The 56978-nt window shown below is 72.8% G+C and carries 53 protein-coding genes (2 of these 53 only partly in view); 17 read left to right on the plus strand and 36 right to left on the minus strand.

Features of this window, described 5'->3' with window-relative positions; translation table 11 throughout:
- Positions 1-194, plus strand: the 3' portion of a protein-coding gene (locus tag DQE82_RS19955) for an SAM-dependent methyltransferase (RefSeq protein ID WP_113973474.1). The gene continues 955 nt to the left of window position 1, outside the view; the window shows 194 of its 1149 coding nt (coding positions 956-1149); its start codon lies off the left edge, out of view; it ends in the stop codon at positions 192-194.
- A gap of 8 nt (positions 195-202) precedes the next feature.
- On the opposite strand, the gene DQE82_RS19960 is transcribed toward DQE82_RS19955, so the two are convergent.
- Positions 203-631 carry a hypothetical protein gene (locus DQE82_RS19960; protein WP_113973475.1) on the minus strand — a complete coding sequence of 143 codons (429 nt, stop codon included), beginning with the start codon at positions 629-631 and terminating at the stop codon, positions 203-205.
- Between the two features lie 192 nt (positions 632-823).
- On the opposite strand from DQE82_RS19960, the gene DQE82_RS19965 reads away from it, so the two are divergent.
- Positions 824-1243: a helix-turn-helix domain-containing protein gene (locus tag DQE82_RS19965; RefSeq protein ID WP_043328166.1), complete on the plus strand. Its 420-nt coding sequence runs from the start codon at positions 824-826 to the stop codon at positions 1241-1243.
- An 8-nt stretch (positions 1244-1251) separates the two neighbouring features.
- Here DQE82_RS19965 and DQE82_RS19970 read toward each other — a convergent pair whose 3' ends face one another.
- The 11 genes from DQE82_RS19970 to DQE82_RS20020 form a co-directional block, all read right to left on the minus strand.
- A complete protein-coding gene (locus tag DQE82_RS19970) occupies positions 1252-2286 on the minus strand; it encodes a hypothetical protein (protein ID WP_113973476.1) in 1035 nt (344 codons plus the stop codon).
- Complete coding sequence (locus tag DQE82_RS19975; RefSeq protein WP_043328162.1) at positions 2279-2509, minus strand: heavy-metal-associated domain-containing protein; 231 nt, start codon at positions 2507-2509, stop codon at positions 2279-2281. Before DQE82_RS19975 ends, DQE82_RS19970 begins: the two co-directional genes overlap by 8 nt.
- 123 nt (positions 2510-2632) lie before the next feature.
- The gene (locus DQE82_RS19980) at positions 2633-4753 is read right to left on the minus strand and encodes a RecQ family ATP-dependent DNA helicase (protein ID WP_113973477.1); all 2121 of its coding nucleotides are present in this window, start codon (positions 4751-4753) and stop codon (positions 2633-2635) included.
- A gap of 47 nt (positions 4754-4800) precedes the next feature.
- On the minus strand, positions 4801-5550 hold the full coding sequence (locus tag DQE82_RS19985) for an SDR family NAD(P)-dependent oxidoreductase (protein ID WP_064446646.1): 750 nt from the start codon (positions 5548-5550) through the stop codon (positions 4801-4803).
- Between the two features lie 117 nt (positions 5551-5667).
- The gene (locus tag DQE82_RS19990) at positions 5668-6777 is read right to left on the minus strand and encodes a branched-chain amino acid ABC transporter permease (protein ID WP_113973478.1); all 1110 of its coding nucleotides are present in this window, start codon (positions 6775-6777) and stop codon (positions 5668-5670) included.
- On the minus strand, positions 6774-7664 hold the full coding sequence (locus DQE82_RS19995) for a branched-chain amino acid ABC transporter permease (RefSeq protein WP_043328154.1): 891 nt from the start codon (positions 7662-7664) through the stop codon (positions 6774-6776). Before DQE82_RS19995 ends, DQE82_RS19990 begins: the two co-directional genes overlap by 4 nt.
- A complete protein-coding gene (locus DQE82_RS20000) occupies positions 7661-8395 on the minus strand; it encodes an ABC transporter ATP-binding protein (protein WP_113973479.1) in 735 nt (244 codons plus the stop codon). The genes DQE82_RS19995 and DQE82_RS20000 overlap by 4 nt, the downstream gene beginning before the upstream one ends.
- Positions 8395-9138 carry an ABC transporter ATP-binding protein gene (locus tag DQE82_RS20005; protein ID WP_043328151.1) on the minus strand — a complete coding sequence of 248 codons (744 nt, stop codon included), beginning with the start codon at positions 9136-9138 and terminating at the stop codon, positions 8395-8397. Before DQE82_RS20005 ends, DQE82_RS20000 begins: the two co-directional genes overlap by 1 nt.
- A gap of 3 nt (positions 9139-9141) precedes the next feature.
- Positions 9142-10347, minus strand: a complete 1206-nt coding sequence (locus DQE82_RS20010) for a substrate-binding domain-containing protein (protein ID WP_030502914.1) — start codon at positions 10345-10347, stop codon at positions 9142-9144.
- Positions 10348-10563: 216 nt separating this feature from the next.
- On the minus strand, positions 10564-10809 hold the full coding sequence (locus tag DQE82_RS20015; protein WP_043328148.1) for a hypothetical protein: 246 nt from the start codon (positions 10807-10809) through the stop codon (positions 10564-10566).
- 29 nt (positions 10810-10838) lie between these two features.
- Entirely contained in the window at positions 10839-11108 is a 270-nt protein-coding gene (locus tag DQE82_RS20020; RefSeq protein ID WP_113973480.1) for a DivIVA domain-containing protein, read from the minus strand.
- Positions 11109-11391: 283 nt separating this feature from the next.
- Here DQE82_RS20020 and DQE82_RS20025 point away from each other — a divergent pair, with 283 nt between their 5' ends.
- Positions 11392-11619, plus strand: coding sequence for a GntR family transcriptional regulator (locus DQE82_RS20025; RefSeq protein WP_069088015.1), 228 nt, complete (start codon positions 11392-11394; stop codon positions 11617-11619).
- Between the two features lie 265 nt (positions 11620-11884).
- Here the strand turns inward: DQE82_RS20025 and DQE82_RS20030 are convergent, their stop codons facing one another.
- On the minus strand, positions 11885-13003 hold the full coding sequence (locus tag DQE82_RS20030) for a glycerophosphodiester phosphodiesterase (RefSeq protein WP_043328144.1): 1119 nt from the start codon (positions 13001-13003) through the stop codon (positions 11885-11887).
- 106 nt (positions 13004-13109) lie between these two features.
- On the opposite strand from DQE82_RS20030, the gene DQE82_RS20035 reads away from it, so the two are divergent.
- Both DQE82_RS20035 and DQE82_RS20040 read left to right on the plus strand, forming a co-directional pair.
- Positions 13110-14444 (plus strand): TrkH family potassium uptake protein, encoded by a 1335-nt coding sequence (locus DQE82_RS20035; RefSeq protein WP_113973481.1) that lies wholly within the window; start codon positions 13110-13112, stop codon positions 14442-14444.
- The gene (locus DQE82_RS20040) at positions 14434-15102 is read left to right on the plus strand and encodes a TrkA family potassium uptake protein (RefSeq protein ID WP_113973482.1); all 669 of its coding nucleotides are present in this window, start codon (positions 14434-14436) and stop codon (positions 15100-15102) included. Before DQE82_RS20035 ends, DQE82_RS20040 begins: the two co-directional genes overlap by 11 nt.
- A gap of 62 nt (positions 15103-15164) precedes the next feature.
- Here DQE82_RS20040 and DQE82_RS20045 read toward each other — a convergent pair whose 3' ends face one another.
- From DQE82_RS20045 to DQE82_RS20075, 7 genes are all read right to left on the minus strand, one after another.
- Positions 15165-16787, minus strand: coding sequence for a serine/threonine-protein kinase (locus DQE82_RS20045; RefSeq protein WP_064446654.1), 1623 nt, complete (start codon positions 16785-16787; stop codon positions 15165-15167).
- Positions 16788-16858: 71 nt separating this feature from the next.
- Positions 16859-18391 carry a fused MFS/spermidine synthase gene (locus DQE82_RS20050; RefSeq protein ID WP_199496069.1) on the minus strand — a complete coding sequence of 511 codons (1533 nt, stop codon included), beginning with the start codon at positions 18389-18391 and terminating at the stop codon, positions 16859-16861.
- A 60-nt stretch (positions 18392-18451) separates the two neighbouring features.
- Entirely contained in the window at positions 18452-19489 is a 1038-nt protein-coding gene (locus tag DQE82_RS20055) for a hypothetical protein (protein WP_064446656.1), read from the minus strand.
- A 184-nt stretch (positions 19490-19673) separates the two neighbouring features.
- Positions 19674-20483: an inositol monophosphatase family protein gene (locus tag DQE82_RS20060; RefSeq protein ID WP_113973484.1), complete on the minus strand. Its 810-nt coding sequence runs from the start codon at positions 20481-20483 to the stop codon at positions 19674-19676.
- Complete coding sequence (locus tag DQE82_RS20065) at positions 20476-20928, minus strand: response regulator (RefSeq protein WP_043328130.1); 453 nt, start codon at positions 20926-20928, stop codon at positions 20476-20478. The genes DQE82_RS20060 and DQE82_RS20065 overlap by 8 nt, the downstream gene beginning before the upstream one ends.
- On the minus strand, positions 20925-22652 hold the full coding sequence (locus DQE82_RS20070; RefSeq protein ID WP_064446848.1) for an ATP-binding protein: 1728 nt from the start codon (positions 22650-22652) through the stop codon (positions 20925-20927). The genes DQE82_RS20065 and DQE82_RS20070 overlap by 4 nt, the downstream gene beginning before the upstream one ends.
- 32 nt (positions 22653-22684) lie before the next feature.
- Entirely contained in the window at positions 22685-23878 is a 1194-nt protein-coding gene (locus DQE82_RS20075) for a PP2C family protein-serine/threonine phosphatase (RefSeq protein WP_064446658.1), read from the minus strand.
- A 311-nt stretch (positions 23879-24189) separates the two neighbouring features.
- Here DQE82_RS20075 and DQE82_RS20080 point away from each other — a divergent pair, with 311 nt between their 5' ends.
- Positions 24190-26568 carry a M28 family peptidase gene (locus tag DQE82_RS20080; protein WP_113973485.1) on the plus strand — a complete coding sequence of 793 codons (2379 nt, stop codon included), beginning with the start codon at positions 24190-24192 and terminating at the stop codon, positions 26566-26568.
- Positions 26569-27120: 552 nt separating this feature from the next.
- Complete coding sequence (locus tag DQE82_RS20085; RefSeq protein WP_147265155.1) at positions 27121-27360, plus strand: hypothetical protein; 240 nt, start codon at positions 27121-27123, stop codon at positions 27358-27360.
- Between the two features lie 99 nt (positions 27361-27459).
- On the opposite strand, the gene DQE82_RS20090 is transcribed toward DQE82_RS20085, so the two are convergent.
- The 3 genes from DQE82_RS20090 to DQE82_RS20100 form a co-directional block, all read right to left on the minus strand.
- The gene (locus DQE82_RS20090; RefSeq protein WP_064446661.1) at positions 27460-27714 is read right to left on the minus strand and encodes a Smr/MutS family protein; all 255 of its coding nucleotides are present in this window, start codon (positions 27712-27714) and stop codon (positions 27460-27462) included.
- A gap of 59 nt (positions 27715-27773) precedes the next feature.
- A complete protein-coding gene (locus DQE82_RS20095) occupies positions 27774-28136 on the minus strand; it encodes a M48 family metallopeptidase (RefSeq protein WP_018787684.1) in 363 nt (120 codons plus the stop codon).
- An 88-nt stretch (positions 28137-28224) separates the two neighbouring features.
- Positions 28225-28995, minus strand: a complete 771-nt coding sequence (locus DQE82_RS20100) for an ROK family protein (protein ID WP_064446662.1) — start codon at positions 28993-28995, stop codon at positions 28225-28227.
- 85 nt (positions 28996-29080) lie between these two features.
- On the opposite strand from DQE82_RS20100, the gene DQE82_RS20105 reads away from it, so the two are divergent.
- The 3 genes from DQE82_RS20105 to DQE82_RS20120 all read left to right on the plus strand — a co-directional run bounded on the left by DQE82_RS20105 (position 29081) and on the right by DQE82_RS20120 (position 32343).
- Complete coding sequence (locus DQE82_RS20105) at positions 29081-30718, plus strand: ABC-F family ATP-binding cassette domain-containing protein (RefSeq protein ID WP_113973486.1); 1638 nt, start codon at positions 29081-29083, stop codon at positions 30716-30718.
- Positions 30719-30756: 38 nt separating this feature from the next.
- Positions 30757-31074, plus strand: coding sequence for a hypothetical protein (locus DQE82_RS20110; RefSeq protein ID WP_043328117.1), 318 nt, complete (start codon positions 30757-30759; stop codon positions 31072-31074).
- 543 nt (positions 31075-31617) lie between these two features.
- Positions 31618-32343: a methyltransferase domain-containing protein gene (locus tag DQE82_RS20120; RefSeq protein ID WP_113973488.1), complete on the plus strand. Its 726-nt coding sequence runs from the start codon at positions 31618-31620 to the stop codon at positions 32341-32343.
- A 169-nt stretch (positions 32344-32512) separates the two neighbouring features.
- Here DQE82_RS20120 and DQE82_RS20125 read toward each other — a convergent pair whose 3' ends face one another.
- Both DQE82_RS20125 and DQE82_RS20130 read right to left on the minus strand, forming a co-directional pair.
- On the minus strand, positions 32513-33517 hold the full coding sequence (locus tag DQE82_RS20125) for a LacI family DNA-binding transcriptional regulator (RefSeq protein WP_113973489.1): 1005 nt from the start codon (positions 33515-33517) through the stop codon (positions 32513-32515).
- Between the two features lie 156 nt (positions 33518-33673).
- On the minus strand, positions 33674-35167 hold the full coding sequence (locus DQE82_RS20130) for an amino acid permease (protein WP_043328110.1): 1494 nt from the start codon (positions 35165-35167) through the stop codon (positions 33674-33676).
- A 274-nt stretch (positions 35168-35441) separates the two neighbouring features.
- On the opposite strand from DQE82_RS20130, the gene DQE82_RS20135 reads away from it, so the two are divergent.
- Both DQE82_RS20135 and DQE82_RS20140 read left to right on the plus strand, forming a co-directional pair.
- A complete protein-coding gene (locus DQE82_RS20135; protein WP_113973490.1) occupies positions 35442-37106 on the plus strand; it encodes a glycoside hydrolase family 10 protein in 1665 nt (554 codons plus the stop codon).
- 160 nt (positions 37107-37266) lie between these two features.
- Entirely contained in the window at positions 37267-37809 is a 543-nt protein-coding gene (locus DQE82_RS20140; protein WP_064446667.1) for a phospholipase, read from the plus strand.
- Between the two features lie 64 nt (positions 37810-37873).
- Here DQE82_RS20140 and DQE82_RS20145 read toward each other — a convergent pair whose 3' ends face one another.
- Both DQE82_RS20145 and DQE82_RS20150 read right to left on the minus strand, forming a co-directional pair.
- Positions 37874-40687 (minus strand): adenylate/guanylate cyclase domain-containing protein, encoded by a 2814-nt coding sequence (locus DQE82_RS20145; RefSeq protein WP_113973491.1) that lies wholly within the window; start codon positions 40685-40687, stop codon positions 37874-37876.
- A 155-nt stretch (positions 40688-40842) separates the two neighbouring features.
- Positions 40843-41058 carry a zinc ribbon domain-containing protein gene (locus DQE82_RS20150; RefSeq protein WP_043328103.1) on the minus strand — a complete coding sequence of 72 codons (216 nt, stop codon included), beginning with the start codon at positions 41056-41058 and terminating at the stop codon, positions 40843-40845.
- Between the two features lie 37 nt (positions 41059-41095).
- Here DQE82_RS20150 and DQE82_RS20155 point away from each other — a divergent pair, with 37 nt between their 5' ends.
- The 3 genes from DQE82_RS20155 to DQE82_RS20165 all read left to right on the plus strand — a co-directional run bounded on the left by DQE82_RS20155 (position 41096) and on the right by DQE82_RS20165 (position 46830).
- On the plus strand, positions 41096-42382 hold the full coding sequence (locus tag DQE82_RS20155; RefSeq protein ID WP_233514726.1) for a lytic transglycosylase domain-containing protein: 1287 nt from the start codon (positions 41096-41098) through the stop codon (positions 42380-42382).
- A 67-nt stretch (positions 42383-42449) separates the two neighbouring features.
- Entirely contained in the window at positions 42450-43466 is a 1017-nt protein-coding gene (locus DQE82_RS20160; RefSeq protein ID WP_113973629.1) for a GNAT family N-acetyltransferase, read from the plus strand.
- 91 nt (positions 43467-43557) lie between these two features.
- Entirely contained in the window at positions 43558-46830 is a 3273-nt protein-coding gene (locus DQE82_RS20165; protein ID WP_113973493.1) for a lamin tail domain-containing protein, read from the plus strand.
- 32 nt (positions 46831-46862) lie between these two features.
- Here the strand turns inward: DQE82_RS20165 and DQE82_RS20170 are convergent, their stop codons facing one another.
- From DQE82_RS20170 to DQE82_RS20195, 6 genes are all read right to left on the minus strand, one after another.
- Complete coding sequence (locus DQE82_RS20170; protein ID WP_223201302.1) at positions 46863-47264, minus strand: XRE family transcriptional regulator; 402 nt, start codon at positions 47262-47264, stop codon at positions 46863-46865.
- A 455-nt stretch (positions 47265-47719) separates the two neighbouring features.
- On the minus strand, positions 47720-48703 hold the full coding sequence (gene hemB, locus DQE82_RS20175) for a porphobilinogen synthase (RefSeq protein ID WP_113973494.1): 984 nt from the start codon (positions 48701-48703) through the stop codon (positions 47720-47722).
- Positions 48704-48717: 14 nt separating this feature from the next.
- Complete coding sequence (locus DQE82_RS20180; protein ID WP_030502883.1) at positions 48718-50298, minus strand: uroporphyrinogen-III synthase; 1581 nt, start codon at positions 50296-50298, stop codon at positions 48718-48720.
- Positions 50295-51281, minus strand: coding sequence for a hydroxymethylbilane synthase (gene hemC, locus DQE82_RS20185; RefSeq protein WP_064446671.1), 987 nt, complete (start codon positions 51279-51281; stop codon positions 50295-50297). The genes DQE82_RS20180 and hemC overlap by 4 nt, the downstream gene beginning before the upstream one ends.
- Complete coding sequence (locus DQE82_RS20190; protein WP_113973495.1) at positions 51278-52651, minus strand: glutamyl-tRNA reductase; 1374 nt, start codon at positions 52649-52651, stop codon at positions 51278-51280. The genes hemC and DQE82_RS20190 overlap by 4 nt, the downstream gene beginning before the upstream one ends.
- Positions 52648-53418, minus strand: coding sequence for a redox-sensing transcriptional repressor Rex (locus DQE82_RS20195; RefSeq protein WP_043328093.1), 771 nt, complete (start codon positions 53416-53418; stop codon positions 52648-52650). The genes DQE82_RS20190 and DQE82_RS20195 overlap by 4 nt, the downstream gene beginning before the upstream one ends.
- Before the next feature lie 390 nt (positions 53419-53808).
- On the opposite strand from DQE82_RS20195, the gene DQE82_RS20200 reads away from it, so the two are divergent.
- Complete coding sequence (locus tag DQE82_RS20200; protein ID WP_069087776.1) at positions 53809-55113, plus strand: sensor histidine kinase; 1305 nt, start codon at positions 53809-53811, stop codon at positions 55111-55113.
- Between the two features lie 39 nt (positions 55114-55152).
- A complete protein-coding gene (locus tag DQE82_RS20205; protein WP_113973496.1) occupies positions 55153-55809 on the plus strand; it encodes a response regulator transcription factor in 657 nt (218 codons plus the stop codon).
- Between the two features lie 10 nt (positions 55810-55819).
- Here the strand turns inward: DQE82_RS20205 and DQE82_RS20210 are convergent, their stop codons facing one another.
- The 3 genes in view from DQE82_RS20210 to DQE82_RS20220 are tightly spaced (at most 24 nt apart) and all read right to left on the minus strand, a layout consistent with a single transcriptional unit that may run on beyond the window.
- Positions 55820-56461, minus strand: a complete 642-nt coding sequence (locus DQE82_RS20210; RefSeq protein ID WP_013475152.1) for an HAD family hydrolase — start codon at positions 56459-56461, stop codon at positions 55820-55822.
- Positions 56462-56485: 24 nt separating this feature from the next.
- Positions 56486-56740 (minus strand): glutaredoxin family protein, encoded by a 255-nt coding sequence (locus tag DQE82_RS20215; RefSeq protein ID WP_013288752.1) that lies wholly within the window; start codon positions 56738-56740, stop codon positions 56486-56488.
- A protein-coding gene (locus DQE82_RS20220; protein ID WP_113973497.1) for an AMP-binding protein crosses the window boundary here: on the minus strand, positions 56730-56978 show its end. It continues 1428 nt past the right edge of the window; only the last 249 of its 1677 coding nucleotides appear in the window; the start codon falls outside the window, past its right edge — the gene reads right to left on this strand; its stop codon occupies positions 56730-56732. The genes DQE82_RS20215 and DQE82_RS20220 overlap by 11 nt, the downstream gene beginning before the upstream one ends.

The following is a 56978-nucleotide window of genomic DNA, read 5'->3' on the forward strand; positions in this document are numbered from 1 at the left end:
TGCTGCGCCTGCACGGGTACCGCGCCGAGGTGGTGGAGTTCGTCGACTTCCAGCACACGCCGCGCAACCTGCTCATCCGGGCACGCCGGACGGCCGGCGCGCCGACCGACGGGCAGCGCGCCGAGTATCGCGAGCTGGTCGGCCAGTGGGGCGTGACGCCCCGGCTGGAGACGCTGCTGGCGGAGCGGGCCTGAGGGGCGCGCTACCGCCCCCGGTCGCCCCGGTTGCGATCGCCCCGGTCCAGCACAGACACGCGCTCACCACGGTTGGCGGGCCGCTCGCCGTCCTCGGCCGCGGTCGGGAACGGCACCACCTTCCCGCCGAACTGCTCGGCATTGCCGGCGGCGGCGAAGGCGTTCCACGAGATATCCACGAGCATCCGCTTCAGCTCGGCATGCCGGAGGGCGGCGTTGCGCTGCAACGCCATCCGCGCTCCCAACACCACCGAGGCCAGCGTGGTGCAGATCGCGCCGGTCGCGGCGATCAGGTGTACGCCGGTCGCCTCGCCACCGCGTACCGCCAGCACCAGCAGCCAGATCCAGAAGCCGAGAGCGAACAACGCGGCCTTGGCCACGAAGAAGAGGCTCACCGCGCCGGGGCGATGCGGTACGGGACGGTCCGGCTCGGCCATGCTTCTCCTCCATCGATTCTCAGGGTTCACTCAGCCTATTACCCGAAGCGCATTACCCGAAGCAAGCTTCCGCATTCACCGAGTCCCGCCGACGAGATCTCCGGACCGATCAGTCAGTTACTTCTGCGCCCCGGCGTACTAGGCTCGATCGGCAGAGCCGGGCCACCGGCGGGAGGGGCAGATCCGACAGGGATGGGTTCGGCAGACGTTTCGCCGCAGATGGCCTTCGCGCGCTTCGTACGCCGGGCCATCGACGACGCGCGCGAGGAACGCGGCTGGACGGTCACCGATCTGGCCACCCACACCGGAGTCGGCCGCTCGACGGTGTTCCGCTGGCTGGCCGGCGACTGGCAGGACTACCCCGAACTCGCCAAGGTGCGCGGCTTCTGCGCCGCTCTCGACCTGCCCGTGGCGGCCGCGTTCCGCGCGCTGGGCCTGCCCGACGCCGGGCCGGTGCCGCGCCGCCGAGGTGCCGAGGAGGGTCCGGTGGAGGCCGACGTGCGGGTGATCCTGGACCGGCTGGCCGACCCGAGCGTGCCCGCCGAGGAGAAGCACCACATCCGCGATCTGCTCCGCTACCTGGCCCGCCGCCCGGTCCGCCGCGCCGGCTGACCGAGGGCTCAGGCCACTGTCAGCGTGAACTCGGCGGTCCGCACCACGCCGCCGACCTGGAAGTCCAGGAACATCCGGTAGTTGCCCGGCCCCGGCGCGGTCAGCCAGAACGTCACCTCGTCGCCGTCGCGCACCGGCTCCGGGTGTACGTGCAGGTAACCGAGGTCGCCCTGGCGCAGCGCGACCAGGTGCCCGAACGCGCCGAGGTACGGCTGAAGCGGCGCTGCCGCGCCGTCCGCGCCGGTGATCCGGAACCGCAGCGGCACCGAGCGTCCCACCTCCGGGGTGCCCGTGTACGCGGCGGTGAACCCGTCGACGGTGGCCGACGTCGCGGCGGCGGGCAACGGCCGGGGCCGGTACGCGCCGGGCGCGGCCAGGTCGGCGCCGAGCACCACGGCGACCTGTCCACCGTCGTCGGCGACGGCGGTGAAGTCCGCGTACATCCGCCAGGAGCCCGCCTCGATCGGCCCGAGCGGCACCGACCAGGTGCCGTCGGCGGCCATCGTGGGGTGCAGGTGCAGGTAACCGCTCAGGTCACGGCGCACCACGATCACATGCATCGGCTTGTCGTGCACCACGGCGAACCGGGTGACCGCGCGGCGCTTGTCGTCGCGGATCTGGAAGCGCAGCTCACCGGCGCGGCCGGCGGTCAGCTCGGCGTTCGACGGGACCAGCGTGTAACCGGCCGAGGTGATCGACAGCCCGGCCGCGCCGTCGCCGCCGCCCTGGGTGACGGTGGCGCCGTCGTGGGAGTGCGCGCCGGTGCCGGGCGCGTGGGCGTGCATGCCGCCGTCGCCCGTGGTGGCCCCGCTCGCCGTGGCTGCGGGCCGCGCCGGGTCGGCGGGCGCGTTCATCCGGCCGAGCCCGAACCCGAGCAGCACCGCGAGCACGAGCCCGCCCACCACCAGGGCCAACCGCAGCGTCTCCCGATCCACCGCGACCGGGCCGCCCGCGGCCACCCCGGCGCGGGGCGGTGTCGCGCCGGCCACGGCGTCGTCGGGGACGACGCCGGTGCCGGACGTGCCGGACGACGACTCAGGCACCGCCGCCGACCAGCTCGTAACCCGCCTCGTCCACGGCGGCACGGACCGACTCGACCGCCAGCGGGGCGTCACTGGTGACGGTGGCGGTGCCACCGGCCAGATCGATCCGGACCTCCTCGACGCCGGGCAGCGCGGACAGCTCCTCGGTCACCGCCCGGACGCAGTGTTCGCAGGTCATCCCGGTCACGGCGTACGTCTGGACGACGGGTAGCTGCTCGGTCATGACCCCACGGTACCGCCGGTCACCTGCGGCTCCGCCGACGGTCCGCCGACGGTGGCGACGCTCGCATTCCGGCCGCGCCGGGAACTTTTCGACGGCCGGGACCTGTCACGCGGACGCGACGGGTCAGGCGGCCACCGCGAGCGCCAGCGGCAGCACGTCCGGCGCGCCGGCCCGGCGCAGCAGCCGCGCCACCATGGCCATGGTCCAGCCCGAGTCGACCAGGTCGTCCACCAGCAGCACCGGCCCGTCCAGCCCCGGCAGCGCGTCGGCCAGCTCGTCCGGCAGGCGGAAGGCGTCGTGCAGCGTGCGTACCCGCTGGGCGCTGTTGCCGCGCGGCCCGCCGCCGCCGGACGGACCGGCCGGGACGACGTGGCCGAGCAGTGGCAGCCGGCCCACGGCGGCGATCCGCTCGGCGAGCGAGCCCACCAGCAGCGGTCGCGTCCGGGAGCCGATCGCGACCACGCCCACCGGCCGCCGGGGCCACGGGTCGTCGCCGTGCGCCCACGCCTTCAGCACCTCGACCACGGCCGCCACCACGTCGTCGGGCACCGGGCCGTCGGGCGCCTCCGGCCCGACCAGCCCGCGCAGCCGCCCGCCCCACCCCAGGTCGGAGAGGCGTCCCACGGCCCGGCCGGGCAGCGCCTGCTCCGCCGGGGGGATGCGGCCCTTCAGGGGTACGCCGACCGCCTCCAACCCGGTGGGCCAGAGCTTCTTGGGCGGGATCGGCACGCCGGGGCGCCCGAGGAACGTCTGCGCGGCGGTCAGCGCCTCGTCGGAGACGGCTGCCTCGAACAGCGGGCCGGCGCAGTTGTCGCACCGCCCGCAGTCGGCCGCCCCGGTGTCGTCCAGCCCTTCCCGCAGGTAGCGCATGCGGCAGCCGGACGTCGAGGCGTACTCCCGCATGGCCCGCTGCTCGGCGGCGCGCGCGTCGGCGACGCGCCGCAACCGGGCCTCGTCGTAGACCCAGGGCTCGCCGGTGGCGAGCCAGCCGCCGCGCACCCGGCGGACCGCGCCGTCCACGTCGAGCACCTTGAGCATCAGCTCCAGCCGGGTCCGGCGCAGGTCGACCACCGGTTCGAGGGCCTGGGTGGAGATCGGCCGCTCGGTGTCCAGCGCGGCCAGCACGGCGCGGACATTTTCCTCGGGCGGGAAGGCGAGCGAGGCGAAGTACCGCCAGATGGCCGCGTCCTCCACGCCGGGCAGGAGCAGCACCTCGGCGTGCTCGACGGCCCGGCCGGCGCGGCCGACCTGCTGGTAGTAGGCGATCGGCGAGGGCGGCGCGCCCAGGTGCACCACGAAGCCGAGGTCGGGCTTGTCGAAGCCCATGCCGAGCGCGCTCGTGGCGACCAGCGCCTTGATCTTGTTGTCGAGCAGGTCCTGTTCGGCGGCCCGCCGGTCGGCGTCCTCGGCCTGCCCGGTGTAGGAGGCGACCGACCAGCCCCGGCCGCGCAGGAAGTCGGCCGTCTCGGTGGCCGCGGCCACGGTGAGCGTGTAGACGATCCCCGAGCCGGGGAGCCGGTCCAGGTGGTCGGCCAGCCAGGCCAGGCGGTGCGCCGGGCTCGGCAGGTCGAGTACGCCCAGGCGCAGCGACTCCCGGTCCAGCGTGCCCCGCAGCACCAGCGCGTCACCGAGTTGCTCGGCCACGTCCTGCGTGACCCGGGCGTTGGCGGTGGCGGTGGTGGCGAGCACCGGCGTGCGCTCGGGCAGGTTCGCCAGGAACGTGCGCAGCCGTCGGTAGTCGGGCCGGAAGTCGTGCCCCCAGTCGGAGACGCAGTGCGCCTCGTCCACCACGAGCAGCCCGGTGGTGGCGGCGAGCTTCGGCAGTACGCCGTCGCGGAAGTCCGGGTTGTTCAGCCGCTCCGGGCTGATCAGCAGCACGTCGACGGCTCCGGCGTGGATCTCCGCGGTGATCTCGTCCCACTCGTCGAGGTTCGCCGAGTTGATGGTGCGGGCCCGGATGCCGGCGCGGGCGGCGGACTCGACCTGGTTGCGCATCAGCGCCAGCAGCGGCGAGACGATCACCGTCGGCCCGTGCCGGTTGCCCTCGCGCAGCAGCGCGGTCGCCACGAAGTAGACGGCCGACTTGCCCCAGCCGGTGCGCTGCACGCAGAGCACCCGCCGCCGGTCGACCACCAGGGCCTCGATGGCCCGCCACTGGTCCTCGCGCAGCCGGGCGTGGTCACCCGCCAGCCGCCGCAGCACCGCTTCGGCGCGTTCCCGTACGGCCGTCCGATCCTGGCTCATCCGGCATTTCTACCAGGAGCGGCGGGGGCCGCCGTCCCTTCCGCGTGTCAGCGGCCGAGTACGGAACCGCCGTTGACGCCGAGCACCTGCCCGGTGACGTACCCGGCGGACGGGCCGACCAGGTAGCTGACCGCCGCTGCGATGTCGTCCGGCACACCGGCCCGGCCGACGAGCGTGGCGGCGACGCGCTTGGCGTGCCCCTCGGGCGTCATCCGGTCGCCGAAGAACTCGGTCTCGGCCACGTAGCCAGGGCTGACCACGTTCACGGTGATCTGGTCCGGTCCGAGTTGGGCGGCCAGGTCGTACGCCCAGCCGTGCAGCGCGGCCTTCGCGGCCGAGTACGGCCCGCCGCCACCGCGCTGCGCGGCGATCGAGCTGAGCAGGACCACCCGGCCGCCGGGGCGGCGCAGGGCGGGCAGCAGCGCCTCGGTGAGCAGTACGGCGGTGAGCACGTTGGCGTCCAGGTTGGCCCGCCACCAGTCCGCCACCCCGTCGAGCGAGTCGGTGGACCCGCCCAGGAATCCACCGGCGTTGTTGACGACGGCGTCCACGGCGCGCTCACCCACGGCGTCCACGACCGCGCCGACCTGCCCCGGATCGGTCAGGTCGGCGACGACGGCCGTGACCGCCCCGTCCCGCCCGCTCTCGGCACCGATCCGGCGTGCGGCGGCGTCGAGCACGTCCCCCCGCCGCCCCACCACGAGAACGTCGAACCCGTCCCCGACGAGCCCCCGCGCCACGGCAGCCCCGATCCCGGTCCCACCCCCACTGACCACAGCCAGCCGCCGCTCCCCCATGACCGCTCCCCTTCCCCGCTCCCCGCTCTCCCCGTTGATCAAGGAGTTTGCGTCATCCTAACCGCGAAATCAGGACACAAACTCCTTGATCAACGGGTGGAGGGAGGGGGCCGGAGGTCAGCGGGGGCGGTGGAGGGCCTTCAGGAGGGGGGTCACGCGGGAGCGCAGGCTGGCCAGGCCGCCGGGGAAGAAGTAGACGGCCAGGATGAACACCGTGCCCAGGACGAACAGGGGCTGGCTCAGCGGGTGACTGAGGAACGCGGGCAGGCCATTCACCGCGTCGCTGCTGCCGAACGCGGTGAGCCGGTGGTCCAGGTACATGTACAGGACGCCGCCCAGCACCGGCCCCCACCGCGTACCGGGACCGCCGAGCACCACCATGACCAGCAGCGACAGCGTCAGCTCCGACGAGGTGATGTGCGGGCTGGCGCCGCCGACGATCAGCACGTAGACCACCCCACCGGCCGACGCGAGCCCGCCCGCGAGCGTGAACGCGACCAGCTTGAACCGGTACGGGTCGAGCCCGAGCACGCCGATGCGTCGCTCGTCGTCGCGCAGCCCGGCCAGCACCCGCCCGGTCGGCGAGGCGCTGACCCGGTGCACCACCAGGACCACCATGGCCAGGTACGCCAGCGCCAGCCAGTAGAGGTTCACCGTGTTGGTGACGCCCACCAGGGCAGCCGGCAGCCCCGACACGTCCAGCGGCAGGCCCTCCTCGCCACCGGTGAGGCCGCCGAAGTCGCGGGCCACCAGGATCGCCCCGACCTGCGCGAACGCCAGCGTCACCATGGCGAACGCGATGCCGACGGTGCGCAGCGCCACCGCGCCGAGCAGCGCGGCGAGCGTGGTTCCGCCGATCACCGTGAGCACGGCGGCCTGCCACAGCGGCAGCCCGGCCTTGGTGACCAGGATGTCGGTGCCGTACACGCCGGCGGCGAAGTAGAGGGCGTGGCCGAAGGAGAGCATTCCGGTCCGCCCGAACAGCAGGTCGTATCCGGCCGCGAGCCCGCCGAACACCAGGCAGATGGCGAGCAGTTGCAGCGTGCCCGGCGAGTTCAGCGGCCCCTCGAAGATCCCGGGCAGGTTCAGCGTCGAGTACGGCAGGATCGCCGCCACCACCAGGGCCACCAACGGCAGGTACGGACGCAGGCCGTGCCAGCGGGAACGCCCGGGGGTCAGTTCGTCGGGCACCTGCGCCGGAGGCGCGTCGACCACCGAGTTGGTCATGCGTGAGCCACCTTTCCGGCCAGGCCCTGCGGACGCAGCAGCAGCACCACGGCGAGCAGACCGACCACGCACAGGTCGCCCAGCCCGGACGTGCCGTAGTAGTTGACGAACTGTTGCAGCAGCCCCACCGCGACCGCCGCGTACGCGGACCCGACCACCGAGCCCATCCCGCCGATCACCACCACGATGAACGCGAAGATCAGCAGTGAGCCGCCCTGCCCCGGCGAGACGGTGCCGAAGTAGACGCCGCCGAGCGCGCCGGCCAGCGCGGCGGCGGCCCCGCCGATCGCGAAGACCAGCGTGAACGCCTTGCGCACGTCGATGCCGAGCGCCGTCACCATCTCCCGGTTCTCCACGCCGGCCCGGATGATCAGGCCGTACCGGGTCCAGCGCAGGAACGCCAGCAACGCGCCGAGCACCACAGCGGCGGCGACGATCAGCAGCAGCCCGGCGTTCGGCACCTGCGCGCCGAGCACCGACGTCACGTTCCGGCTCCACTCCGGGCGCGGGAACGGTCGCGGGTCGGCGCCCCAGGTGGCCTGGAGCAGCGCCACCCCGGCGAGCGACAGGCCGACGGTGACGAGCACCTGCTCGATGGTGCGGGAGTAGAGCGGCCGGATCAGCACCAGCTCCACCAGCACGGCGACGAGCGAACCGGCCAGCACGCCGAAGACGACGGCGAGCACGAAGCCGAACCCGTCCGGTCCGGCGCCGGGCAGGTTGCCCGAGGCCCACCACGTCGCGTACGCGCCCACGCCGAGGAACAGCCCGTGCGCGAAGTTGAGCACGTCGGCGAGGCCGAACACCAGCGACAGGCCGGAGGCGACGAGGAAGTAGAGCGCCGCCAGGCCCAGCCCGGTCAGCGTCAGCAGGACCACGGTGTTCACGCGTGCACCTCCCCGGAGCCAGAACCCACACCGAGCAACGACTTCGTCAACGCGGTCTCCAGCAGCAACTCCTGGGCGTCACCGGTCCAGGCGACCTTGCCGGCGGAGAGCACCACCGCGTCGGTCGCCAGCCGCCGTACCACCGCCAGGTTCTGCTCGACCAGCAGCACCGGCACGGATTCCGCGACCCGTTCCAGCACCTCGGCCACTTCGGTCACCACCTTCGGCGCCAGCCCTTTCGTCGGCTCGTCGACGAGCAGCAGCCGGTTGTCGTTGAGCAGCACCCGGCCGATCGCGAGCATCTGCTGCTGCCCGCCGGACAGCGAGCCGGCCCGTTGCCGTCCGCGCCGCTCCAGCTCCGGGAAGAGCGAGAAGACCTTGTCGTACGCGGGCGCGACACCGCGCCGTTCGGCCAGCCGCAGGTTCTCCGCGACGGTGAGCCCGGCGAAGACGCAGCGGTCCTCCGGCACGTAGCCGAGGCCGTCGCGGACCAGCCGGTGGGTGGGGCGGGCGAGCAGGCTGCGCGCCCCCATGCGTACGCTGCCGCGCACCTCGCCGCCGCGCGGCGTCAGCCCGACGATCGCGCGCAGCGTGGTGGTCTTGCCGACGCCGTTGCGCCCGAGCAGCACCGTCACGCCGGTCGGCGCGACCTCGAACGACACGCCCTGGAGGATGTGCAGTCCGGCGATCCGCACGGACAGGTCCGCCACGGACAGGACAGGTTCCGCCATCAGAGCGCCTCCCCCAGGTACGCCTCCTGCACTGTGGCGTTCGCCATCACCGTCTCCGGGGTGTCGCACGCCAGCAGCGCGCCGTGGTGCATCACGGCGATCCGGTCGGCCAGTTCCAGGATCACGTCCATGTGGTGTTCCACCATGAGCACCGCCCGGCCGCTGTCCCCGGTCAGCGACTTGATCACGCTGACCAGCTCGGGCACGTCCTCGGCGCTCACCCCGGCCATCGGCTCGTCCAGCAGCATCACCCGGGGCTCCCCGGCGAGCAGCAGCGCGATCTCCAGCTTGCGCTTCTCGCCGTGGGCCAGGGTGCCGGCGAGCGCCGTACCCCTGTGGTGCAGGCCGACCCGGTCGAGCGCCGCGTCGGCGGCGGCGGCCACCTCCCGGTCGGCCGCCGCCCGCCGCCACAGCTTCATCGAGCCACCCCGGTGTGCCTGTACGGCGAGCCGGACGTTCTCCCGCACGCTCAGCGAGCCGAAGACCGAGGACGCCTGGAAGGTACGCCCCAGTCCGAGCCGGGCACGCCGGTGCGGCGCAAGCGCGGTGATGTCCGCGCCGTCCAGCAGGACCGTGCCCTCGGTGGGCCGGCGCAGGCCGGTGATCAGGTTGAACAGGGAGGTCTTGCCGGCGCCGTTGGGCCCGATCACGCCGAGGAACTCCCCCGGCGCCAGATCGAGGTAGACGGAGTCGACGATGGCGACCTCACCGATCCGCCAGGTCAGACCGCGGGTGGCGAGCATCGGTCAGCCCTTCATCTGCGCGACCGGCGGCGCGCTCTCGTCACCGGTGAGCGACTTCTGCGCGGTCGCCGTGAAGGTGGTGCCGCTGCCGGAGAGCTTCGCCTGGTACATCGGCTGGAGCAGGGCGTGGTCCTCGGCGCGGATCTTCATGGTGCCCTTGACGCCCTCGAACTCCCAGCCCTCCAGCGCCTTGACCATCTTCTCCACGTCGTCGCCGCCCTCCTGCACGGCCCGGACGACCATCTGCGCGGCGGCGAACCCGTCCGGGTGGAACAGGTCGAGCGTGCCGCCCGGCACCTTCGCCTTCGCGGCCTTCGCGGCCTCGGTGTCGCTCGCGCCGTCGAAGTAGTGCGACAGGAACGAGATCTTGCTGCCGGCCGCGCCGAACGTCGGCCACGAGGCGCGGATGTCCAGGCCGGTGACGACGGTGGTGGAGGCAAGGACGCCCTGCTGGTCGAGCGTCTGCCACATGGCGCCGGCGGTGGTGCCCGCCCAGGCGACGAAGAGCAGGTCCGGCTTGGCGGCCTTGATCTGGCTGGCGAACGGCGTGAACTCGGTGGCGCTGGCCGGTGCCCGCACGCTGCTCACGTTCGCGCCCGCGCCGCCGATGACGGCCTTGACGGCGGCCTCGTTCGCGTCGCCGAACGCGCCGTCCTGCGCGAACACCACTACCTTCTTGCCGCCCGCGTCGCCGATGAACGACCGGGCGGTCACCACGTCCTGCCACGACTGCCGGCCGGAGCGGAACGTGTACTTGTTCGCGCCGGTCACCGCGTCGGTGGCGGCCGGGCCGGAGATGAACAGCACCTTGTTCTGCGCGGCGATCGGCGCGACCTGGAGCGCCACCCCGGAGGAGGTGGACCCGGCGATGATCTTCGTACCCTTGCCGATCAGGTCCTTCGCGGCGGACACGGCCTTGGCCGGGTCGCCCGCGTCGTCGGCCTCGGTCACCTCGATCGTGCGGTCACCGACCTTGCCGGTGCCCTTGGTGGCGAAGTCGAGGCCGGCCTTGAAGCCCTCGATGTACTGCTTGCCGTAGCTGGCGAGCGGCCCGGACTGGGAGTAGACCAGACCGACCTTGACCGGGGCGGCGGCGTCGCCGCCGCCGGATGCGGTGTCCTGCGGGCTGCCACAGGCCGTGGCGGCCAGAGCGACCGCCACCGAGGTGGCGGCGGTAAGGAACACCCGTCGCGTGTGCCGGATCGTCATTGCGACTCCAGGTGAGGACAGGGGGAATGTCAGTTGTCGGCTCACGCTAGAAGTGACGTCACCCACGGGCTATGTGGTCGGCGCACACAAGTGCCCGGGACAGGATGGCCGCTCGTTACAACGCCGGACATCGGCACGTAACCGCGCCGACCCGGGATGGCCGCACCCACCACGCGCAGCTCGCCGGGAATGTCGGCCCACGCCATCGCGCGCCGGTCACCGCCCGCCGCAGTCCCCGTCGTGGTCGGCCGCCCGTGCGCATCGCCGGCCACCGTCACGCGGCCGGTCGCACCAGACCCAGTGGCGTACCGACTGATCGTCCTCCCGCGACACGGTCGTCCCGGCGCGCTCCACGTCGGCCAGGAACCCGAGCGCCCGGCAGATGGCCCGCGCGAACCCGCGCGCGCCGTCGAGGTCGGCCGCGAGAACCGGCAGGTGTACGACGAACCGCTCCCGGCTCACCGCTGCGCGCCCGGCGTGAACCGGGACTGTCAGCTCTTGAGCGCCGCCTTGATGCGGGTGTTCTCCTCGGCGTACCGGGACGCGTCGCGCCGGGCCAGCGCCAGGTCACCGGCCACCCGGTAGAGGAAGGCGTGCACCTCCGCCGGGTCGAGTCCGTGCCGCACGGTGCGGAACTTCCGCTCGCGGATCTGCCCGACGCTCAGCGGCCGGCACGACTCCGAGCGGTACCAGCCCTGGTTCGGCGGCCTCCGGGTCCGGTTACGCCGCGCCGACTTGAACAGGTTGAGCACGTTTCGCACGCCGATCCTCCTCACCGAGCCGTGGAGGCGGCCCGCCCGCAGACAGGGGACGCGGGCGGGCCGCCGACCCCGAGACCGCAGCCCGTTCGGCGGTACGACCCCGGAGCCCAATCCGGGTCCGACTCCCGAGGTTTGCCGAACCAACCGGAGCCGGACGCGACTCAACCTACACCAGTATCTGGTTATGCGCGAGCCTCCACTCTCGACGCGCTGGGCAACTTGTTGCAGTTACTTGTGCAGGTAGGGCAGGATCGGATTCGCCGAACCAACCGGAGTCCCCACCATGCCCACAGCAGAAGCACCGTTCCGCCGTATCGCCAACGACATCGCCGCGAAGATCAAGAGTGGCGAGCTGAAGCCGGGCGACCGGCTGCCCTCGACCCGCGAGTTGGCCGAGTCCTACGGCGTCCACATGAACACGGCCTACCGGGCGATGTCGTTGCTGCACGATCGCGAGCTGATCACCGGCCAGCCCGGCCGAGGCACCTACGTAGCCGAACCCCCGGCCTGATCAACTCCACTACGCCGAGGTGGCGGCATCACCCCGCCCCGCCCCACCGATCTTGGAGTTGTGGCGCCTCAGATGCCCGGTTCGCGGCTTACGCGAGGCACCACAAGTCCAAGATCGATGGAGCGGCCCGAGATCTTGGTACGGGATGGCCCCTCGGAGGGCCGTTTCGTACCAAGATCTCGGGCGCGGGCGAGCGCGACGGACCCCGGGCACGCTCACGGGGTGCCCGCCGCTGCGGCGAGCACCCCGTGAACAGGAGCAACGGTCAGCGGCCGGCTCGGGCGGCGACCGCCGTGTCGGGATGGTCGCTGAACACGCCGTCCAGGCCCAGGTCGAAGAACAGCTCGTACTCGGATGTGATGTCGCCACGCGCGTTCGGGTCGGCGCCGATGCGGAAGTCCACCGGCAGGAACTGGTTCTCGGCCCGGAACGTCCACGCGTGCACCACCAGCTTCTGCCGGTGCGCGTCACGGATCACCGGGGTCGGCGCGAGCAGCCGGCCGGCCGAGTCGCGGGGCACGATCAGGTTCTTGTTCAGGCCGACGCCGTCGGCGTACCGGGAGATCCAGGCCAGTCCGGCGGGCGTGGCCAGGTCCGCGTAGGTCCGCTTGTCGCCGCCCGCGACGAAGTCGTAGGGCGCGCCGCTGGCGTCCATGAGCTGCACCAGCCGCACGTCGATCATCTTGTCGAGTTTGCGCAGGTTGGCGGTCTCGAAGCTCTGCACGAACACCGGGTCGGCGCGGTGGGTGAGCCGGTTGCGGCGCAGCACCGCCACCAGCGGCTCCTCCAGCGGGCGGCCGATCGAGGCGAAGTAGGTGGGGTGCTTGGTCTCCGGGTAGACGCCGATGGTCCGGCCGCGGGCCTTCGACTCGGCCCGCGCCAGGTCGATGACCTCCTGGAACGTCGGGATCTCGAACCTGCCGTCGAACGCCGTGTTCGCGACGCGCACCTGCGGCAGCCGCTCCTTGGCCCGCAGCGTCTTCAGCTCGGCCAGCGTGAAGTCCTCGGTGAACCAGCCGGTGACTGTCACCCCGTCGATGGTCTTCGTGGCCTTGCGAGCGGCGAACTCGGGGCGGGCGGCCACGTCTGTCGTACCGGAGATCTCGTTCTCGTGCCGCGCGACCAGGACGCCGTCCCTGGTCGCGACCAGGTCCGGTTCGATGAAGTCGGCGCCCTGCCGGATGGCGAGCCGGTAGGCCTCCAGGGTGTGCTCCGGGCGGTAGCCGCTCGCGCCGCGGTGGCCGATCACGATCGGCCGCTGGGTCGCGCGGGCCTGCTCGGCGGCGCGGTGGTCCGGGCCGGCCTGGGCGGCCACGGCCGGCACCACCACAGCCGCCGCGAGCAGCGCGCCGGCCACGCCGAGGGCGGAAAGGGTACGTCGCAACGCCGTCTCCTGTCGTCGATGGGTACGCACAGCAGACCGGGCGCGGTTGACCGCCAGTTGGTCGGTTCCTGACCTGCCGGTGAATCTCCGGACGGAAGATGACGGGATGCGCCGCCTGCTCCGGAAGCCCGTGCGGCTGGTGCCGTTGGGGTTCCTGGCGGTGATCCTGGTCGGCACCGGTCTGCTCATGCTGCCCTGGGCCACCAGCGAGGAGCGGTACACCCCGTTCGTCACCGCGCTGTTCACGTCCACGTCGGCGGTGTCGGTGACCGGGATGGCGGTGACCGACACGCCGAACTACTGGAACGGCTTCGGGCTCGTGATGATCACCGTGCTGACGCAGCTCGGCGGCCTGGGCATCCTGACCGGGGCGTCGCTGGTGATCCTGGCGGTCTCCCGCCAGCTCGGCCTGCGCAACCGGCTGCTCGTGCAGGCGGAGACCGCCGAGTTCGGCCTCGGCGACGTACGCCGGCTGCTGTTGCGCATCGCGGCGACCGTCTTCGTCACCGAGGCCCTGATGACGGCGGTGGTCGCCGCGCGCCTGTTCCTGGCGTACGACTACCGGCCGGGCCGGGCGCTGTGGTCGGCGGTGTTCCACTCGGTGCAGGCGTTCAACAACGGCGGCTTCGCGCTCTACTCGGACGGTCTGATCGCGTTCTCCCGCGACGGCTGGGTGGCGCTGCCGCTCAGCATCGGCGCGATCATCGGCGGGCTCGGTTTTCCGGCGCTGTTCGAGGCGGTACGCGAGTGGCGGCAGCCGGCGCGCTGGGCGGTCGCCACGAAGCTGACCGTCTGGGGCAGCGTGGTGCTGACCGTCTTCGGCGTCGCATACCTGCTGATGGCCGAGTGGGGCAACCCGTTCACGATCGGCACCTACGACGTGCCGGGCAAGCTGCTGGCGTCGTTCACCCAGATCGCGTTGAGCCGTACCGGCGGCTTCGACGTCATAAACGTCGGGCGGCTCACCGACGAGAGCTATCCCATGCTGATCGGCCTGATGTTCATCGGCGGCGGCAGCGCCAGCACGGCCGGCGGCATCAAGGTCTCCACGTTCTTCCTGCTCGGCTTCGCCATCTGGGCCGAGTTGCGGGGCGAGCCGGACACCACTGTCGGTCGCCGCCGGGTGGCGGCGGCCAGCCAGCGGCAGGCGCTGACCGTGGCGCTGCTGAGCGTGGCGCTCGTGGCGGGCGGGACGGTCGGCCTGATCGGTTTGACCTCGCACGTGTCGTTCTCGGCCGCGTTGTTCGAGGTCACCTCCGCGTTCAGCACCACCGGCCTGACCGTCGGGGTGTCCGGGCAGCTCTCCCCACCCGGTCAGTACGTGCTGATCGCGCTCATGTACATCGGCCGGGTCGGGCCGCTCACGCTCGGCTCGGCCATCGCGTTGAACACCCGTCGACGGCTGTACCGCTACCCGGAGGAGCAACCCATTGTCGGCTAGACGCCCGGAGGAGACCGGCATCGCGGTGATCGGCCTGGGCCGGTTCGGCTCGCGCCTCGCGGACTCGCTGTCCCGGCTCGGTTACGAGGTGCTGGCGATCGACCACGACCCGGCGCGGGTCCAGCACTGGTCGGCCGACCTCGACCGGGTGGTGCAGGCGGACACCACCGAGGAGGTGGTGCTGCGCCAGCTCGGGCTGGCGGACTTCGGCCGGGTGGTGGTCGCGATCGGGGCGTCGCTGGAGGCGAGCGTGCTCACCGTACTGGCCCTGGCCGAGCTGGGGATCGAGCAGATCTGGGCGCGGGCCACCTCGGAGAAGCACGCCAAGATCCTGCACTCGGTCGGCGCGCACCACGTGGTCTTTCCCGAGGCGGAGACCGGTGAGCGGGTGGCGCATCTGATCGTCAGCCGGATGCTCGACTTCATCGAGTTCGACGACGACTTCGCCATCGCCAAGGTCAAGGTTCCGGCGCCGCTGGTCGGGCGGTCGCTGCGCGACATCGCGCCGCAGGACCGGTACGGCGTGATGGTGGTGGGTGAGAAGCAGGCCGGGGAACGGTTCCGGTACGTCGGACCGGACACGGTGCTGGAGGCGGACAGCGTGCTCATCGTGGAGGGCGGCATCACCCAGGTGCAACGCTTCTCCGCGCTGGCCTGACCGTCAGTCCTTCTTCGGGCCCTTGACCTTGCCCTTGCCCGGCCCACCCCCCTTCGACTGGTCTACTGTGCTTTTCCCTTGGGGCCCTCCTTGCCCTTGCCGGGCTTCGGTGCGGCCTTGGGCTTCGCCGGTTTGGGCTTCGCCGGCCCGCTCTTGGTGGTGGTCTTCGCGGTGGTCTTGGTGGGCGACTTGACCGGCGTCTTCACCGGCGGCGCGGTGGTGGGCGCCGACCCGGCGATCCCGGACACCTGCACGCCGCAACTCTTGCCGCCGACGGTGAACTCCACCGGCAGCGTGTTGCTCCCGGTGTAGCGGCCGGCCAGCGTGAGCTTCGCCGAGGCGCCGGGCGCCAGCGCCGGGGTCGCGGTGGGCGCGGGAATCGACACGGTACGCCCCTCCTGCCGGGCCGGCGGCTGGGCCGTGGTGACCGTCTGCTTGCCGGGGAACGTGAAGTTCATGGTCCAGCCGCGCAGTTCCCGGTCACCGGTGTTGGTGAGCGTCAACTCGGCGGAGAAGTCCTTGCCGGTGTCGCGGCGCAGCGAGTAGTCGACGGCGCAGGGCGTCGGCTCGGGCAGGCTCATCCGCGCCTCGGTCGGCTCGACACCGCCGCTGGCCGGGCTCCGCGACGTCAGTCCCCACATCGTGGCGGTCACCGCGATCAGGCCGACGGCGGCGACACCGGCCTCCACCTTGCGCCGCCGCGCCACCGCCCGCCGCGTGCGGGTACGCACCGCCGAGAACGGCAGCGCGTCGGTCTCCGCCGACCACGGCAGGATCGTGGTGCCCGCGTTCTCGGCGAGCGCCGGGTCCATCCGGCCGAACGCCGGTGACACCGGCACGATCGCCGCGATCCCTGCGGCCTCGGCGAGCGTACGGGCCACCTCGGCGGTCGCCGGGCGGTCCTCGGGGCGCTTGGCCAGGCACCGCTGCACCAGCGCGGCGACCGGCTCGGGCAGGCCCGGCACCGGCGGCATCGGGTCCGGGTCGCGGTACATGTGCGCGCGCAGCATCTCGGTGGTGGTGCTGGCCTGCCACGGCAGGCGGCCGGTCAGCATCCGGTAGAGCAGCAGCCCGACCGCGTACACGTCGGTGGCGGGCGAGACGTGCCCGTTGTCCAGCCGTTCCGGCGCGAGGTAGGCCGGCGTGCCGAGCAGCGCGCCGTCCGGCCCCTTGTCGCTCTCCCCCACCAGCGCCGAGATGCCGAAGTCGACGACCTTCACGCCGGTCGGGGTCAGCATGACGTTGCCCGGGGTCACGTCCCGGTGCACCACGCCACGGGCGTGCGCGGCGGCCAGCGCCGAGGCGACCTCCGCGCCGATGGTCATCGCCTCCCGCCAGGGAAGCTGCCCGTCGCGGCCGAGCCGCCCGCTGAGCGGACCGCCGTCGACAAGTTCCATGACCACGTACGGCACGGTCAGGCCGACCTGGACCGACTCGCCGTAGTCGTACACGTTTGTGATGTTGGGGTGGCACAGCCGCGCGGCGGCCTGCGCCTCCACCCGGATCCGGTGCCGGAACGCCTTGTCGCTGGCCAGCCGTGAGGCCAGCACCTTGACCGCCACCTGGCGGCCCAGCACCTCGTCGTAGCCGCGCCAGACGACCGACATGCCGCCCGCACCCAACTGCTCGACGAGCCGATAGCGCTCGCCGAGCAGTTGCACGCCGTTCCTGACCGGTCCACCCATGGTCGGTCCTGTTGCCCGAAGTGGGCCCCGGTACACCTCAGCGGTCGGAATCGGTCAGGAAAGTCACCCGTTCAGGCGGTCGCGAGGAGTTGGTCCACCGGCGCGTAGTCGTCGGTGAGCACCATCGCGTCGCCCACCCATCCGGTCACCGCCGCCTCGTCCATCAGCTCGGCCCGCTCCGGCAGCAGCTTCAGACCGGGCGGGATCGCGGCCAGCGGCAGCGGCGCGTCCGAGGCGACGATCACGAAGTTGGCGCCCTGCTCCCCGTCGATCGCGCCGGGCGGCGCGATCAGCGCGACGTGCGCGAACTCGGCCTTCACCGTGGCCAGCTCGGCCCGGATGAACCGGCCCGGCGGGTAGTCGATGACGTTCTGCACGTAGATCCCGTCCGGGCGCAGCACCCGCCGGATGTCGGCGGCCATCTCCCGGGTCGCCAGGTGCCACGGCACCACCAGGTGCCCGAACGCGTCGCCGACGATGAAGTCGCGGCTGTCGGTCGGCTCGCCGCGCAGCAGCACCCGCGCGTCGCCCACCTCGGCGCGCATCTTCGGGCCGGTGCGCAGGCCCAGCTCCCGCCGGTCCAGCTCGACCAGCCCGCCGTCCAGCTCGAACACCAGGTTGTCGGTGCCGGGCCGGGTCGCGGCCAGGTAGTTCGGCACGGTGAAGCCGCCGCCGCCCAGGTGCAGCGCGTCCATCGGCTGCTTCGCCGGCCGTGCCACGTCCGCGACCAGGCCGATCCACTGCGTGTACGCGTACTTCAGGTGGTTCGGCTCGTTCAGGTCGACGTAGGAGTGCTCGGCCGAGTTGAGGTAGAGCGTGCGTCCCTGCGGCCACGACGGGTCCACCTCGACCCGGGCGCAGTGGTACGCGGTCTCCACGTCGCACGGGTTCGGCGCGGCAGCGGTGAGCCCCGCCGCGGCGAGACCGAGCAACGCCAGCGCGGCCTTGACCCGGCCCGGCGTGGACGGCCCGCCGGCCCCGGCCTGCCGTCGCAGCCACACGCCGAGCCCCAGCCCGGTCACCCCGAGCGCGGCAGCGAGTCCCAGCACGATGACGGAGCTGGACAGCGCGGCCACCAGCACGAAGCCGGTGCCCAGCGTGGCGGTGATGCCGCCGAGCGTGCCGATGCTGGACAGCTTGCCCACCACCTGGCCGGTACGGCGCAGGTCGGCGAGCTGAAGCTTCACCACGAGCGGGGTGATCCCGGCCAGCAGCGCCGCCGGCAGCACCACGGTGAGCGCGGTCAGCAGGAGCACCGCGCTCGCCGCGCCACCGCGCAGCACCTCACCGGCGTACCTGACGATCGGCAGCGTGACGGCGGTGGCGATGCCGGCCAGCACCAGCGCCGGGGCGAGCAGGGTACGCGGGTCACGCCGGTCGGCGAGCCACCCGCCGAACCACGCCCCGTAGGCGATGGCGGCCAGCGCCATGCCGATGACCGAGCTGGTCACCTGGAGCGTCACCCCGACGTACGGGCCGACCAGGCGCAACGAGACGGTCTCCAGCACCAGCACCGCGCCGCTGGAGAAGAAGACGAGGAACGCGGCGAGCCCGTTCGGAAGGGCCCGCGGCGGAACCGGGGCGTCGGCCGCCGGTTCCGCCATGACGTCGGACGATGTGCTGCTCACCGTGGCGATGGTACGCAGCGCCGCCGGCGGGCCGCGTCAATACATCGAGATGTGAACATGGTTTGTGTGGTCCGCAGCCGGGCTGCCGCCACCGCTGTACGCGCGCCAGCCGGTGTTCGGCATCCAGATCTGCCGATACCAGATGACGTACATGATGCCGAGCCGGTTCGCGTTGTTCTTCGCCCAGGCGGCGAGGCTGTCGCCGTACGCCTTGTCGCCGCCGGTGGCCGTCTTGTCCTCGAACCCGCCGCTGGCGGCGGAGAAGTCGCAGGCCCGGCCCTTGGGGTGCTCGCCGCCGCCGCCGCTGCGGTGACACGAGGCGTAGCGCTTGTAACCGGCCGCCTTGGCCTGCTGGAGCATGTGCAGCGTGCGCGGCGTGATGCAGCCGGACGCGGGCGTCGGGTCGTCCACCGAGCACGACTCCGACGGCCACGAACCGTCCGAGTTGCGCGGCGCGGGCTTCGCCGACGAGGAGGTGCCGTTGAACCCGGACCCGGCGCCGGAGCTGACCTTCGCCAGCGCCACCTCGGCGTCCTTCTTCTTGCGGGCCTGCACCGCGACCTGCTTGGCCTGCTCGCGCACCTCGGCGTCGATGGCGAGCTTCGCCTCGGCCGCCTGCGCCTTCGCGTCGGCCAGCTCCCGCAGCCGTTTGCTGTCCCGCTGGGCCATCACGTCCAGCTCGGCGGCGCGCTTGAGGAAGTCGTTCGGGTCGGCGCTGGCCAGCAGCATCGACGTCGCGGTCAGCCGGCCCATCCGGTACGACTGCGCGGCCACCTCACCGGCCTGCGCGCTGAGCCCGACGAGGCGTACCTCGATGTCCTTGAGCTGGGTGTCGAGCGCCTTCTGCCGGCGCTTGGAGTTCTCCAGCTTGTTCTGGGCCTCGATGTGGCCCTTCGCCGCCGCCTCCAGCGCCGCCCGCAGCTGCTTGCTGCCGCCCTCGTTCGGGGCGTTCGGGCTGGGTACGGCGGCGGCCGGCCCGGCGGCCACGCCGGAGCCGAGAAGCACGGCCAGCGCGGCGAACGCGGCGAGCAGCGACCGCCGGGCGCGCCGGCCGGTAGAGCTGGTCCTGGGCACGTGATGGTCCTTCCGTCGACCGCCGGCCCCCGTACACCGAGCGGCGTCTCCGCCGGCGCCGGTCGGCGGCCTGCTGGCGGAGACCGCCGGTCACGATACCGGAACACGCGCGACACGCCAGGCCGGAGACGGCGTACGGCGGCTGGCGTCGACGCAGCGTGCCGTGGCCGTCGCGCAGCGCCGCTCAACCACCCAGCAGGGCGGCGCTCACCTCGTCCCAGACGTCCGGGCTGGCCGCCACGAGCAGTCCCGTGCCGTCGTCGGCCGGGTGGTAGTCGGCGCCGTCGAAGCGGCGGGCCACACCGCCGGCCTCGCGCACCAGCAGGGTGCCCGGCGTGTGATCCCACGGCAGGGTGCGCCAGAACAACACGAACTGCTGCGCGCCGGTGAGGATGTCCAGGTACTCCCGGCCGGCGCAGTGCTGGCCGGGCAGCAACTCACCGATGCGGCGCCCGCCCTCCTCCACCCGGCGGCGGAAGTCCGGCGGCAGGAACTTCGTCGCCGCGGTGCCCCGCAGCGCGCCCACCCGCGGCTCCGCCGGCGGCGTCCGCAGCGTCGCTCCGTCCAGCCGGGTGCCCGCGCCGAGCCGGCCCGCCGCCATCGTGCCGTCCAGCGGGTCGTACACCCAGGAAGCCACCGGTACGCCGTCCGTGAGCAGCGCCGCCATCAGCGCGAACGGCCGCCGCCCGGCGGCGAAGTTGGAGGTGCCGTCGACCGGGTCGACGAGCCATACGTCACCGCTGCCGCGCAGGTGCCGCAGCAGGTCCGGGTCCTCGGCGACGGCCTCCTCGCCGACCACCACCGAACCGGGCAGCAACTGACGCAGACCCTCGGAGATCAGCGCCTCGGCCTCCCGGTCGGCGACAGTCACCACCTCGCCGGGCGCCTTCTCGGAGATGTCTGCCTCGTCGAGCCGGCGGAACAACGGCACGACGACCTTCGCCGCCGCCTCCCGCAGCAGCGCGCCGACGTCGTCCAGCAGCGGGTCAGCCACGCGGAGGCAGCTTGACCACGCTGACGAAGAACTCGTCGATCTGGCGGACCACCGAGATGAAGCGTTCGAAGTCCACCGGCTTGGTCACGTAGGCGTTGGCGTGCAGCTGGTAGCTACGCAGGATGTCCTCGTCGGCCTGCGAGGTGGTGAGCACCACGACCGGGATGCGGCGCAGTTCCCCGTCCTTCTTGATCTCTTCCAGCACCTCCCGGCCGTCGCGCCGGGGCAGGTTCAGGTCGAGCAGGATCAGGTCGGGCGTCACCGCGTCCGCGTACTGGCCCTCACGGCGCAGGTACGCGAGCGCCTCGGCGCCGTCGGAGACGACGGTGAGGCGGTTGCGGAGCTTGTGCTCCTCGAACGCCTCCTGGGTCATCAGCACGTCGCCCGGATCGTCCTCGACGAGCAGGACCTCGATCGGGCTCTTGCCGTCCGCGGGCGCGGTCATCCCACCGTCTCCTTCATGCCACCGTTTGTACCGTGTCCGTCCGCCTCCGCGGGCGGCTCTTCGCGTGCTTCGCCGTCCGGCTGACGCCCGACGGCCGCCGGGTCACCCTCGGCGGCCTCGGCCTGCTCCCCGGCCTCGGCCACCTCCGCCGCCTCCGCCGCCTTGGCGGCCTCGATGTCGGCCTCCAGCGCGGGCAGCGTGAACCGGATCGTGGTGCCCTCGTCGGCGTCGGTGTCCACCCAGACCCGGCCGCCGTGATACTCCACGATCTTCTTGACGATCGCCAGCCCGATGCCGGTGCCCGGGTACGCGTCCTTCGAGTGCAGCCGCTGGAAGATCACGAAGATCTTGTCGGCGAACTCCGGCTCGATCCCGATGCCGTTGTCCCGGCAGCTGATCTCCCACTCGCCGTCGACCAGCCGCGCCGACACGTGCACCTTCGGCGGCACATCCGGGCGGCGGAACTTCACCGAGTTGCTGACCAGGTTGACCAGCAGGTTGGTCAACAACGGCTCCTCGCCGCGGATGGTCGGCATCTCGCCCCAGGTCAGCTCCGCGTCGGCGTACTGCACGGCCGCCTCGGTCTGCCCCGCCACGTCGCCCATCACCTTGTTCAGGTCGACCTCGGTGAAACCGGTGGTCAGCCGGCCGATCCGGGAGAACGCCAGCAGGTCGTTGATCAGCCGCTGCATGCGCTGCGCGCCGTCCACCGCGAACGCGATGTACTGGTCGGCGCGCTCGTCGAGCTGCCCGGCGTACCGCCGCTGCAGGAGCTGGCAGAAGCTGGCCACCTTGCGCAGCGGCTCCTGCAGGTCGTGCGACGCGACGTAGGCGAACTGCTCCAGGTCACGGTTGGAGCGGGTCAGCTCCTCGGCCTGCTTCTGCAACTGGCTGTTGACCCACTCGATGCGCTCCCGCGCCTCGCGTACCTCGTCCAGCTCGCGGGCGATCTTCATCCGCATCTGGTCGATGTCCTCGGCGAGGCGGCGGAACTCCGGCGGCCCGGACCCCTCGATGCGGTGCCGGTAGTCGCCGTCGGCCACCTCACGCACCTGGCCGACCAGGGCGGCCAGCGGGCGGATCAGGATCCGGTCCAGCGAGAGCAGCATGACCACGCCGGCCGTCGTGACCACCAGCGCGGCGATGATCAGCAGCACGACAAGCGTGTTGCTCGTCGCGTTGACGCGGTCGGCGGTCTCCTGCCGGACGGTGAGGATCTCGTCCTGGAGCGTGTTCACCGACGAACGGATGCCGTCGAACTGCTGCCGCGTCGCGTCGGTGATCAGCGCCTGGCCCGCCGCCGCGCCGTCCCGCTCGACCGTGCTGATCACCGGCTCGGCCACCTGGCTCCGCCACTGCGCGGTCTTCTGCTCCACCACGTCCAGCGACCGGCGCACGTCCGGGTAGTCGGCGGAGAGATCGCGGATCGAGGCGGCCAGGCTCTGCTCGCGCTTCACGCCCTCCTGGTACGGCTCCAGGTCGGTACGGTCGCCGTTCACCGCGTACCCGCGCACCGAGGTCTCCTGGTCGAGCAGCGCGCTCATCAGCTCCTGCGCCTGCACCCGCAGCGGACCGGTCTTGAGCAGCACCGCGTCGATGTTCTGGCGGTTCTGCGCGGCGACCGCCGCCTCCGCGCCGGCCAACCCGAGCAGCAGCACGACCACCACGCCGAGCAGCGCGGCCACCCGCCGCCGCAGGGTCCACCCCTGCTGGTACGCCTTCACCGGTTCCTCCCCGTCGCCCTTCGCGCTCGCGCTCACCGGCCGCTGCCCCGCGTGACCAGCAACATCGCCACGTCGTCGGCCAGCGGGCCGCCGTTTATCTGCTCGGCGCGCCCCACCAGCCAGGCGGGCAGCTCGGACAGCGGCACCGCCCGGTTGGCCGGGTCGGCGAGCAGATCGGTCAGACCGGGCACGTCGAGCCGTTCGTCACCGCCGTCCACCCGGCCCTCGATGAGGCCGTCGGTGTACATCAGCAGGGACCAGTCGTCGGTGTCGAACTCCAGGTCGAAGGCGATCGGGCGGCGCGGCCGTACGCCCAGCAGCAGCCCGCCCCTGGCCGGCACCGGCGCGACAGTGCCGCCGCTGAGCAGCAGCGGCGGCGGGTGACCGGCGAGGCGTACGGTGGCCCGCGCCGACGCCAGGTCGAGCCGGGTGGTGGCCACCGTCGCGAAGATCTCCTGGAGGCGGCGCTCGCTCATCAGCACCTGCTCCAGCGCGGGCAGCACCTCGTCGTCCGGCACCCCGGCCAGCACCAGCGCCCGCCAGGCCACGCGCAGCTCGACGCCGAGCGCCGCCTCGTCCACGCCGTGCCCGCAGACGTCGCCGACGATCAGGTCGATCCGGTCCGGCCGGGTCTGCACCACGTCGTAGAAGTCGCCGCCGATCAGCGCGGCGTGCCGGCCGGGCCGGTAGAACGTGTGCACCGACACCTCGTCGGTGGTCATCAACGGCTGCGGCAGCAGGCCGCGCTCCAGGCGGGCGGACTCGGCCTGGCGCAGCTCCACCTCACGCAGCCGGCGGGCGTTCTCGTCGGCCCGCTTGCGCTCCACCGCGTACCGCAGCGCCCGGGTCAGCAGGACCCCGTCGACCTGGCCCTTGACCAGGTAGTCCTGCGCGCCCTCGGCGACCGCGACGATGCCCAGGTGCTCGTCGGACCGGCCGGTCAGCACGCAGACCGCCGCGCCGCTGGCCATCTCCAGCACCCGGCGCAGCCCGTCCAGGCCCTGCGCGTCCGGCAGGCCCAGGTCGAGCAGGACGCAGTCCACGCCCATCACCCGCTGCCGGGCCTCGCTGAGACTGGTCGCCACCAGCAGGTCGATCATCGAGTTGGTCTCGGCGAGCAGCTCGCCGACCAGGAAGGCGTCGCCCTCGTCGTCCTCGACCAGCAGCACCCGTAGCCGCTCGCCCGGCGGTACGCCGCCGTGCAGCCCCGCCCCGGCCGACGGCACGTGGACGGCGCCCGACGCGCCGGAACCCCGCTGCGGTCGGGTAACCGCCGCGAGTCGCGGGAGTTCGCTGGTGATGTCGGGCTCCTTCCGAATGCCCTGCTGATCCTGACTCAGACCACAGTCATACACAACGCGGCCGACACCGGCGCGGCGGAGCGGGTGACCGGTCCACCTCCACAGCGGCACGGTCGACAGACGATGTTACGCCGGGAGCGCTGTCACGCCCGCAGCGCACCGTCCGAGGACTGCCGCCGCAGCCCCCGGGGGTGCAGGATGATGCCCACCCCGTTGATCCACCCCGAGGAGTCCCCGTGGGCGCACCCCCCACCCGTCCCGCCGACCGGGCGCTCACCAAGCCCCGCCGCCGGCTGACCAGCGCCGTCGCCGCGCTGATCGCGCTGCTCGCCGTCGGGGCGGGCGTCCTGGTCGGCCTCTCCACCCCGGCGCCGGCCCCGGCGGACGCGCCCGAGCGCGAATTCAGCGCCGCCCGGGCGTACCGGAACGTCGAGGTGATCGCCGCCGAGCCGCACGTGGCGGGCAGCGCCGCGAACGACCGGGTACGCGAGCACCTGGTGGCGACGCTGCGCGGGCTGGGCCTGCAGACCGAGGTGCAGGACGCGGTCGCGCCCGAGGCCGGGCAGCTGTCCGGCGCGGCCGGCGGGGCCACGCTGGCCCGGGTCCGCAACGTGGTGGCCCGGCTCCCCGGCACCGACCCGACCGGGAAGGTGTTCCTGGTCTCCCACTACGACTCGGTGCAGACCGGGCCGGGCGGCAACGACGACGCCGCCGGCACCGCCACGATCCTGGAGGTGGCACGGGCGCTCACCACCGGCCCGCGCCCCCGCAACGACATCGTCTTCGTGCTCACCGACGCGGAGGAGGCGTGCCTGTGCGGGGCCGCCGGGTTCGCCGGCGACCACCCGCTCGCCCGTGACGGCGGGGTGGTGCTCAACCTGGAGGCGCGCGGCTCCACCGGCCCGGTGATCATGTTCGAGACGTCCCGGAACAACGCGAAGCTGGTCGAGGTGTTCGGCAAGGCCGCGCCGCACCCGGTGGGCACCTCGTTCGCGGTGGAGATCTACCGCGCGCTGCCGAACGACACCGACTTCACCGCGTTCCTCGACCGCAAATTCGTGGGCCTGAACTCGGCGTACATCGACGGCGGCGCGATCTACCACACCCCGCTGGACGTGCCGGCCCGGGTGGACCGGGGCAGCCTCCAGATGCACGGCGACAACGCGCTCGGCCTGGCCCGCGAATTCGGCCGCACCGACCTGGGCGACCTGCGCGCCGGCCACGACGACACCTACTTCCCGGTGCTCGGCGGCCTGGTGAGCTACCCCGGCTGGCTGACACTGCCGCTCGCCGTCGCCGCGCTGCTCGCCGTCGGCGCGCTCGGCTGGCTCCTGCGCCGCCGGGGCCGCGCCACCGCCGGCACGCTCGCCGCCGGCTTCGGCCTCACCCTGCTGCCGGTCGTCGTGGCGCCGCTCGGCGCGTGGCTGCTCTGGGCCGCGATCACCACGATCCGCCCCGGGTACGCCGAGCTGCTCGACCCGTACCGCCCGGTCTGGTATCGGCTCGCCGTGGTGGCGCTCTCCGCCGCGGTGCTGTTCTGCTGGTACGCGCTGCTGCGCCGACGGGTCGGCCCGGCCGCGCTGGCGTTCGGCGGGCTGGCCTGGCTCGCCGTGTTCGGCGTGCTGCTGGCGGTGGCGGTGCCCGGTGGGGCGTACCTGACGACACTGCCCGCCCTGGCCGGCGCGCTCGCCGGTTTCGCCGCGCTCGCCACCCGGCGCGACGGACCGTGGCCGGTGGTCGCGGTGACACTCGCCGCCGCGGTGGCGGTGGTGATCCTGCTGCCGCCGGTGGTGCTGCTGTTCCCGGCGCTCGGCATGGGCATGGGCGCGGTAGCCGCGCTCGTCGCGGTGCTGCTCGGCCTCGCCGTACTCCCGGTGGTGGACCTGCTGCACCCCCGGGCCAGCGGCCAGCGCGGCCTGCTCGCGCTGCGCGCACGCCGGCTCGGCGCGCTGCCCGCCGCGGCCGCCGCGCTGGCGGCGGTGGTGCTCGCCGGGGTCGGCCTCGCCGTGGACCGCTTCGACGCCGCGCATCCCGTGCCGACCCACCTGATGTACGCGCTGGACGCGGGCACCGGGAAGGCGGCTTGGCTCACGCGCGAGGAGAAGCCGCAGCCCTGGACCGACGGCTACGTCGACCGGAGCATCGCGGTGGCCGACGACTTCCCCGGGCTGGGCAACGGTGAGATGCGCGCCGGACCGGCCGCCGCGGCGCCCCTGCCCGCCCCGAAGCTGGACCTGCTCTCCGACACCCGCACCGGTGACCAGCGCGTGCTGCGCCTGCGCGTGACGCCGCAGCGGCAGGTACGCCTGCTCACGCTGCACGTCGACACCAGCACCGCCACCGTGCGGTCCGCCTCGGTGGCCGGGCGGGACGTGCCGGTCGAGCCGGGCGACGGCAGGTGGGGGTTCGGGATCGTGTTCCACGCCCCACCGCCGGAGGGTGTCGAGGTGACGCTGACGCTCGTGCCCGGCGCCGGGGCCGTTTCGGTGCGCGCGATGGACGCCAGTGACGGGCTCTCCGGGGTGCCCGGGTTCCGGGAGCGGCCGGAGGGTGTGGGCGTGGTCGGCTCGCACAGCTCGGAGATGCTGGCGGTGGCGCGCACGTACCCGCTCTGACCGCCACTTACTTGCACCACCTCGCCGAAGTGGCGGTATCCCCGCGCCGGGATACCGCCACTTCGGCGTACTGGAGTGGATCAAGTTAGAGCAAGCCGCGCCCGATCGTGCTGACAGCGATGGGGCGGCCGGTAAACGGCCTGATGTTGAACGGCACTCTCCCCCGACTGCGCCATTAGCCATCCAGGAGTGCCTGAGCGCAACAACCAGGAAATGCTTACGAGCGGTAGCGCTTCGTGACAGACATCATGCCCTTGCGCCCGCTCATCTTCCTCGATAGCTTGCTACGAGCAACGGGCACCGGCCGCTCACGGAAGGTGTGTGGCCCAACTATCGGGGGATTCCTTGCGTCTGATTAAATTGCGGTCCGCTGTTGCGTCGATTCTCATAGCCGCAGGTCTGGTTGGAGTCGCGTCTCCTGCGAATGCCGCCGCAACCGCTTACCTGACCAAGTCGACGAAGCTTGCGCGGATCCCGGCGGAGGGCATGGCCACTGCGTGCATATCCAGGCAGATCCAGCTCGCCTCGGGTACCTACTCGTGGGGTCACGTCATGCTCAACCAGGAAGGCTATCAGGAAAGAAGCATCTATCTCACTGCCGCGAACTACAACTGGAAAGAGTGCATTGATCCGCGTTCCGGATACTACACTCTCACCGGCTCCCTGCAAGTTATCGTAGACTCGGACCCCCTTCCGGCGGCCCACCTCGAACCGCTCGATATTGATATCCGCGGCATGAGCGATGAAGACCAGAATTGGACCTGGGGTAGCTACATAAACCCCAAGTTCTGACACGGACGGCGGTACGTGCCGGAGCACCCGGAAACGGCATGATCTTGCTTTCGGCCCCCTCTGAACGACCCAGGACGCAGGTCAGGGGGCATGCCGGTTCTACTTCCAGCGGAAATGCACGAACAAGCGGCCGAAGTTCTTCGAGTCCTTTTCGACCCGGTGGTAGAGCTGCTTCACGTCCTTCTGGTCGAGGAACCGCAGCACCTTCTTCTTCAGCGCGCCCGACCCCTTACCCGGGATGATCTCCACGAGCGTGGCCTTCTTCGCCACCGCCTCGTCGATGATCCCGCGTAGTGCACGATCGATGTCGTGGCCCTTGTTGTAGATGTCGTGGAGGTCGAGCTTGAGCTTCACGGTCCCATCCTAGGTACGCGGAAGGGCAGCCCGAGCGGGCTGCCCTTCCGCGTGATCAGTCAACGGCCGACCTTGCCCTCCACCCGGCGCAGCGCGGTGGCGTAGTCGGTGTTCGTCGAGTACATCGCGGCCGCGATGCGCAGGTGCCGCAGCGCGTCCACGGGCCGGTTCATTCGCTCCAGCGTGCGGCCGAGCACGTGGTGCGCGTAGTGGTCGCTCGGGTCCCGGTCGACCAGCTCGCGCAACTGCTCCTCGGCCCGGTTGAGCTGGGCCGACTGGAAGTAGGCGCGGGCCAGCAGCTGCCGGACCGACGAGTTGTCCGGCTCGGCCTCGATGATCGGTTCGAGCAGCCGGGCCGCTCCGGTCGGGTCACCCGCTTCGAAGAACATGGTCGCCCGCCGGTACTCCGCCAGAAGATCCACTCGACCCACCTCCTCGTGTCGCGCCAGGCCTTGGTCCGACGCTGGCACAACACCGGCGGGAGCGCGAGTGTTCCTGCGGGGCGAAAGATCAGGTTGTGGGGTCGTACCGGCCGCCGACCAGGTCCCAGGCCCGGACACCGCCCACGATTCCGGCGGTGTTCGGGACGATCACCACGTCGTCGCCCATCCGGGCCACCTGCTCGGGCCGGATCAGCCGGGAGTTGCCGCCGCCGAGGTACAGCCGGTCCCAGCGGAACACCGGCCGCAGGCCGTCCACCACCTGCCGGATCCGCCGGGACCAGAACGCGTCGCCGAGGCGCCGCCGTTCCGGCTCCCCCACGTACGTGTCATAGGTCGTGTTCCACCGCACCGGCGCGTGCGACAGCTCCAGGTGCGGCGCCAGCACCCCGCCGTCGAAGAGCGCGCTGCCGAGCCCGGTACCGAGCGTCAGCACCAGCTCGCAGCCGGTCCCGGCGACCACGCCCGCGCCGTGCACCTCGGCGTCGTTCAACACCAGCGCCGGCACGCCGAACGCCTCGGCCAGCGCGGTGCGCGCGTCGTACCCGGACCACTCGGCCAGCAGGTCCGGGTCGACGCGGCTGCGCGGCCCGGACCGCGTCACATAGTGCGGCGTGGCCACCACGACGCCGTGCCGGATCATGCCGGGCATGCCGACGGTGAGCCGGTCCGCCGTGGGCAGGCGGGCGCCGAGATCCAGCAGCGTCTTGACGAACAAGCCAGGCGGCAGCGGGTACGGCGTGGGCACGCGCAACGGCCGCGCGCGCATGGTCCCGGCGGCATCCAGCACGGAGGCCTTGATCCCGCCGCCACCGCAGTCGATCGCCAGTGTGGTCACCACGGCTGTGAGTCTCCCTCAGATCGGTGCCGCCGCGAGCGCGGGTCGCGGTAATCCGGATGCGCGCGCCGGTAGGCTCGGTGCCCTGATGAGCGCCACGTTGATCGCCAAGGACCTCACCGCCGGCCACGGTGACCGCATCCTCTTCGAAGACCTCGACCTGGTCGTCGCGCCCGGCGACGTGGTGGGTCTGGTCGGGGTCAACGGCGCGGGCAAGTCCACGCTGCTGCGTACCCTCGCCGGGCTGGTCCCACGCGAGCAGGGCACGGTCTCGCTCAGCCCGCCCACGGCGACGGTCGGCTACCTGCCGCAGGAGCCGGAGCGCCGGCCGGGCGAGACGGTCCGCGAGTTCCTGGCCCGGCGCACCGGGGTCAGCGCCGCGCAGGCCGCGCTCGATGCCGCCACCGAGGCGCTCACCGCCGGGGCGGCGGGCGCCGACGACGCGTACGCGAATGCTCTGGAACGCTGGCTCGACCTCGGCGGCGCGGACCTGGACGAGCGGGCCGCGCAGGTGGCCGCGGAGCTGGGTCTCGACGTCGGCCTCGACCATCCGATGACCGGCCTGTCCGGCGGGCAGGCCGCCCGCGCCGGGCTCGCGTCGCTGCTGCTCAGCCGGTACGACGTCTTCCTGCTCGACGAGCCCACGAACGACCTCGACCTGGCCGGGCTGGACCGGCTGGAACGCTTCGTCACCGGGCTGCGCGCCGGGACCGTGGTGGTCAGCCACGACCGCGAGTTCCTCACCCGCACCGTCACCCGGATCGTCGAGCTGGACCTGCATCAGCGGCAGGTCAACCACTTCGGCGGTGGCTACGCGGCCTATCTGGAGGAGCGGGAGGTGGCGCGCCGGCACGCCCGCGAGGAGTACGAGGAGTACGCCGACACGAAGGCCGGCCTGGAGGCGCGCGCCCGCACCCAGCGGGCGTGGATGGAGAAGGGCGTCAAGAACGCCCGCCGCAAGGCCACCGACAACGACAAGATCGGCCGCAAGTTCCGCACCGAGTCGACCGAGAAGCAGGCCGCGAAGGCCAAGCAGACGGCCCGGCTGATCGAGCGGCTGGAGGTGGTCGAGGAGCCGCGCAAGGAGTGGGAGCTGCGGATGGAGATCGCCGCCGCGCCCCGCGCCGGCGCCGTCGTGGCCTCGCTCCGAGGAGCAGTGGTACGCCGTGGCGGCTTCACGCTCGGCCCGGTGGACCTGCAGATCGACTGGGCCGACCGGGTGGCGATCACCGGGGCGAACGGCTCCGGCAAGAGCACCCTGCTCGCCGCGCTGCTCGGCCGGCTGCCACTGGACGAGGGGCACGCCGCGCTCGGCCCCGGCGTGGTGGTCGGCGAGGTCGACCAGGCCCGGGGACTGTTCCTCGGCGACCAGCCGCTGCTCGACGCGTTCGGCGCCGCCGTACCCGATCTCGCCCCGGCGGACGTGCGGACGCTGCTGGCGAAGTTCGGGCTGCGCGCCGACCACGTGCTGCGGCCGGCGGCGACGCTGTCCCCCGGCGAGCGGACCCGGGCCGCGCTGGCGCTGCTGCAGGGGCGCGGCGTGAACCTGCTGGTGCTCGACGAGCCGACCAACCACCTCGACCTGGCCGCGATCGAGCAGCTGGAGTCGGCGCTGGCGAGCTACCCGGGCACGCTGCTGCTGGTGACCCACGACCGGCGGATGCTCGACGCGGTGAGCGTCAACCGGCGGCTGCGCGTGGCGGACGGACGGATCGCCGAACACTGATCCATGCCGACCGGCGCGCGCGGGTCCACAATGAGCGCATGCTCAAGTGGGAGTACGCGCTGCTGGTCCGTCGTCGTCAACCCGCGTCGACCGACCTCGGGTTCGAGGTCGTCTTCATCTGGTACGGCCCGGACGGCTCCATGATCGACGTGACACCGTACGGCGACACCGCGCTGGCCCACCTGAACCGGGCCGGTGACCAGGGCTGGGAACTGGTCGCGATGAGCGAGGACCCGTCGCTGCCCGGCAACAACGAGCTGCACCGCTACCACCTCAAGCGCCCGAAGGCAGCGGCCGCCCAGCCGCGCCAGCGGATGCGCAGCTCCCGCACCATCCGCCGAACCCTCTCCCCCTGACCCTCCTCCCTCCCTCCCTCCCCGCCCCTCCCTCCCCTCAGCGCGTCGATCTTGCAGTTGCGGCCTCCCGTCTGCCCCTTTTGCGAGCTTGGCCCGGGCCACAACTCCATGATCGACAGCGCCCGCCCCAAGCCTCCCGTCGGAGCGTGCACCCCCGCCCCGAAACCGGCGGTGATCAAGGAGTTCGTGTGGACGTCGCCCTCGAAATAGGACACAAACTCCTTGATCAACGGGGTGGGGGGGTGGCCTCTCGCGATCGAGGAGTTCGGGTCCATCCACGCCGACGCCAGCACGAACTCCTTGATCCCCGAGTCGCGGGAGATCTTGGAAGGAAAGTGCCCCCATGACGGCCGAAATCTTCCAAGATCTCGGGCGCGCCCCGGTGATCAAGGAGTTTGTGTCCTCGCGGGCGTCTTCTGGTGACACAAACTCCTTGATCAACGGGTGGGGCGGGGCGGACGGCGGGACGGAGTGGAGGAGGACGGCGGACGGGTCGGGGCATATTGGGGTGAAATGGGGGTAACGGGCCGCCGGAGGTGGCGCATGGTGGCGATGGGGCAGACCGCGCTCTCGGGTGAGCGACTCCGGCAGACCGACGAGTTTCTCGCCGAGGCGTGGGCCGACCTGGTCCGGCACGACGAGCGGCTACGCGGGACGACCGTCGAGGTGCGCTTCGACCGGGGGGTGGCGCACCTGACCGGCGCGGTCGCCGACCCGGCGCAGTTGCGGCTGGTACGGGAGTTGATCGGCCGGCTGTCGGGCGTACTCGGGGTCTGGTGCCGGGTCGCCGTGGGCGGGCGGGCGCCGGTGGTGGTCGACCTGGGCTGCGGCGCGACCAAGCAGTGGCCGGGCAACCTGGGGCTGGACATCTATCCGGCGCCGGGGGTGAACGCGGTCGCCAATCTCGCCGGCTCGCTGCCGCTGCGCGACGACTCGGTGGACGTGTTCTTCGCGGTGCACATCGTCGAGCACCTGATCGACTTCCTGCCGCTGTTCGACGAGTGCCACCGGGTGCTGCGGCCCGGCGGTGTGCTCCACGTGATGAGCCCCTGGTGGCGGCACGTCAACGCGGTGGCCGACCCGACCCACGTACGCCTGCTGGACGTGCAGACGTTCAAGGGTATCTGCGGTCAGCGCCCGCCGGGTACGCCGCGCTGGTATCCGCTGCACGTCGGCTGCGACGGCGCGTCGGTCTTCGCCGACCTCACTCCCCTGCCCCCGGACGCGCCGCCCCCACCCGCATCCCACCTGGCCCGCTTCTTCGACTGACCCCGGCCGAGCCGGACCCCACCCCGGCCCCACCCGGACCCGGACCCACCCCGGACCCGGACCCACCCCGTCGATCATGAAGTTGGCGGCACTCAAGGAGATCGACATCGCCGCCAACTTCATGATCGACGCGGCCGGGACGCGGCTGAGACGCGGCTGAGACGCGGGGCTAGAGGGGGGCGGACTCTCGCAGGGCGAGGTGGTGAGGGGTCACCAGCTCGCGGGGTGGGGAGTCGCGGTCGGGGCCGAGACGTCCGGCCAGGAGCTCGACCGCCAGGCGGGCGATGCGTTCCTTGTCGGGGGCGACTGTGGTCAGCGTCGGGATCGAGAAGCGGCCGTCCTCGATGTCGTCGAAGCCGGCCACCGCGACGTCCTCGGGCACGCGCAGGCCCGCCTCGTGCAGGGCGCGCAGCGCGCCGAGCGCGAGCGTGTCGTTGAAGCAGAAGACGGCGTCGGGGCGTACCCCGGTGGCGAGCAGGTGCCGCATGGCGGCGGCGCCGTCCGCGCGGTGCCAGGCCGGCGCGGGCGCCACCAGTCGGTCGTCGTACGCGATGCCGGCCTCGGCCAGCGCGGCGGTGTAGCCGGCCAGGCGGAGCCGGGCGCTGGCGCCCTCGGGGGTGCGCTGGGAGCCGATCGCGGCGATCCGGCGGCGGCCGAGCCCGATCAGGTGGGCGGTGATCTCCCGGGCGGCGGCCACGTTGTCGATCATGATGTGGTCGGCGGGGCCGTTGTCGACCCGTTCGCCGAGCAGCACCACGGGCAGGCCGTGCAGGGCGGCGAGGTCGTCGGAGGTGAGCGCGAGCGGGCTCAGGATCAGGCCGTCGATCATGTGGTCGCCGATGCCGCTGGCGGCCTTGCGCTCCTGCTCGGAGCCGCCGCCGGTCTGGTGGATGAGCACCGTCCAGTCGTGGTCGGCGGCGGCGGTGACGACGTGCCGGGCCAGCTCGGCGAAGTAGGGGATGTCGAGCTCGGGCACGGCCAGGGCGATCACCCCGGTACGCCCTTTGCGCAGGTTGCGGGCCGACAGGTTGGGCCGGTAGTTGAGCGCGGCGATGGCCTCCTCGACCCGGGCCCGGGTGTCGGCGCGTACGTGCTGGTAGCCGTTGACGACGTTGGAAACGGTCTTCACCGACACTCCGGCCCGCTCCGCGACGTCCTTGAGCCTGTGCCGCACTGAACTGTCCTCCCGGTGAACGCTGGCCGCACTGTACCGCCTCACGACGACGTGACGACCTCTTCACACGGAGAGTTACAACGTTGCAGAAATTCACGGTCGATCAGGGCGGAGCCCTCCCGACCCGCGCGTCGGGAGGGCTCCGCGGTGCCCGCCTCAGGGGGTGGGGGCGGGCTCGGGGGTGTCCGAGTGCTCGCGCCGGGCGAGCCGGTTCTTGCGGTGGCCGTACCCGAAGTAGATGACCGCGCCGATCAGCATCCAGGCGAGGAACCGCAGCCAGGTCTCCACCGACAGGTTCAGGCTCAGGTAGAGGCACGCCACGGCGGTGAGGATCGGCAGCACCGGCGAGAACGGCACCTTGAACGGCCGCTCCAGGTCGGGCCGGCGCTTGCGCAGGATCGGCACCGCGATCGCGACCAGCGTGAACGCGCAGAGCGCGCCGATGCTGACCAGGTCGGCCAGCGCCGACAGCGGAAGGAAACCGGCGAGCAGCGCCACCGCGACGGTCATGATCCCGGCGATCCGGTACGGGGTACCCCAGCGCGGGTGCACCTTGGCGATGGCGGGCGGGATGAGCCCGTCCCGGGCGATGGCGAAGCCGATCCGGCCCATGGCCACCAGGTCGACCAGGATCACGCTGGTGAGCCCGGCGACGGCGGCGATGGAGACGAGCACCGCGGCCCAGCCGGCGCCGACCGCCCGGAACGCGGACGCGATCGGCGCGCCCTCGTCGATCTCGGTGTACTTGACCATGCCGACCACGACCAGCGAGACGCCGATGTAGAGCACCGTGGAGATGAGCAGCGTGCCGAGCAGACCCAGCGGCAGGTCCCGCTTGGGCTTGCGGGTCTCCTCACCCAGGTTCGCCACGGCCTCGAACCCGGTGTACGCGAAGAACACCACTGCGGCGGCGGTGAGCACCCCGACGAAACCGAAGACGGAGGGCTCCAGCCCGAAGATGACCTGGGTGACCGGCTGCTTGATGCCGTCGTCCCCGGCGCCGGCCGGCTCGGCGGCCGGGATGAACGGGCTGAGGTTGGCCGCCTTGACGAAGAACAGCCCGGCGATGATCACGAAGGCGCAGATCGCCACCTTGACCAGCACCAGCAGGTTGGTGACCCGGGCGGACTCCCGGATGCCGACGATGGCGACCACGCCGAGCACCAGCACGATGCCGATCGCGCCGAGGTTGACGACGCTGCCCTCCTCGGCGAACCAGGCGCTGGGCAGGCCGAACAGGTCGGCGAGGTAGCCGGACCAGCCGCGGGCCACCACCGCCGCGCCGAGCGCGAACTCCAGCAGCAGGTCCCAGCCGATGATCCAGGCGACGATCTCGCCCATCGTCGCGTACGCGTAGGTGTAGGCGCTGCCGGCGGTCGGCACGCTGCTGGCCAGTTCGGCGTAGCAGAGCGCGGCGAGCAGCGCGACCAGGCCGGCGATGCCGAACGAGATCACCACGCCCGGCCCGGCGCTGTTGCGCGCCTCGACACCGGTGAGCGTGAAGATGCCGGTGCCGATCACGATGCCGATGCCGAAGCCCATCAGGTCGACCGCGCCGAGCCGGCGCCGCAGTCCCGGCTTGCCGTCCTCGCCGTCGGCGTCGCCCTGGGCGAGCACGTCCCCGATCGGCTTGGTTCGCAGGACCGACATCTGATCACCTCCCCCGCCGTGTGGCCGCCACGGTGGCGGTCTGTGACCGGGCTAGCTACCCAGCCGTTTTCCGCTCCAATCCCGCACGGCAGGTATCGGAATCGTCACGATCCGGCCGAGGTCGGACGGCGCGGGACATCGATCACCGGTCAAGGTCTTGCGCCGGGCACGGATAGATGAAAGTTTCCTACCGGAGGCGTGGGCAGTGCGGCGAATCTTGCCGCAACCCCGCCCGCCGATCGTCCCCCCGGACCCGACGAAGGGACCGCACCGCATGAAGGCAACTCGGCTCGGAGCCGCCGCGCTGGCCGCGGCGCTGCTCAGCGCGCTGGTCGCCGGCACGCCGGCGCAGGCCGCACCCGACGACACCAGCACCGCCACTTCCCCCTCCACCGACTGCGTCACCGACCCGGCCACCCCCAAGCGCCAGTTCCGGGCCATGTGGATCGCCTCGGTGACGAACATCGACTGGCCCACAAAGGACTCCTGGACCGCGCCGGACCAGGTGGCCAAGCAGAAGGCCGAATACCTGGCCTGGCTCGACCTGGCCCAGAAGCTCAACCACAACGCCGTCGTGGTCCAGGTCCGCCCGACCGCCGACGCGTTCTGGCCCTCGCCGTACGAGCCGTGGTCGGAGTACCTGACCGGCGTACGCGGCAAGAACCCCGGCTGGGACCCGCTGGCCTTCCTGGTCGACGAGTCGCACAAGCGGAACCTGGAGTTCCACGCCTGGTTCAACCCGTACCGCGTCTCCATGCCCGCGCCCGGCGGCGCCGGCGCCGACCTGTCGCAACTGGCCCCGGACAGCCCGGCCCGCCAGCACCCCGACTGGGTCTTCGCCTACCCGCCCGCCGGCGTCGCCGGCAGCCGGCTCTACTACAACCCCGGCGTCCCCGAGGTCCGCGAGTTCGTCCAGACCGCGATGATGGACGCGGTCAAGCGGTACGACATCGACGGCGTGCACTTCGACGACTACTTCTACCCGTACCCGAGCGGCACCCACCAGGTGCCCGACGACGCCACGTTCGCGGCGTACAACAGGGGCTTCACGGACAAGGCCGACTGGCGGCGGGACAACATCAACCTGCTGATCCAGGAGATGAACGCCAAGATCAAGGCGGTCAAGCCGTGGGTGAAGTTCGGCGTCAGCCCGTTCGGCATCTGGCGCAACGCGTCGGCCGACCCGAACGGCTCGGACACCACCGGCTCGCAGTCGTACGACATCATCTCCGCCGACTCCCGCAAGTGGGTGAAGGAGGAGTGGATCGACTACATCGTGCCGCAGCTCTACTGGTACATCGGCCAGTACCCGGCCGCCGACTACGCCCGGCTCGTGCCGTGGTGGGCCGAGCAGGTGCGCGGCACGCGGGTGCAGCTCTACATCGGCCAGGCCGACTACAAGAGCGGTGACCCGGCGTACGGGTCGTTCTGGATGAACCCGCAGGAGCTGTCGAACCACCTGACGCTCAACCGGTCGTACCCGGAGGTGCTCGGCAACGTGCACTTCTCCGCGGTGCAGGTGCGGGCGAACCGGCTCGGCGCCACCGACATCTACGCCGCCGAGCACTACTCCCGCCCCGCGCTGGTGCCCACCATGACGCACCTGCCGCGCAAGCCGCTGCTGTTCCCGGTGGTCACCAAGGCCCAGCGGGAGGCGGACGGGGTACGCCTGAGCTGGCGTCAGCCGGCCGACGGCAAGGGCCCGCTCGGCACCGCCGCGTCGTACGCGATCTACCGGTTCGACGGGCACGGCCTGGCCGGGCGCTGCGACTTCGCCGACGCCTCGCACCTGGTCGGCACCGTGCGGGCCACCGACGGCGCCGTGCAGTCCTGGGTGGACACCACGGCGGCCGACGGCGCCCGGTACACCTACTACGTGACCGCGCTGGACCGGCTGGCGAACGAGAGCCCGGCGAGCCCGCCGCGCTTCGTCCGCTGATTCACCCCGAATGCCCCCGGGCCGCCTCGCCGGTCCGGGGGCATTCGTCTGTTCAGGCGGATGTCAGCGAGCCGTTCCCCGGGGCATCGCCCCAGCTCACCCCTTTGATCGACACTTGTCGACACCCGGAGATCCCGGCCACCACCACGCGGAGGTTCCCGTGTCCCGTCGCCTCGCCACCACCCTCGCCGCCGGCGCACTCGCCCTGCTCACCCTGCTCGGTCTGGCCACACCGGCCGCCGCCGCGGTGAGCACCCAGCAGAAGCTGTCCGTCCTGACCAGCTGGACGCAGACCAGCGCGTCCAGCTACAACGCCTGGAACAGCGCCCGGCAGAACCGGTCCCCCTGGACCGAGTACGGCTTCGACTGGTCCACCGACTACTGCTCGTCCAGCCCGGACAACCCGATCGGCTTCAACTTCAAGCTCTCCTGCTACCGGCACGACTTCGGCTACCGCAACCACAAGGCGATGGGCGTCTTCTCCGCCAACAAGGCCCGCCTGGACAACGCCTTCTACGCCGACCTGAAGCGGGTCTGCGCCACGTACAACGCGGTGGTCCGGCCCGCCTGCTACAGCCTCGCCTGGACGTACTACCAGGCGGTGAGCGTCTTCGGTTCGGTCGCCGCCGTGTCCCCGGCCGACCTCGACCGCGCCGCCCGGATGAAGGCCGACGCCGAACGCCACGCCGCCGCCCGCGCCTGACGCACCACGCGGGGAGTCCGCCGCACGGCGGGCTCCCCGGCGCAGTACGGAACGGTCGCCCGCCTCAGCCCGCCGTGCTGCGCGGCTGGAACGCCGGCCAGGAGCCCTGCGCGGGAACGCCGAACCGGGGCGAGTCGGCGGCCAGGTCCGGATGCTCGACGTGCAGCGCCAGCGCCGCCACCTCGTCCAGCCGCAGCCCCGCCCCGGCGCCGTAGGCGGCGTCGAACGCCTCGTCGCCGAGCACCCGGCGCAGCTCCGCCTGCCGGGCCGCCCAGTACGGGCCGTATATCCCCGGCGTGGCCCGCAGGTTCGACCGGGTGGCCTGCGCCGCGCCGAACAGCCGGGCCGCGGAGAGCGCGTCCCCGGCCAGCGCGCAGCGCACCGCTATCGCGTTGATCGTGTCGCAGGCCCGGCCCAGGTAGCCGTGGCTCATCCGCGACCGCAACGCCACCAGCAGGTGCTCGTGCGCCGCCACCAGGTCACCCCGGGCCAGCGCCACCATCCCGAGCAGCATGTCCACCGAACGGCCGCCCCGCTCCGCCGGCCGCGACGCCTCGACCGGGCGGGCCGCGGCGAGCACCTCGGCGGCCTCGTCCAGCGCGCCCCGGCGCCAGAGCAGCTCGGCCAGGTTGTAGACGGCGAGCAGCGCGTCCCCGACCACGTCCTGCGCGTACGCCCAGTCGATCACCTCGCGGCAGACCCGCTCCGCCTCGGCGAACTGGCCCATGTCGACGAGCGGCGCGGCGCGCCCGGCCAGCACCCGGGCCAGCAGCCCCCGGTCACCGGACTGCCGGGCGGCCGCCTCGGCCCGCTGCGAGTACCGCAGCTCCTCGCCGAACTCGCCGTCCGCGCCCGCGTGCAGCGAATGCATGTGGTACGCGGCGGCCAGCTCGGCCTCCGGCATCACCTCGCCGGTCTCGGCGAGCCGGCCGTAGAGCCGGAACAGCCAGAGCCGCCCCTCCCGGGCCAGCCCGCGTTCCCGCCACCACTGGTCCAGGTCGCCGGCCAGGCGCAGCCCCGCCCGGGCGCTACCGCCGGTCGCGCACCAGCGCAGCGCGGCCCGCAACTCACCGGCCAGCGGATCCAGCGTGTACAGGGAGAGCGTCACCGGACGGCCGTCCGGCCCGAGGCACGCCCGGTCCAGCGCGTGCCGGCACCAATCCACGTGCCGGTCCCGGGCGCTCTGCTCCTCGCCCGCCTCGACCAGCCGCCGGGCCGCGTACGCCCGGATCGGGTCGAGCATCCGGTACGTGCTGCCCGAGGCGTGCGGCTCGGCCAGCACCATCGACTTGTCCACGAGCACCGAGAGCGGGTCGAGCGGGTCCTCGCCGAGCAGCCACTGCACGGTGGGCAGGTCCACCGGTCCGGCGAACACCGCCATCCAGCGCAGCAGCCGGGCCGAACGCGCGCCGAGCGTCCGGTACGACCAGGTGACGGTCGCCTGGATGGTCAGGTGCCGCTCACTGGCCGAGCGCTGCACCGCGCGGGTCGCCGGCGTGGGCGGTGCGGCGCCGGTCGCCGCGGCCACCAGGTCCACGGTGTCCTGCTGGTTGCCGCTCCAGCCCGCCTCCACCGGCGGCGGCTCCGCCGTCTCCCGTCCCGCGTCGAGCGTGCCCAGCATGTCGTCCAGCCGCTCCGCCAGCTGCCCGGCGGAGAGCACCCGCAGCCGGGCGGCGGCCAGCTCTATGGCCAGCGGCAGCCCGTCCAGGCGGCGGACCACCCGGTGCAGGTCGGCCTGCTCGGCCGCCTCCGGCGCCCGCCCGCCCCGGGCCACCGCCGTGCGGTCCAGCAGCAACGCCACCGCGTCGCTGCCACCGTCGGGCCCCTCGTCCACCGACAGCGGCGGGATCCGCCACACCACCTCACCGGGTACGCCGAACGACTCCCGGCTGGTCGCCAGCACCCGTACGCCCCGGCCACCGGCCAGCAGCCGGCTGATCACCTCGGCCGACGCCGCGGTCTGGGCGTCGCAGGTGTCCAGCAGCACGAGCATCCGGCGCGGCGCCGCGTACTCGACGAGGGTGTCGAGCATCGGCCGGCCGGGCTCCGGGCGGAGGCCGAGCACGGCGGCGATCTCGAACGCCACGAGCCCCGGGTCGGTCACCGCGGCGATGTCGACGAACCAGACCCCGTCCGGGTAGTCCTCCACGATCCCGGAGGCCAGCTCCACGGCCAGCCGGGTCTTGCCGGCGCCGCCCGCGCCGAGCACCGTCACCAGGCGGTACGCCTCGACCAGCCGGCCCAGCTCGGCGCGCTCGGCCTGCCGGCCGACGAACGAGGTGACCTGGGTGGGCAGGTTGTGAGCCGCCGCGTCGGCGGTACGCGGGCGCGGGAAACGCCGCTCCAGACCGGGCGCGACGAGCTGGAACAGCCGCTCCCGGTCGTCGAAGCCACGCAGCCGGTGCAGGCCGAGGTCGAGCAGGGACACACCGTCCGGCAGCGGTTCGGCGTGCTTGGCGGTGGCGGCCGAGCAGAGCACCTGCCCGCCGTGCGCGGCGGCGGCCACCCGGGCGGCCCGGTGCACCTCGGGGCTGGCGTACTCGCCGTCGCGCGGCTCGGCGTAGCCGGTGTGCAGTCCCATCCGGACCCGGGGCGTGGCGTCCGGGTTGGGCCAGTCGTGACCGGCGAGCGCGCGCTGCGCGGTCAGGCAGGCGTGCACCGCGGCGGCGGCGTCCGGGAACGCGAGGAAGAACGAGTCGCCCTCGGTCAGCAGCTCGGCCCCGTCGGTGCCGGCGAGGGTGTCCCGCAGCAGCCGGCGATGCTCGTGCAGCACCGGCCGGTAGACCGGGCCCAGCATCCGGGCCAGCCGGGTCGAACCTTCGATGTCGGTGAACACGAAGGTCACCCACCCGCTCGGGAGGTGGTGTTCTGGCGACATACGTCGAACCTCCGCCCGCTGACGTCGGATCCATGCTGCCCTATGATCGCGCCGTCACGCATCGTGAGAACGGTTGGGCGGATTCCGACCCAAGGTGCCAAAAGATCACACGGGCGGCAAGAGCCGGTTCGACCCGCGGGACGAGCGGCGGAAACTCAGCAGCCGCAGGAGCCGCCGCAGCAACCTCCACCGCTGGGAATCCCACCAGTCGGGCCGGAACCACCACGCCCGGTGACGGCGACAGCGGAGAGCAGCTTCACCGTGTCGGCGTGACCCCGCGGGCAGGTGGCCGGCTGGGCGGCCTCGGCCATCGGGCGGTTGACCTCGAAGGTGTCGCCGCAGGCGCGGCAACGGAACTCGTACCGGGGCATGACATCAGCGTACGGCGGACCTGACGCCGTCACACGGATGGGTGATACTCGACGGGTGGTGGACGGCGAACGGCGAGCGACGGCCCGGCCCCTGCGACCCGCCGTGCCGCCCGACGGCGACGCCCGGCCCGTCCCGCGTCCCCGCCGCGAGCGCGACCCCATTCCCCCGAAGCCGCCCGCCGGCCCGGCCCGCGACCCGGACGCCACGGCTGGCGAGCCGAGCACGGACCCGGACCCGGGCGCGAATCCGCAGCCCGAGCCGGACGCGAAGCAGGGGCGCACGCCCGACGCCGGAGCCGACACGGACACCAAGGCTGACGCGGGTGCCCCGTCCGGCGAGAAGCCGGAGGCGAAGGCCGGGGCGGCGGACGACGCGCAGCCGGCCGGCGGGCGACGTCGGCGCGTGCCGTTCGCGCACGCCGTCCGCACCCGCCCGCGGCAGCTCGCCGTCGGCGCGGCCAACGCCACCCGCGCCTGGTCCCGCCGCCCCGCCGGGCGGACCACGCTGCCGGCGCTGTTCCTGCTCGCCCTGGTCGGCGCCGCCACCACGGCCGGCGCGGTGATCGTGCCGGCCGCCGTCGGCAGGCCGGCGTCGGTCGACGAGGCCCTGCCGGAGCCGACCGTGGCGCGGACCGCCGCGCCCGCCGCGACGCCCCTGTTCCCGGACCCGTCCGGGCTGTCCGGCACCGCCGCGCCGACCGGAACGCCGCTGCCCGGCGGCGTGACTGTCGCACCGCCCACCGGTCGTCCCGCCGACGCCCTCGCCGACTGGGCGAGGCGGGTCAGCGCGGTCACCGCCATCCCGGTGGTGGCGCTCCAGGCGTACGCCTACGCCGAGTTGGTGCTCGCCCAGACCAACCGCGCCTGCCAGCTGAGCTGGACCACGCTCGCCGCCATCGGGCACGTCGAGTCCGGGCACGGCTCGGCCAACGGTGCCACGCTCGGTCCCGACGGCCGGGCGCTGCCGGAGATCAAGGGGCAGCCGCTCGACGGACAGGGCGGCCGGTCCCGGATCCTCGACACCGACCAGGGGCAGCTCGACGGCGACCGCGTCTACGACCGGGCGCTCGGCCCGATGCAGTTCATCCCGACCACCTGGCAGGAGATCGGCGCCGACGCGGACAACGACGGCGTGAAGAACCCGCACGACATCGACGACGCGGCGCTGGCCGCAGGCCAGTACCTGTGCAAGGGCGGCCGGAACATGACCATCCCGGGCGACTGGTGGGGAGCCATCCTCTCCTACAACGATGTGCGCCGCTATGCCCAGGCCGTCTTCGACAAGGCCGACGAGTACGGCAGGCTCAGCCGCAACGTGAGGTGACCGCTCGCGTACATTCGCGGACTGAACCCTTCCCCCCGGCAGCCGTTGACGGCAAGCTAGACGGGTGATGGTGCGCGAGTGGAACCCTCGGACCGCCTCGTCCGCCGAGATCGCGTCCCTGCTGGACACGCTGAACGCGGTCCTGGCGGCCGACCTGCCGCAGGACCCGCCCTGGCGGGAGAGCTCCATGCGGGAGTACCTGTCCGAGGTGATGCCCGGCGAGCGGCGGATTTCCTGGGTGGCGCAGGAGGACGACGCTCCGGACGGCACGCCCGGAGCGATCGTCGGGCATGTGCACGTGCTGCTGCTGGGCGGCATCGGCGTACTGGAGGTGCTGGTGCATCCGGCGGTCCGGCGCACCGGGCTCGGCCGTGAGCTGGTCCGGGTGGCCGCCCGCCGGGTGTGGGACGAGGGCTTCCAGTCGATCGGCGTGGAGGTGGTCGGCGACACCCCGGCCGTGGCGTTCTACGAGTCGCTGGGCTTCACCCGCGACTATGTGGAGACCCGCAGCGTGCTCGACCTGCGTACGGTGGACTGGCCGGCGCTGACCGAGATGGCCGCCGAGGTGGGCGCGGGCTATCACGTGGAGTTCTGGCCCGGCGGGCCGCCGGACGAGCTGCTCGAGGCGTACGCGCGGGCCAAGGCCGAGGTGCGCGACTCCGACGACGTGGAACTGCGGCCCAGCTCCTACGACCCGGACCGGCTGCGGGACAGTCTCGCCACGTTGCACCGGCGCGGCATGAAGCCGTACATCGTGCTGGCGTTGCACGAGCGGACCGGGGACGTGGCCGGGCTGACCGAGGTGGTGGTGCCGGCGCAGCACCCGACCCGGGCCGACCAGTACGACACGATCGTCGTCCACGACCACCGTGGTTACGGCATCGACCGGGCCATCAAGGCGCGGATGCTGCTGGAGCTGCGCTCGGCCGAGCCCCAGCTGGTCGAGGTGCAGACCTGGAACGCGCAGGACAACGAGTCGATGCTGAAGGTCAACGCCGAGCTGGGTTACCGCCCCGACCGCGACTGGTGCGAGTACGGGGTGGACGTCGCCGAACTGGTGCACCGGCTGGACAGTCACCGCTGACCGTTCACCGGACGGCCACCGAAGGGCTGGACGGTGGACCCACGAGACCCTTAACGTTCGTTAGTTCCTGTCCACCCACCGTGGAGGCCCCATGCGCCCGCGCCGCACCCTCGCCGCGCTCGCGACCACCGCCGCCGTCACCCTCACGGCGATCGCTGTCGCACCCCCCGCGGCCAGCGCCGCGCCCACCGACCTGCTCATTTCCGAGTACGTCGAGGGGTCGTCCAACAACAAGGCCGTCGAGCTGTACAACGGCACCGGCGCCCCGATCGACCTGGCTGCCGCGGGCTACCAGCTCCAGCTCTACTTCAACGGCGCCAGCACGTCGACGAACATCGCGCTGACCGGCACCGTCGCCGCCGGGGACGTGTTCGTCTTCGCCGCCGCGTCGGCCGCGCCCGCGATCCTCGCCCAGGCCGACCAGACGTACGGCGGGTCGCTGTTCAACGGCGACGACGCGATCGTGCTGCGCAAGGGTGACACGGTGGTCGACTCCCTCGGCCAGGTCGGCGTCGACCCGGGCAGCGAGTGGGGCAGCGGGCTCACCAGCACCGCCGACAACACGTTGCGCCGGCTGCCCTCGGTGACCGCCGGCGACATCGACCCGGCGGACCCGTTCGACCCGGCCGCGCAGTGGGCCGGCTTCGCCACCGACACGTTCGACGGGCTGGGCAGCCACACCATCGGCGGAGGCGGCCCGGTCGACCAGCCGCCGACGCTGGCCTGCGGCGGCGCGCTGACGCTGTCGGCGGGCGCCACCGCGACCCGCGAGGTGACCGCGACCGACGCCGACGACACGATCACCGACCTCGCGGTCACCGCCGTCGTGCCGGCTCCGGCGAGCGGCTCGATCAGCCGTACCGCGTTCACCCCGGCGGCCGGGGACGGTGGCACGGCCACCGCCACGCTGACCGCCACCGGCCTGCCGGCCGGCAGCTACGCGGTCACGGTGACCGCCACCGACGACGACGGCGACACCGCCACCTGCACGCTCTCCGTGCAGGCCACCAGCGTGCTGTCGATCGGCGAGGTGCAGGGCCGCACCGGCGACGACGAGGACGGCCGCGCCGACCGGTCGCCGCTCGCCCCGGCCAGCGGCAACGGCACCAGCTCCCAGTTGTACGACGTGCGCGGCGTCATCACCGGCATGTCGCTGACCCGCAGCTCGGCCGGGGCCGACCAGTGGGGCTTCTACCTGCAGAGCCGGCTCGGCACCGAGGACGGCGACCCGCTCACCTCCGACGGGCTGTTCGTCTTCATGGGCTCGTTCACCACGCTGATCGGCGGGTACGCCCCCACCGTCGGCGACGAGGTAGTGCTGCGCGGCCGGGTCTCCGAGTACTTCAACCAGACCCAGCTCTCCGGCGCCTCGCTGGTCCGCAAGCTCGACTCCGGCCTCGACGTGGACACCGCGGTCCGGGTCGACGACGCGGTCCCGCCGGCCGAGGCGGCCGCCGCCGACCTGTTCTGGGAGCGGCACGAGGGCGAGCGGATGCGGGTACGCGCCGGCAGCGGCGTATCCGCGCCCCGGCACATCTACTCCTCCACCGCCGACTCCGAGATCTACGTGCTGGACCGGGAGGACCCGGTCATGAAGCGGTCCGACCCGTACGCGCGCCGGGTGTTCCGGGACGCGCACCCGCTCGACGACATCCCCGGCACGCTCTTCGACAACGGCAACAACCAGCGCATCCTGCTGGGAGCGGGCGGCGTGAAGGCGGCCGCCGGTGACTCCCGCGCGCTGCTGCCCGAGGCGCGCACGTTCGACACGCTGACCGAGGACGCCTACGGCTCCGTGTCGTACGCGTTCAGCAAGTACAGCGTGCAGCCCGAGCAGCTCACCCTGACCGGTGGCGCGGACCCGGCCGCGAACCACCCGCCGCAGCCGGCCGACCGCGGCAGCGAGGTCGCGATCGCCACCTACAACGTGGAGAACCTGTACGACTACCGGGACGACCCGTTCGACGGCTGCGACTTCGCCGGCAACACCGGATGTACGGGGGTCAGCCCGCCGTTCGACTACGTGCCGGCGAGCCAGGAGGCGTACGCCGCCAAGCTGGCCGCGCAGGCCCGGCAGATCGTCAACTCGCTGCACAGCCCGGACCTGATCCTGGTGCAGGAGGCCGAGGACCAGGACATCTGCTCGGTGGTCGACGGCGCCCTGGCGTGCGGTGACACGAACAACGCCGACGGCGCGCCGGACACCGTGCAGGAGCTGGCGCTGGCCATCGCGGCCAACGGCGGCCCCGCCTACGCCGCCGCGTACGACCGCACCGGCGCGGACGCCCGCGGCATCGCCTCGGCGTTCCTCTACCGCACCGACCGGCTCACGCTGGCCGAGGCGACCGCCGCGGACCCGCTGCTGGGCTCCGCGCCGACCGTCCAGTACCGCTCGGCGGCGCTCGCGTCCAACACGGACGTGCAGAACCCGAAGGCGTTCAACGCGGTGCTGCCCGCCGACGTGGACCGGTCGACCGGCGTGGACGGCAGCAACGTCTACACCCGCGCGGCCCAGCTGGCCCGGTTCACCGTCAAGGCCGCGCCCGGCTCGACCGAGCGGTTCACGCTCTGGGCGGTCGCCAACCACTTCTCGTCCGGGCCGGACAGCCGGGTCGGGCAGCGCCGCGAGCAGGCCGCGTACGGCGCCGCGATCGTCGCGGCGGTCGAGGCGAGCGACCCGAACGCCCGCGTGGTCTACGGCGGCGACCTGAACGTGTTCCCCCGCCCGGACGACCCGATCGCCACCGCACAGAACCCGACCCCGTCGGACCAGCTCGCCCCGCTGTACGAGGCCGGGCTGCACAACCTCTGGGACGACCTGGTGGCGGACGCGCCCGCGTCGGCGTACTCGTACACCTTCAGCGGCCAGGCGCAGACGCTGGACAACCTGTTCGTGAACGACCCGATGCACGACGACCTGGTGCAGGTACGGACGGCGCACATCAACGCCGACTATCCGACCGACGCGCCGGAGCTGGGTGACCGGGGCGCCAGCGACCACGACCCGCAGGTGGCCCGGTTCCGGTCGCGTGCCTCGCTGCGGGTGGCCGACACCTCGGTGGCAGAGGGCGACAAGGGCACCCGCGCGATGACGTTCACCGTCACCGTGTCCCGCCCGCTCTCCGAGCCGGCGTTGATCTGCGCGACCACCTACGGCACGACCGCCCAGGCCGGGTCGGACTACGACCCGTACGTGGGTTGCAAGCTGCTCCCCGCGGGCCAGACCTCGCTGGCGTTCCCGGTCACCGTGCGCGGCGACCGCAAGCGCGAGGCGGACGAGAAGCTCACGCTGTACGTGGCGGGTGTGCCGGGCCTGCGGCTGGCCGACCCGTCCGGCGTCGGGACGATCCTGAACGACGACTGACAGGTGTTCCGGGCGGCGGCCCGTCGATTCGCTCATGGGCGGATCGGCGGGCCGCCGCGGTATCCGCACCGCTGCGGATCGGGCGGGGGCGGCACGTTCCGGTACTTGGCCACCCGCACCTCCCACTGGCTGCGGCGGCGCAGCGCGTCCCGGACCGCCCGGTCGCGGTAGAAGGTCTCCGGCGGGCGGGCCAGCCCGTACCGGTCGGCCCACCACTCCCCCGGCTCCGGGTCGGTGACGACGTCGAGGTGGGACGGGTACCGCCGCTCCGCGCCGTCACGCAGGTCGGCCCGGTCACGCATCGGCTTGAGCACCGTGCCGGCCTCGTCGACGACCACGAGCCGGAAGCCGGCCGTGCCCACGATGCGCGACAGCATGGCCAGGCTCGGTGTCAGGCTGCCCGCCTCGATCCGCCCGACCGTGCTCGGATGCACCCGGGCGAACCCCGCTCCGCACCCCTGTGGAAAACCTGGAATCCGCCGCCCGACCAGACCTCGCCGTGCGTCAACCGCCCCACTCAAGGCACACGGGGCGTGACATCACTGTGCGTTAGCCAGTACTGCCGAAGCGAACGCCGCACACTCAAGACAAATAACAACCAATCCGGACACAATGCTCGAAATAGCCGAGCCAAGGAAGACCACCTCAGTCGACTTTGCTCTGCAGCCTTCGAAGCACTGCTTACGCTTCGTGACAGTTGCGCCCGTGGCTGCAGAGCAAAGTCGGCTGAGGGGCATAGCGCCTGCCGCCCTGAAAACTACTGTGAGCTACCGCGTCTGGCTGTGGACAACTTGAGGCAACGCACCGCCCGCGGATCTCACCGACGCGCCACGACACGCGCGCCGGCGCGAGCCCGCCCCGGGTCCGACGCCGGGCGGCCGGGCGAGGGTCAGTAGCGCTCGCGCAGCAGCTGGGCCGCCTCGACCGCCCAGTAGGTGAGGATGATCTGCGCACCGGCCCGGCGGATCGAGGTGAGCGTCTCCAGCATCACCCGCTCCCGGTCGATCCAGCCGTTCGCGGCGGCCGCCTCGACCATCGCGTACTCGCCGGAGACCTGGTAGGCGGCGACCGGGACGTCCACCGCGGCCCGGACCGCCGACACCACGTCGAGGTAGGGCAGCGCGGGCTTCACCATCACCATGTCGGCGCCCTCGGCCACGTCCAGCTCGACCTCGCGCAGCGACTCGCGCAGGTTCGCCGGGTCCTGCTGGTAGGTTCGCCGGTCGCCCTCCAGCGCCGACTCCACCGCGTCGCGGAACGGGCCGTAGAAGGCGGAGGCGTACTTCACCGCGTACGCGAGCACCGAGACGTCCTGGTGCCCGGCGGCGTCGAGCGCCTTGCGGACCACGCCGACCTGGCCGTCCATCATCCCGGACGGGCCGACCATGTGGACCCCGGCGGCGGCCTGGGCCACCGCCATGTCGGCGTACGCGGCGAGCGTGGCGTCGTTGTCGACCCCGCCGTCCGGGGTGAGCAGGCCGCAGTGCCCGTGCGAGGTGAACTCGTCCAGGCAGAGGTCGCTCATCACCACAGTCGCGTCACCGACCTCGGCGACCACGTCCCGGATCGCCACGTTCAGGATGCCCGCCGGGTCGACACCGCCGGAGCCGGTCTCGTCGCGCGTCGCCGGCACCCCGAACAGCATGATCCCGCCGACCCCGGCCTGGACCGCTTCGACGGCGGCCTTGCGCAGCGAGTCCCGGGAGTGCTGGAGCACTCCCGGGAGCGACGCGATCGCCCTCGGCTCGGTCAGCCCCTCCTTGACGAACATCGGCACGACCAGTTCGGCCGGGTCGACGCGGGTCTCGGAGACCAGCCGCCGCACGGCCGCGTTGCGACGCAGCCGGCGGGGCCGGATCTCGGGGTACGGCATGAGGGAGCCTCCTGTCAGCGGAACCTCAGGGCGGTCGGGCCCTGCACCTTGGAGCCCCGGCGCTGCTTCGCCGGCATGGCGGCGAGCTTCTCCCGCAGCTCGACGGCGTAGGCGGCGAGCGCCTCCACCAGGTCGGGCACCGAGGCGTGCGGCGGCTGCACGTCGACCCGCAGGCCGAACTCGGTGGCGGTCTCCGCCGTCTTGGGCCCGATCACTGCAACAACCGTGCGCGCATGCGGCTTCCCGGCGATACCGACAAGGTTCCGCACCGTGGACGACGAGGTGAACAGCACGGCGTCGAACCCGCCCGACTTGATCGCGTCGCGGATCTCGGCCGGCGGCGGGGCCGCCCGCACCGTCCGGTACGCGGTCACGTCGTCGACCTCCCAGCCCCGCTCGGTGAGCCCGGCGGCAAGCGTCTCGGTCGCGATGTCGGCGCGCGGCAGCAGCACCCGGCCGACCGGGTCGAGGACCTCGTCGTGCGGCGAGAACTCGGCCAGCAGGCCCTCGGAGGACTGCTCCCCGGAGGGGATCAGCTCCGGCTGGATGCCGAACGCGCGGACCGCCTCAGCGGTGGCGTCACCGATACAGGCGATCTTGACGCCGCCGAAGTGGCGGGCGTCGAGGCCGTGCTCGGCGAACTTCTCCCACACCGCCCGGACCGCGTTGACCGAGGTGAAGATCACCCAGGCGTAGCGGCCGTCGACCAGGCCCTTGACCGCCCGCTCCATCTGCGCCGGGGTACGCGGCGGCTCGACCGCGATGGTCGGCACCTCGCACGGGATCGCCCCGTACGCGCGCAGCCGGGCGCTCATCACGCCGGCCTGCTCCTTGGTGCGGGGCACCAGCACCTTCCAGCCGTACAGCGGGCGGTTCTCCCACCAGCTCAGCTTGTCGCGGTCGGTGACGGCCGCGCCGACGGTGAGCACCACCCGGCCGGTGAAGCCGAGCGCCGCCGCGACGAAGGAGTCGACAGTCGACGTGGTGGTGTACTGCGTCTCGCCGGTGCCGTCGCCGGTCACCCCGACCGCTGTGGTGCCGTCGACGCCGGCGGCCAGCAGGCCGTCCCGGACGGCGGCCAGGTCACCGGCGTCCACGGCGAGCGCCAGCGAACCCCGGCCCACGGCCGTGGCGAGCGCGTCGAAGTCGAGCGCGGTGACGTCCTCGACGTCGGCGGCGGTGCGTACGCCCGGCAGCGGGACACCCGCGTAGGTGGCCACGCCCTCGGCCTGGCCGACGCCCGGCACCACCTCGAAGTGCGCTGCGGTACGCGCGACCGCCTGCACCTCCTTGACCACCGAGTCGTGGCCGAACGGGTCACCGGCGACCAGGTGCACGGCGTTCTGCCCGGACCGGGCCGCGGAGATCAGCACCTTCGCCACGTCCCCCGGCACGCCCTCGGCGGGGCTGAACTCGGCGTCGGGCCGGGCCTGGGCGCGTACGTGCGCCAGGAGCGACTCGGGTACGCCCCGGTCGTAGACCACCTGGTCGGCCTCGACCAGGGCGTCCAGCGCCCGGCGGGTCAGCAGGCCGGGGTCGCCGGGACCGGCCCCGACGAAAGCGATCTGGCCTACGGGCTTACGGGTGCGGGTCATTCTGTGCTCCCAAGTTGCTGGGTCCCCGGGCCGGCCTGTGCGTCCTGGCCGAGGATCGAGTCGGCGCCGAGTTCGAGGAGTTCGGCGGCGAGTGCCTTGCCGATCTCCGCCGCGTCGGCGGGCGTTCCGGTGCGGGACAGCCGGAGGTCACGCGAACCGTCCGGGCTGATCACCGCACCGCGCAGGTAGATCTCCTGAATCACGTCGCCCTCGTCGGTGGGCTCGCCTTCGGCGAGGACGGCGTACGCGGCCACGGGTGCGCTGCATCCTGCCTCCAGGGTGGCCAGCAGCGCCCGTTCCGCGGTGATCGCGGCGCGGGACGGCTCGTGGTCGAGCAGCGCGAGCATCTCGATCACGTCCTGGTCGTCGGCCCGGCACTCGACGGCCAGCGCGCCCTGAGCGGGCGCGGGCAGCATGAGCATCGGGTCGAGCGTCTCGGTGATGACGTCGGCGCGGCCGATCCGGTTGAGCCCGGCGCGGGCCAGCACGACGGCGTCGAGGTCGGCGTCCGGGCCGAGCACCCGGCTGAGCCGGGTGTCGATGTTGCCCCGGATCGGGGTGACCTCCAACTGCATGCCCAGCGCGTGCAGCTGGGCGATCCGGCGCAGCGCGCCGGTGCCGACGCGGGCGCCGGGCGGCAGCTCGGCGAGCGTACGGCCGTCGGTGGCCACCAGCGCGTCGCGCGGGTCCTGCCGGGGCGGCACGGCCGCGACGTGCAGGCCGGGCGCCGCCGCGGTGGGCAGGTCCTTGTACGAGTGGACGGCGAAGTCGATCTCACCGGCGGTCAGCGCGTCGCGCAGCGCGGACACGAACACGCCGACGCCGAGTCGCTGCACCGGGGCGGTCGACTTGTCCCCGGCGGTCACCACCTCGACCAGCTCGACCGGGCGGCCGGTGGCCGCGGTGAGGGCTTCGGCCACGTGGCCGGACTGGGCCATCGCCAGGGCGCTGCCCCGGGTGCCGAGGCGCAGTGGGGCGGTCATCGCGCACCTCCGGTGGGCGGGATGTCGGCGGCGTCGAACGACGGCCGCCCGTCGAGATCGGTGGCGACCACGTCGGGAACGGTGTCGACCGGGGACGTCTGCGGAACGTCCAGGTCGAACAGCTCGCGCAGCAGCGCCGCGTACTGGTCGCCGCCGGGCTCGGCGGCGAGCTGGCGGACCCGTACGGTCGGCTGGTGCAGCAGTCGCTGGACGACCCGGTGCACGGTCCGGGCCACCTCGGCGCGCTGGTCGTCGCTGAGGTCGGGGCGGCGCTGGCCGAGCCGGCGCAGCTCGGTGGCGACCACGTCGTCGGCCCGGCCGCGCAGGGCGGCCACCGTCGGCGCCACGTCGGCGCCGCGCAGCCAGCTCAGGAACGACTCGACCTCACCGGCGACGATCCGGGCCACCTCGGCGGCGTCGGCGGCGGCCGGGCCGTCGGCGAGCACGGCGGCCATCCGGTCGATGTCGACGACCTCGACGCCGGGCAGCTCGGCGACGCCGGGCTCGACGTCGCGCGGTACGGCCAGGTCGAGCAGGACCAGCGGGCCGCGGTCGGCGTCCCGGCGGGCCAGTGCCCGGGTCACCACGTCGCGGGTGAGCACCGGCTCGGTGGCGGCGGTGGCGGCGACCACGACGTCGACGTCGGCGAGCGCGGTGATCAGCTCGGCCATCGGCACGGCGGACGCGCCGTACGACTCGGCGAGCCGGACGGCACGGGCGGCGCCCCGGTTGGTCACGGTGAGCGGGCCGGCGCCCAGCCGGGACAGCGTGGCCACGCCCAGCGAGCCCATCGCGCCCGCGCCGACGATCATCGCGGGCCGCCCGGCCAGTTCGCCGTCGAGCATCTCGGCGGCGAGGTCCAGGGCGGCGGTGACGACGCTCTGCCCGGCCCGGTCGATGTTGGTCTCGGCGTGCGCGCGCTTGCCGACCCGCAGCGCCTGCTGCATCAGCTCGTGCAGCAGGCGGCCGGCCGAGTCGGCGCCACCGGCGGAGTGGTAGGCGTCGCGGAGCTGGCCGAGGATCTGCGCCTCGCCGACCACCATCGAGTCGAGCCCGGCGGCCACCCGGAAGACGTGGTCCACGGCGGCGGCGTCGTAGTGCACGTAGAGGTGCGGGGCGAGCGCCGCCGGCTGGCAGCCGGCCTGATCGGCCAGGACCGCGCAGATGTCGCCGAGTCCGCCGTGGAACCCGGAGACGGCGGCGTAGACCTCCACCCGGTTGCAGGTGGAGACCAGGACGGCCTCGGCGACGTACGGCTGGGCGATCAGGCGGTCCAGCGTCCGGGTGAGGTCGGCGGGCGGGACGGCGAGCTGTTCCAGGATGGCGACCGGGGCGGTGCGGTAGGACGCGCCGACGACGAGCAGTTTCACGTGCCGATCGCCTCCTGGGTGTCGGTGGCCGCGAGTCCGCCGGGCAGGGCGGTGAGGGCGGTCCCGCCGGTGGCGGGGAGCGCGGTCAGCGACGCCTTGCGGTGCTCGTGGAAGGACAGGATCTGCAGCTCGATGGCGAGGTCGACCTTGCGCACGTCGACCCCGTCCGGGACCGAGAGTACGCAGGGCGCGAAGTTGAGGATGCTCGTCACGCCGACGGCGACCAGCTGATCGGCGACCGCCTGGGCGGCCGGGGCGGGCGTGGCGATGACGCCGATCGAGATCGATTCCTCGGCGACCACCTGGGGCAGGTCGTCGATGTGCTGGACGACGAGTCCGTTGATCCGCTCGCCGACCCGGGACCGGTCGGCGTCGAGGAGCGCGGCGATACGGAAGCCGCGGTTGGCGAAGCCGTCGTAGCCGGCCAGCGCGTGACCGAGGTTACCGACGCCGACGAGCGCGACGGCCCGGCACTGGGTGAGGCCGAGCACCGAGGAGATCTGGTCGACCAGGAGCGCCACGTCGTAGCCGACGCCCCGGGTGCCGTACGAGCCGAGGTGGGACAGGTCCTTGCGGAGCTTCGCGGAGTTGACGCCTGCCGCGTTGGCGAGCCCTTCGCTGGACACCGTCTCGTGCCCGGAGTCGGCGAGCGTGTGCAGCGCACGCAGGTATTCCGGGAGCCGGGACACGGTCGCCTCGGGCAGGTCCGGAAGCGCCGGTACGGCACCGGTGCGGCCGGGCGCGCCTGGTTGACGGTGCTGACTCATGAGACTCCGTGCGGTGCGATCCTCGACCAGCGACGGGGGCCGGTCGTTTCGGGACTCCCGCTGGCGACCGAGATTGCCGGCTGTGCTAGCAGGGCGCGTCGGAACTACAGAGTAGGCGCTTGTGAAGAGGTGCACAAATCGCGATCTTGAAAGCTCGCGACGCGCCTTCACCTGCCCCTCCATTCCCGCAAGATCGATCGACCGCCTCCCTTGGCGGCGCGTGGCGATTATTGCTCAATCCCGACTTCCCTGACCAATCGCGCGCGGCTCGTAGCGCTCCGTCACCGGCGTGGCGAGGCGAGTCTCACGTTTTGCAGTAGGGAGAACCCCACCCCCAAGAGGCCAGCGTGCGGGATGGGTCGGCGGGGCACGCGCCCATAGCCTCGAACCATGACCGCCGCACCACTGGCCACCGCGCCCACTCCGCTGTCCCCCGTCCACGGGCTGCTGCGCCGCCTCGCCCGCGACACCACCTACGTACTCGTGGGCTTCCCGCTGGCGATCGTCGGCTTCGTGCTCGCGGTGGTGGGGATCTCACTCAGCGCCGGGCTGCTGGTGACCACGCTCGGCCTGCCGATCCTCGCCGGCTTCCTCTACGCCGCCCGTGGGCTGGCCGACATCGAGCGGCTCCGGCTCGCCGCGGTGCTGGACCGGCCCCGGGTACGCCCGGTCTACCGCCGGCCGGAGCCGGGCGCCGGGTTCTGGCGGCGGGTGTTCACCCCGATCCGGGACGCGCAGTCGTGGCTCGACCTGCTGCACGCGTTCGTCCGGCTACTGGTGGCCCTGCCCACGTTCGTGCTGCTGGTGGTCTGGTGGGTGCTGGCCCTGGGCGGCACGCTCTACGTCGTCTACGACTGGGCCATCCCGCGCGGCGTCGACGACCAGGACCTGAGCCAGCTCCTCGGGATGGGTGACGGCGCCGGCGCGCGGATCGCCCTGAACACCGCGATCGGGCTGTTCGCCCTGTTCACGCTCCCGCTGGTGGCGCGCGGCTGCGCCCGCCTGCAGGCCGGGCTGGCGTACTCGCTGCTCACCGGCGTGGCCGAGATGCGGCAGCGGATCATCACGCTGGAGGAGCAGAAGCGCGCCGCCGCCTCGGCCGAAGCGGTCGCGCTGCGCCGGCTGGAGCGCGACATCCACGACGGCCCGCAGCAGCGGCTGGTCCGGCTCGCCATGGACCTCGGCCGGGCCCGCCACCAGCTCGCCGACAACCCGGACGCGGCCCGGCAGACGCTCGACGAGGCAGTGGCCCAGACCCGGGAGACGCTGGACGAGCTGCGCGCGCTGTCCCGGGGCATCGCGCCGCCGATCCTGGTCGACCGGGGCCTGCCCAGCGCGCTCGCCGCGCTGGCCGCCCGGGCGCTGGTGCCGACCGAACTGGTGGTGGACGACGACCTGGGCACCGCCGCCGGCCGGCTCGATCCGGGGCTGGAGAGCACCGCGTACTTCGTGGTGGCCGAGGCGCTGACGAACGTGTCGAAGCACAGCCGGGCGAACGCCTGCCGGGTGGAGGTCACCCGGAAGGTGGGCCGGCTGGAGATCACCGTCACCGACGACGGCGTCGGCGGCGCGCACCTGGCCAAGGGCCACGGGCTCAACGGCATCGCCGACCGGGTCCGGGCGGCCGGCGGCACGCTGGAGGTGACCAGCCCGGCCGGCGGCCCGACCCGGGTCCACGCCGAACTACCGAGGTGACCCGGACCGCCGGGTCGGGGCGTGATAGACACCGGACCCATGCGGGTGGTGATCGCGGACGACGCCGTACTGCTCCGGGAGGGGCTGATCCGGCTGCTGACCGAGTACGGGCACGAGGTGGTGGCGGCCGTCGGTGACGGTGACGCGCTGGTCGAGGCGGTGGTGGCGCACCGGCCCGACGTCTCGGTGGTGGACGTGCGGATGCCGCCCTCACACACCGACGAGGGACTGCGCGCCTCGGTGGAAGCCCGCCGCCGGGTGCCGGGTACGCCGATCCTGGTGCTGTCCCAGTACGTCGAGGTGTCGTACGCCGACGACCTGCTGGACACCGCGGGCGGGGCCGGCGGCGGCATCGGCTACCTGCTCAAGGACCGGGTCGCCGCGATCGACGAGTTCCTCGACGGCCTGGCCCGGGTGGCCGCCGGCGGCACCGTGCTCGACCCGGAGGTGATCAGCCAGTTGCTGGTCCGGCGGCGGCGCGACGACCCGCTGGCGTCGCTGACCCCGCGCGAGCGCGAGGTGCTGGCGCTGATGGCCGAGGGCCGCTCGAACACCGCCATCGCCCGGGCGCTGGTGGTCAGCGACGGCGCGGTCGAGAAGCACGTCCGCAACATCTTCACCAAGCTCGACCTGCCGCCGGACGCGACCACGCACCACCGCCGTGTCCTGGCCGTCCTGGCCCACCTGCGCGCCTGACCGGGCCGGGTCAGGCGAGCGTGCGGGCCAGCGTCACCGCCTCGGTGAGCGTGTCGGCGGCCGGGTGGCCGCTGCCGCGCAGCCGGTCCGGGTCGGACAGGCCACCGGTGTAGAGGACGCAGCGGGCGCCGACCGAGGCGGCCGCGTCGGCGTCGTCGAGCGAGTCGCCGATCAGCACCACCTCGTGCCCGCCCAGCCCCAGCTCGGCCAGGTGCTTCTCCAGCCACTCGGCCTTGTGCCCGCCGCCGACGGTGGCACGCAGCCCGTCCACCCGGCGGAAGTGCGGCGTCAGCCCGTACGTGTGCACCGTCGGCACCAGCTCGTCGTGGAACCACATGGACAGCAGCGACTGGCTGCCCTCCCAGGACTCGATCGCGGTGGTGGCGTCGGCGGCCAGGGCGCAGGTGGTCAGCCCGGCCCGGTAGGCGTCGTGGAAGACCCGGTCCAGCGTGCCGAACGCCTCGGCGTCCACGGCCCGGCCGAGCATCTCGGCGTAGTAGTCGGCGATCGGCCGCCGGAACCGGACCCGGTGCTCGGCTGCGGTGACCGCCGGCCCGCCGGCGCTGGCGAAGGCCACGTTCGTGGCCTGGACCACCAGGTCGAGGTCGTCGAGGAGCGTTCCGTTCCAGTCCCACACGAGGTGGCGTCGCATACCCGTCACCCGAGCACTCTAAGGCTAGAGCTGCGGCGTGGTCAGGTCGCGCAGCAGCCGGTCCTCCTCGACCCGCCAGTAGCCGTGTTCCTTGCCGTCGAGCAGCACCACCGGCAGCCGGTCGCCGTAGTCGCGCTCCATCTCCAGGTCGCCGGTGACGTCCCGCTCCACCCACCGGTCGCCGGTGACCGCGACCACACGGTCGAGCGCGGCCTTCGCGTCGTCGCACAGGTGGCAGCCGGGCCGGGTGATCAGGATGAGCCTCGGGTCACTGGACATCGGATACCTCCGTGCGGATCTCGGTCGGCGACGCCGGCGACGGCACCACGGGCGCCGGGCGCAGCTCGGTCTTGCGTACCTTGCCGATCGCCGAGTACGGCAGGCTGTCGACGAACTCGACGGCGGTCGGGCACTTGAACCGGGCCAGGTTACGCGCGCAGTGGGCGAGCAGTTCGTCAGCCGTCACCGGCGGACCGGCCGCCCGGACCACGTACGCCCGCACAGTCTCGCCGGTCCG

The organism is Micromonospora sp. LHW51205 (assembly GCF_003315815.1).
Classification (GTDB): Bacteria; Actinomycetota; Actinomycetes; order Mycobacteriales; family Micromonosporaceae; genus Micromonospora; species Micromonospora chalcea.

Coding starts and splice junctions, on each gene's coding strand:
- DQE82_RS19960 (WP_113973475.1), bottom strand. CDS start 631: ATGGCCGAGCCGGACCGTCCCGTACCGCATCGCCCCGGCGCGGTGAGC.
- DQE82_RS19965 (WP_043328166.1), top strand. CDS start 824: ATGGGTTCGGCAGACGTTTCGCCGCAGATGGCCTTCGCGCGCTTCGTA.
- DQE82_RS19975 (WP_043328162.1), bottom strand. CDS start 2,509: ATGACCGAGCAGCTACCCGTCGTCCAGACGTACGCCGTGACCGGGATG.
- DQE82_RS19980 (WP_113973477.1), bottom strand. CDS start 4,753: ATGAGCCAGGATCGGACGGCCGTACGGGAACGCGCCGAAGCGGTGCTG.
- DQE82_RS19985 (WP_064446646.1), bottom strand. CDS start 5,550: ATGGGGGAGCGGCGGCTGGCTGTGGTCAGTGGGGGTGGGACCGGGATC.
- DQE82_RS19990 (WP_113973478.1), bottom strand. CDS start 6,777: ATGACCAACTCGGTGGTCGACGCGCCTCCGGCGCAGGTGCCCGACGAA.
- DQE82_RS20000 (WP_113973479.1), bottom strand. CDS start 8,395: ATGGCGGAACCTGTCCTGTCCGTGGCGGACCTGTCCGTGCGGATCGCC.
- DQE82_RS20005 (WP_043328151.1), bottom strand. CDS start 9,138: ATGCTCGCCACCCGCGGTCTGACCTGGCGGATCGGTGAGGTCGCCATC.
- DQE82_RS20010 (WP_030502914.1), bottom strand. CDS start 10,347: ATGACGATCCGGCACACGCGACGGGTGTTCCTTACCGCCGCCACCTCG.
- DQE82_RS20025 (WP_069088015.1), top strand. CDS start 11,392: ATGCCCACAGCAGAAGCACCGTTCCGCCGTATCGCCAACGACATCGCC.
- DQE82_RS20035 (WP_113973481.1), top strand. CDS start 13,110: ATGCGCCGCCTGCTCCGGAAGCCCGTGCGGCTGGTGCCGTTGGGGTTC.
- DQE82_RS20045 (WP_064446654.1), bottom strand. CDS start 16,787: ATGGGTGGACCGGTCAGGAACGGCGTGCAACTGCTCGGCGAGCGCTAT.
- DQE82_RS20050 (WP_199496069.1), bottom strand. CDS start 18,391: ATGGCGGAACCGGCGGCCGACGCCCCGGTTCCGCCGCGGGCCCTTCCG.
- DQE82_RS20065 (WP_043328130.1), bottom strand. CDS start 20,928: ATGACCGCGCCCGCGGACGGCAAGAGCCCGATCGAGGTCCTGCTCGTC.
- DQE82_RS20085 (WP_147265155.1), top strand. CDS start 27,121: ATGCTCAACCAGGAAGGCTATCAGGAAAGAAGCATCTATCTCACTGCC.
- DQE82_RS20105 (WP_113973486.1), top strand. CDS start 29,081: ATGAGCGCCACGTTGATCGCCAAGGACCTCACCGCCGGCCACGGTGAC.
- DQE82_RS20110 (WP_043328117.1), top strand. CDS start 30,757: ATGCTCAAGTGGGAGTACGCGCTGCTGGTCCGTCGTCGTCAACCCGCG.
- DQE82_RS20120 (WP_113973488.1), top strand. CDS start 31,618: ATGGTGGCGATGGGGCAGACCGCGCTCTCGGGTGAGCGACTCCGGCAG.
- DQE82_RS20130 (WP_043328110.1), bottom strand. CDS start 35,167: ATGTCGGTCCTGCGAACCAAGCCGATCGGGGACGTGCTCGCCCAGGGC.
- DQE82_RS20135 (WP_113973490.1), top strand. CDS start 35,442: ATGAAGGCAACTCGGCTCGGAGCCGCCGCGCTGGCCGCGGCGCTGCTC.
- DQE82_RS20145 (WP_113973491.1), bottom strand. CDS start 40,687: ATGTCGCCAGAACACCACCTCCCGAGCGGGTGGGTGACCTTCGTGTTC.
- DQE82_RS20150 (WP_043328103.1), bottom strand. CDS start 41,058: ATGCCCCGGTACGAGTTCCGTTGCCGCGCCTGCGGCGACACCTTCGAG.
- DQE82_RS20155 (WP_233514726.1), top strand. CDS start 41,096: ATGGGTGATACTCGACGGGTGGTGGACGGCGAACGGCGAGCGACGGCC.
- DQE82_RS20160 (WP_113973629.1), top strand. CDS start 42,450: ATGGTGCGCGAGTGGAACCCTCGGACCGCCTCGTCCGCCGAGATCGCG.
- DQE82_RS20165 (WP_113973493.1), top strand. CDS start 43,558: ATGCGCCCGCGCCGCACCCTCGCCGCGCTCGCGACCACCGCCGCCGTC.
- hemB (WP_113973494.1), bottom strand. CDS start 48,703: ATGCCGTACCCCGAGATCCGGCCCCGCCGGCTGCGTCGCAACGCGGCC.
- DQE82_RS20180 (WP_030502883.1), bottom strand. CDS start 50,298: ATGACCCGCACCCGTAAGCCCGTAGGCCAGATCGCTTTCGTCGGGGCC.
- hemC (WP_064446671.1), bottom strand. CDS start 51,281: ATGACCGCCCCACTGCGCCTCGGCACCCGGGGCAGCGCCCTGGCGATG.
- DQE82_RS20195 (WP_043328093.1), bottom strand. CDS start 53,418: ATGAGTCAGCACCGTCAACCAGGCGCGCCCGGCCGCACCGGTGCCGTA.
- DQE82_RS20200 (WP_069087776.1), top strand. CDS start 53,809: ATGACCGCCGCACCACTGGCCACCGCGCCCACTCCGCTGTCCCCCGTC.
- DQE82_RS20205 (WP_113973496.1), top strand. CDS start 55,153: ATGCGGGTGGTGATCGCGGACGACGCCGTACTGCTCCGGGAGGGGCTG.
- DQE82_RS20210 (WP_013475152.1), bottom strand. CDS start 56,461: ATGCGACGCCACCTCGTGTGGGACTGGAACGGAACGCTCCTCGACGAC.
- DQE82_RS20215 (WP_013288752.1), bottom strand. CDS start 56,740: ATGTCCAGTGACCCGAGGCTCATCCTGATCACCCGGCCCGGCTGCCAC.